Source organism: Pseudomonas sp. NLJ1 (assembly GCF_049486705.1).
Classification (GTDB): Bacteria; Pseudomonadota; Gammaproteobacteria; order Pseudomonadales; family Pseudomonadaceae; genus Aquipseudomonas; species Aquipseudomonas inefficax.
In genome coordinates, this window is the sequence record NZ_CP137735.1 from 1 (window position 1) to 56007 (window position 56007).

Genomic DNA, 56007 nt, shown 5'->3' on the forward strand with positions numbered 1-56007 from the left:
TGAGTTGCAGCTGGTAACCCAGTTCAGGCGCGGCGTCGGCCTTGAACGGCCTTGCATGTACCACTGCGCGCCGGTTGCGTAGGGGTATTCATCTGCCGGTCGATGAATTCCGCAGCGCCGGCTTCAAGTGCGCCAGGGCCAAGCTCGTCGGCCGGGATGATGCGCGAGACGGCTGCCTGCACGAAAGCCCACTCCTCGGCAGTGAAGAATGTCGGCTGGTAGTTGCCCGCTGGTGGCGTTGCCGGCACTTTGGTTCATGTTGCGGGGCCGCAAGCAGCTGACCGGCACCCACGCCAAGCCCCGTGCTGGCCACGGTGACCACGGGGATCAGGGTCAAGGTCTTGCGCAGAAAATCCCTGCGCGGGTTGTCTGGGGCATGCTCAGGCATTGCGAATCCTCATCGGCTGTGTGCGGCCTTGAAAAGCGCCATCTGGTTTTCAATACGGGGGTGGTCTTGATGGGCCATCAAGAAAACAGCCGGATAATCTAGCGTGTTCAGAAATGTTTTGAAACCGGTTTCATGCCGTACTTGCCTGTCATTAAGGATGCCCCTAAGCCTTTGCATCCAGCCAAGGTATTTTTCACACTCAGCACGCCTTGAGCTGCATCTTCAGATTCTAAATGCACAAAAGAAGAAAATTCCTACGATCGCATCGGACGTTTCGGGATTCCCGATAGATTGATTCCTGGTTTAGGTTCGGGCTTCAGCCAAATGCCTGCGACATCCGCATGGATACTTCATGCCACTACGCAGCAATGGCGCGCCGACAACGAGGATTACGGATGTCCAATGAGCCCGATGTATCTGTAAAAGCAGTAAACAGGAAGAAAAAACCGGTCCTGCTGGAGGATATCCAAGGAGCCAGCAACTCGCTCCAGCACCGGACCTGGGCACGCTATGGATCTTCCTGGCTACCCGGCCGACCCCGGCTTCCAGCTTCGCGGCGGCTTCGCCAACCTGATGCTTGACGCGGCCAACCCGCTGTTCGGCCTGGCCATTCGCCTGCAAACGCTGGATGACCTACCCAACATCGAACAGGTGCACAAGGCCCTGCAGATCCAGGTCAGCGCCATCCGCGACGAAATACAGCAGCACGGTTACTCCACTGTGCACCTCGAAGCTTTTTCCTATGCCTTGTGTCTTTATCTGGACGAGACCGTGATGAGCCGCCCCTGGGGGAACAATTCATGCTGGAGCCACGAACCGCTGCTCAGCATCTTCCATGACGAAACCCAGGGTGGCGAGAAGATCTTCGTGTTGCTGGAGCGCTTGATGCAGTCGCCCAAGGAGTTCCAGGATGTGCTGGAGTTCCTGTACTTCTGCTTTTGCCTGGGCCTGAAGGGCAAGTACGCCCTGGACCCGAAGTGCGATGAAATCATCAATGCCCTGATCTCGCGAATGCACAAGGTCATTCGTGAACTGCGCGGCCCCACGCCGCAATTCGCGGGCGATCCGTATACCAACGTGGTCCACCGTCCCCACCGCATGCTGCGCCGGGAATGGCCCTGGTGGAGCCCGTTGGTGATCTCCGCCATCGCCATGGTCTGCGCCTACTGCTACTACAGCTACCGCCTGAGCTTGATTACCGCCGAAGTGCTGGAGTCGCTCAACGGCATTCTGCAGCAGTAGCAGGGGGGATCCGCATGCCTGGCCAATCCGATTTGCGCTTCACCTTCCAGCCGCTGGCTGGCCAGAGTGACTTCGAAGTGGTTTCGTTCGAACTCGACGAAATGATCAGCTCACCGTTCCAGCTGAAGCTGGAATTGATCAGTTTTGAAGACGAGGTCGACTTCGGCCAGTTGCTCGACAAACCGGTGCTGTTCACGATCTGGCGCGGTGAGCGCCCCCTGCGCTACGTGCATGGCCTGGTCAGCAGCTTCAGCCAGGGCGAGACGGGGTTTTATCGCACCCGTTACCGCGCCCTGGTCGAGCCCGTGCTGGCCCGTGCCGGCTTGCGCTCGAACTGGCGCATCTTCCAGCAGAAAACCGTACCGCAGATTCTCGAACTGATGCTCAGGCGCCAGGGCATTGCCCGTTTCGAAATCAAGAGCATGGGCGAGCACCAGGTGCGCGAGTTCTGCGTACAGGCCGGTGAAACGGACCTCGACTTCATCGCCCGCCTGGCGGGTGAAGAGGGTTTTGTCTATCGCTTCGAGCACACACCGAAACACCACCTGCTGGTCATCACCGACCGGCTGCTGGCGCTGGGGCAGATCAGCCGAGGCGCGATCAAGGCCGACGACGAGGATGAAGACTTCTTCGATGAAGACGACATCGGCCCCGACCAGGTGCTGTACCGCGCCAACAGCGGTGGTGACCAGGCCAGGCCTTGCCTGCGCCGCCTGCGTTACAGCGAACAGGTGCGCACCGCACGCCAGGTGCAGCGGGACTACACCTTCACCAACCCGCAATACCGGCAGGAACACCGCGCAAGTGACAGTGGCATCACCCATCAGTCCCGGGACTATGAGCGCTTCGACTACCCCGGCCGCTACAAGCGCGATGCGGTCGGTGTGCCCTTCACCGCTACCCGCCTGACGGCCCTGCGCCATGACGCCCGTATTGCCGAAGTCGAGGGTGACGATGTACGCCTGCAACCGGGGCTGAGCTTTACCCTCATCGAGCATCCGCGCAAAGACCTAAACGCCCATTGGCGTGTAATGCGTGTTCATCACGAGGGCAGCCAGTTCACCAGCCTGCAAGAAGAAGCTGCCGGGCCGAACAAGGAACGCGCTACTCACAGGAAGCCGTGCTGGTGCCCGGTCGGATCGAATGGCGTCCGGCGCCATTGCCCAAACCACGCATCGACGGCCCGCACATGGCCACGGTCGTCGGGCCGCCCGGGGAAGAGATCTACTGCGACGAGTGGGGCCGGGTCAAGGTGAGCTTCCCCTGGGACCGGGAGAGCGAGAACAACGAGTTCAGCTCCTGCTGGGTGCGTGTGTCACAGGGCTGGGCCGGCGGTAGCTGGGGCTCGATGGCTATCCCACGCATCGGCCAGGACGTGATCATCCAGTACGTCAACGCCGACCCCGACCAGCCGATGATCACCGGGCGTACCTATTGCGGAAACCAGCTGCCGCCGTACGACCTGCCCGAACACAAGACCCGCATGACCATCAAGAGCCAGACCCACAAGGGCGATGGCTTCAACGAGCTGCGCTTCGAGGACGAACTGGGACGACAGGAAGTCTTCATCCACGCAGAAAGAGACCAGAACAACATCGTCAAACACGATGAAACCACGCAAGTCGGGAACGACCGCACCGAGCGTGTCGAGAAGGATGAGACCCTTTCGATTGGCCAGGACCGTCGGGAAGAGATTGCCCGGGACGAGTCCGTCAATATCGGCCAGGACCGGGCCCACGAAATCGGCAATGACGATACCCTGACCATTGGCCGGAACCATACCATTATCACTGGCCAGGACCGCATCGAACAGGTCGGCAACCACCGCCAGGACGTCACCAAAGCCAATCACACGATAGAAATCGGTGGTCACTTGGAACAGAGCGTGGCCGGTCACAATACCTTGCAGGCCGGGGAAGCCATCCGCCACACAACCAAGGTCTATGACATCCAGGTCAGCGAAAGCCTGACTATCAGGAGTCCGGCCGGGTTGCTGCGCATAGATGGTGCCGGTATCACGTTGGACGGACTAGCACTGGCCTTAAAGGGTCCTGTCAGTCAGCAGGCCAAATGCAGCCAGCGCATGACATCGACCTTCGGCGTACCAGAGCCTGGCGAGCCCATTTGCTTGAGCTGCTTGCTGAAAGCGATTGCGGACGGCCACAACATGATTCGCATGGAAGGAACAAGCTGATGCCAAGCCCATTTATCAGGACTGTGGTGGAGGTGCTGCGCACCTCCGACCGCTATCGTCTGAGCGCGATCGTGGAAATGGCCAGCCTGTCACCCGGCGTGCAGGAAAAGTTGACCCGGCACTATGAGGACCGCTGCTGGCCGCTGCTGCAACAAACCCAGCTCCACAATCTGCGAACAGCAGGCCCTTGGCTATTCGGATCGCGGCCAGGCTCCGATGTGTCGGCCCAGTACGATTTTCAATGGCAACTCGAACAGCTTGCTTCGGGCGCGGTTTGCGGCTGGATCGTCAGCGCGTTACCAACTGCCCAACTTGCCCGGCATCTGAGCCACGCCAACATCGTGACGGGAGCTGACGGCCATTTGTACCTCCTGCGCTTCCACAACGCTGCAGCTTTGCGAGTGCTGGATACATATCGTGAGCTGCCAGGGATAAGCGAATGGTTGGCTCCCATCCATCACTGGTGGTCACCTGTAGCGCACCCGAACAAGCGGTTGTGGCTACAAGTATCCGGTGCTGATCAGCCTCCGTCCCTGCACCTCCCACAAATCACGCTAAACGAAGACTGTTGGGCTGAATTGGCGGGAGACCCGCTGAGCTATCAACTTGCCGAGCTGATCAAGGACGAGCCGTCCTGTGCAGCCTTGGCCACTGCTTGCCATGGAACACGGGTTGGTCTCATCCAGCACTACCTAGATCAGGCGCGCGAGCAAGGTTTGGACCGTGAGGAAGACCTCATCAGCTATGTGCTCATACTGGCTCGCCACGGCGAACAACTCAGTAGCTCACAAGCCTGGCAGGACGCGATTGTTGCAACGCGCGAACAGCAGACATCCCTGATGGACAACGTGCAGCGACGCCTGCACGCCAATAATTGAGGTACACAGCCATGGACTCGGTCACCGAAACCCTCGAACTTTGCAGACGCATCACCACCGGCTACCGCCCTGCACTGCGCAACAGCCCTGTCGCGGATTGCACCCGCCGTTTCGAACTGCTGCCCCTGCGCTACGCCGCCGTCGGTGGCAACCCGGCACAACGCGCCCGCTTGCCCAAATTGCCGGGCTACCTCAGCCCCTTTCAAGATGTCGGCGAGCTGACCCATTCTGACTATGCCATCCGCCCTTTGCGCGAAGGCTTTCTCTACCTGCTGATCAAGCGTCACAGCGAACCGGCCTATCAATGGCACAGCCAGTACCGCGTTGCACCCAACGGCTCGCTGCTGTACATCCGCGCCGACGCGCCTTGGGAATCCGCTCCCAACGCCGCCAACCTAGAGGAGATCATTCGCGGCTTTGGCTGGACTATCACTCTTTACGATCTGGATGACATCCAAGAACTGCGCCCTTTGTTCAGCCCTTCCCCACTGACCCCACGCATGCTCGACAACTATCGCCTACTTGAGGACGAGTATCGCAGTAGTCTACCGGCCATCGATATCGCCCAATTCATCCAGCCCTCCGATGCGCCGCCGCAAAACCATGTACTCAAGCACGATCAGCTTGGTTGGGTCGCCGACTTCAAAGCCCAGGAGGATTCAGACCTGAAAGCGCTGCTGGACATGCAGCCCTTCAACAACGATCAGATCGTCTCGCCACACGCGTCACGACAAGCCTTGGCACCGTTGGTTAACCAAACCAAACCCCGCGGCGCCGCAATCGTCATCGAAGACGCCATCGGTATCACCCAGGAGCTCAATGCCTGGCGCAATGCTGCCGTCGACGACGTAAAGACCAAGTGGCTGCGGCACTCCGTAGAACCAGGCGTGGACAACGAGCGAAGACTGCTAATCGCACAATCGTTCCTGGAGATCGAAAAGCTCTACCCGCAGATGATGGCCGACCGGATCGTCAAGCGCGAAGTCATGGCCGAGACCATTCGCAACCAGCCGGCTACGCCGGTGGAGTTCTATGCATTTTCTGATCGGGCTAGGCAACAGGCCGATGCGCATGATGAGAGGATGAGACCACAGCTTGAGAAGTTCGAGCGCGACGTCCGCGCCAAGGTCCAGTCCCGTCAGGATAGCGGTGAATTCAGCAAGAAGTTCGACCAGAAATACGGCCATCTGGTCGATCGGCAGGCGATGCACGATCAGCTGGAAAGTTTCGAGCAGGCCATGCAACAGGCCCAACAGGAGACAGAGGATCGGGCCAAGGATCATGCCCGCTGGTTGATCAGTGAACGCCTGCTACAGGCCTTGGACCGTTACGACAATGCCGACCTGATCAATGGCCTAGCCTTTGCCGAACAGACCGGCCAGTGCGTGATCGGCATGGAGCTCAGTGAATGGGGAACGACCGTGCTGGACCACTGGTGGCGCAGTGACGTTGCTGATCGGAGCAACCTGGCGATACGGGGTATCACGTACAACCAGGATGACATTCGTGATGCGCTCGCGACGCTGCGGGAAGCGGCCATGGCCAAACCACCGTCGGAATCATGGTTTGTGCTGCGTGAGTCACTTGTCCGGCAAGCACACATTGCGGCGAATGCTTTCGGGCGCGCCAACGCTTTATATGAAGAACTGCAGAACAGAAACAGCCACGCTAGCATCGGTCTATACGCCTGGTACGTGGCACTGGGCCGACAGGTACTGCGTACCGGAGCCCCCAACAGTATGGACCGTGCCCTGCACCATGGCCTGCGCCTGACGCTGTTTGCTTCGGTACATGAGACAGCTGTCGACATACGCCTAAGTGATGCGGCTCGTAGCGGGCAGCCATTGAATCCGCAGCGCAGCGCTGGCCAGGCAGGACGTTACTTGGACCAGGCCTGGGCCGAAGGATTGATGCAAGCCAATAAGAGCGACTTCTACAAAGTACGTGTCTCCAGTCTTGTATGCCTGCTGGAAGGGATGCTGATGGCGTTCAAGGCCCGCGAACTGCCTGGCAGTGATGTACGGATTAAGACCGAACTCATGGCAGCCGCCATGACCACGGCTGCGGCGGGTTTCGAGATTGGGGCCAGCTATGTGGAACAGGTGGTGACGCGTTACGGCGCAAATAGCGTGACCGGTAGAGGTGCAGTTGCGACCTTGGGGAGGCTGAAACTCTGGGGCGCCGGATTAGCGGGGATGGGTGGGTTCGTACTGGCTTGGTGGGACTTCGCCGACGGGGTAAAAAGTCACACTCAACCTAGTGCCTCAACGAAATCGTGGACATTGAGTGGGGCCTATTTTACGCGCGCACTGGCTACACTCGCTTTATCTGTCGGAGAATTGGGAACTGCCATAGGAATAGCTAAGCCCCTCTTCGATCGCCTCACGATCAATAACCAGAGCAAACTCATACGTCTTGTAGGGCGATCATTAAGCAGCCTGGCTACTAGACTGGGCACGCAGGCGGCTCGTTTGCTGTTAACCAAATTAATTTTAGGAGCGTTCTGGGTAGGCTTGCTCCTAACTACCATCATTTTCTTGCTCGAGGACGATGCGCTGGAAAAGTGGTGCAAGCGAAGCAGCTATCGTTTGGATAAAAGCTCTAAACCTTACGATGAACGAGAAGAGTTAGCAGCCCTGCACTCAGCTTTCAGCGAGGTCCTTTGATGTATCTTATCGAGCGGGGGCTGTGGGAGATGGCAATTGAATCAAAAGCGAAGCGTAAGGTATTTGACGCGCAGAGAAGCTTGATTGAAAAGCGAGCTGACAAGGATTCCAATGAAAATGACATGAGCAAACAAATACACTTCAACAGTGTCAGCGAAAAACCCAATGCACGCGGCCCGATATTTTCTTTTAACGATACATATATGGAAATGCGCTGTGGCGGGTCAGAAGAAAAACGCGGCATCATCACTATAATGACGCTTGGCAGTTTAGTTCCGATGACTTACGCATGGCTGAAGATAACATTGAGCTCCGTCTACACCAACATAACTCAACCCGACTTCCTTTCTGTGTTCTCGGTCCTTTTCAGCACATACATGCTATCAATAGGCGGAGCCGTTTATTATTTTTATGCCAAATACGGATTTCGTTTTACGCGACTAGAAATGCTTACCAGTCGCCACTTGCTCATTCGCTTCAATCGAAAAACCCAGCAAGTTCACCTCCATAGACCAAGCTGCTGCGGCGGTATAGCTACATTCCCCTGGAGAACAACCGGAAGCACAGGCGTCAAACCCGAAGACGACTCCCTCAGCGCGGGCATGAGGCTGTGCCTGGTCTGGCACCCCAGCCACACCGGCCTCCCTCACATGGAAATGGCCCTACTCGGCAAGCAAGGCCAAGGCGGTAGTGAACTTCGGGACGAGTGGGAATTCATTCGCCGCTATATGGAAGATGGCCCACATGCCGTCCCCCGTCCCCGTCTGAGCACCCAACTCCCCTCGCTCGTCCAGGCATTCGGTGCCCAGTTCGAAGGATTGGGTCGCTTCTTCCGGAAAAGCAGCTGGCTGTTCAAAGTCGTCCTGCTCTTGGTTTGTCCCGCCTTCGTCATCATCGGAACCGGCCATTGGCTGAGCCTGCTGTTGTGCTGGCGACCGCGCTGGCCGAAGGTGATCCGCGAAGCTGGAATGCCCGGCAAGCCCGTTCCAGCGGTGACAACGCTGAGCGACTACCCACCTGCGATCCAGGAGCGCCTGCTCGCCAATGCCGATCGCTGGCATCTCAAACCCGGCAAGCGTTCAGAGAAAAAGCCACGCAAATTACGTACGCCGAGATCGAAGGTGTAGCGACCGAGTAGCTGATGCTACGAATGGGTCGGCACCACCTGCCCCAGTCCCCAACCTTGGGGGCACGGTGCCCAACGGCAAATACTTGCCAAGGCCTTCGCAAGAGAATTGGATCCCTTGCCCTGTAAGGGCTACAGCATGTTTTTCCCGGCTTGGCACGCCTATTGCCGATCTCCTGCCAGACGCCCCAAGTCCATGGGCCCGTTTGCAGGAGGAAATGACTCATGCACCGACCGATACCCCACCCGCTGGCAGTGGCGATTTTCGCCGGCATGCTCCAGCTCCCGGCGCAGGCTGCCTTGAACGCTGTCGACCCTGGCGCCTATGTTCCCGCCAACGGCGGGTTCCCCGCCTGGTACCAGGACAGCCATGGTCGTACCCTCGACCTGTGCCTGACCAAGGCCGTCAGCTCGCGGGTGCCTGGCGCGCCCGGCGCACCGTCGTACATGTGCACGCTGCTGCCTACCCCCGGCGTGTTCGACGATACCCAACCCATCGTCTTCCCCACCAACTTCCCTGACGAGGCGTTCTGGTTCACCGCCGATGCCGCCATCGTCGACGCCACCCGCGGCATCGACCTCAGCTACGGCACCGCCATCGAAGCGGCCTTTGCCGCTGAAGAACCGGTCGACGGCGACCAGGTCAGCTTCGCCCGGGTGCGTATCCGGGTCGATGTACCAACCGCCGGCACCTATGTGGTCACTCACCCATACGGCGTTGACGTGTTCGACGTACCTGCGGGCGGGCGCCGGGCAATCAACATGACTCGCGACATCGGCATTGCCGGCGCTGGCGACTTCACTGGCGCCCTGAAAGGCGATGTCGGGCCATTCCTGCGCAGCGTCAACGGCCCCTACACCGAAGGCAGCGAGCGCTTCATCGGCGACCCGAACCTGGAAGAACGGGTGACCGGCAGCCCGTTCAATACCAACTACGTACGCATCGAAGGCCCCGGTGGCATCGACCTGCGCACCGAGCTGTTCGCGGTCTCGGGCAAGCTTTCCGAAGTGGCCCTGCCAACCCCGCTGATGCCGCAACGCAGTACCTACTCGCGGCATACCGAGAACGGCGACCTGCACGCGCAGCAGGACATCTTCGTGATGGCCCCACCGCCACCGGCCAGCGTCGCCCTGACCAGCCAGACACCAAACCTGAACCTCACCGAGGCCAACGGTACCGGTGCCTGGTACGCCCAGTCGGTGCTCGACCCGGCCGCCGGGTCGATCCTGACGCTGACCGCCGACAACAGCGTGGCGATCCCTACCAGCAGCCTGACCACCGCCAACGTGCCGCTGACCGACCTGGTTACCATCACCCAGGCTCAGTACCGCCTGTCCACCGGCGAGCTGACCCTGGTGGCCAGCACCAGCGACGAAACCACGCCGCCAGTGCTCACCGCACATACCGGCAACGGCGCGCTGATCGGCAATCTGAGCGGCACTGGCGCCGTGAAGACGCTGAGCACCAGCCTGTCACCCATCCCGCCGGCCAAGGTGCAGGTCACCAGTACCAACGGCGGTAGCGACACCGAAGACGTGGTGCTGGTGCCATGAACAGACAAAGGCTCAGCCTTCAAGGAGGCAGCATGAACACTTGGTCGCGCCGTGCGCTGTTGGCCGCCGGTCTCTCCCTTACCGTTACCAGCGCCGCGTTTGCCGCGCTGTCCGATGTCGACCCGGGGCCCTACACCTTCGCCACCGGTGGCTATCCGATGTGGTACAAGGACAGCCTCGACCAGTCCCTGGAGCTGTGCCAGTCCCGTGCCACCAGTACACGTGCGCCGGGCGCGCCAGGGGCACCAGCCTACATGTGTACCCTGCTACCCGAGCCTGGCATCTATGACGATGCCCTGCCGCTGGTGTTCCCGGACAACTGGCCGCCAGAGATGTTCTGGTTCCTGGCTGAAACCGACATCCCACAGGTGGGCAACAGCGGCTATGAGCTGGAGGTTTATGTAGCCGGGGTGGAGGCAGCCTTCGCCGCCGAAAACCCGGTCGATGGTGACCAGCAAAGCTTCGCCCGGATCCGTATCCGTGCTTCGGTCCCAAGCACCGGTACCTACACCATCACCCACCCTTACGGGGTGGAGACGGTCAACGTCACCACGCCAGGCCGACGGGCAATCAACATCACCCGCGACATCGGCATCGGCGCACCGGGCAACTTCCGGGGCGCGCTGGCGGGGGCGATCGGCCCCTGGCTGAAGGGTGTTGGTGGGCCTTATACCGCGGTCAACCCCGATACCGGCGCCATCGAAACCTACATCGGCGACCCCAATATCACCGAAGCGGTGACCGGCAGCCCCTTCAACACCAACTTCGTGCGCATCCAAGGCCCCGCTGGCACCATCCAGACCAACACCTTCACCGTTTCCGGCAAGGTACTGGACCAACGTGCCCAGACCCCGGTCAGCCTGGAGCGCGCCACCTATTCGCGCAATGCCACCGGCACCCGTACGGAAGTATTCGCAAAGGCGCCTAGCGCAGCCAGCTTGTGCATGCGCAATGGCATCGCCCTGGTCGGCACCCCGCCTTCGCCGTGCCAGTACACCCTCACCACCGACAACAACGGGCTGTTCTTCCACCAGCAGCTCAGCCAGGAAGCACCGCCTGCGGTGGTGGTGGTCACCGCCAGCGACAACGCCGGCGGAACCCAGCCGACCGCGCTGTCGAGCAAGCTCACCGACGTGGTCAAGGTCAGCACCGCACGCTACGACTGGGCCAACAAGCGCCTGCTGATCGAGGCCAGTTCCAGTGACGAGGTAGCGGTCCCCGACCTGCTCGCCCAGGGCTATGGTCGCCTGTCCAAGGCGGGCACGCTGCAGAGCCTGACCGTCAACGACGTGCCGCAGCCACCAGCCACCATCACGGTCAAATCGGCACGTGGTGGCAGCGATGTCGAACCGGTGGTCGTGGTCGGCAACGCGCCGGTCGAGGCGGCCAACCAGCCACCGCTGGCCCAGGCCGATATCGGCAGCACCAGCGTCGGCATCCCGATCACCCTCAACCTGCTGCAGAACGACAGCGACCCGGATGGCAACGTGCCGCTGACCATCAGCGACCTGACCCAGCCCGGTACAGGCCTTGGCGGCGTGGTGATGAACGGCACCACCTCGGTCACCTACACCCCGCCAGCCGGGGCCACGCAACCCGTGGTGGCCACCTTCAGTTACCGGGCGGTGGACGCCAAGGGCCTGAAGTCGGAACCGGCCACGGTCACCGTCAACGTAGCACCTAACCGGGCCCCAACCGCCAACCCGGAAACCGTCGCTACCCTGGGCGTGCCATTGACCATCAACGTGCTGGCCAACGACACCGATCCGGAAGGCAACCTGCCGCTGACTGTCCCCGCTGCCTCCCTTACCCAGCCGGCTGCCGGCCGGGGCACCGTCAGCACCGACGGCACCGCAGTGACCTACACCCCACCGGCCACGGTGACCTCGGCCTTCACTACCACCTTCACCTACCAGGCTCGTGACTCGCTGGGGGCCCTGTCCAACTCCGGCACGGTTACCGTCAACGTGTCACCACGGCCTGCCGCCGAAACCTTCACGGTCACGGCTGCCACGGTCACGGCACGCTCCAACAACCGTTACAACTGGGACCTCAGCGGCACCTCGTCGGTCACCACCGGCAACACCGTCACCGTGCGGGTAACCACCACTACCGGCGTGCAGACCCTTGGCACTGCCACGGTAGCGCTGACCGGCCGCTGGCGACTGGCGGTGAGCAATAGCACCACGATCATCCCGACTGCGGCACCGACGGCGACGATCACCACCAGCCAGGGCACCACACGCACCGTCAACGTAACCGTGCAGTAAAGGCCGGAGGTTGCAATGAAATGCCTGTATTCCCTGCTGCTCGGCCTGGCCCTGGCGGGCCAGGCCTGCTGGGCCGAGGACCTGCTGGACAATGCCGACCTCGCGCCCGGCAACGACCTCGGCGAACCGGTGATCATCCGCCTGCTGCCGGCCGGCGCCGGCCAGGCTGCGGTGGTCGAGCAGCAAGGCGCGGGCAACCGCGCCGCCCTCGACCAGAACGGCCAGGCCCTGCTGGGCCGCATCGTCCAGGCCGGTGGCGCGCAAGAAGCGTACATCTTGCAGGAAGGTAGTGACCTGATGGCCATCATCAGCCAACAGGGAAATGGCAACACCGCGTCGATCCGCCAGACCGGCAGCAGCAACAGCGCGGCCATCGAGCAGATCGGCAACGACAACAGCGCCAGCATCGTGCAGGCGGGCACAGGCCTCACCAGCTCCGTGACCCAGGCCGGCAATGGCCAGCACGTTCAGATCACCCAATACCGATAGACCTGGAGGCACCCCCATGTACAAGCTCGCTCCGTTAAGTGCCGCCATCGTCCTGGCCCTTGCAGGTCAGGCCATGGCTGCTGACAGCACCTCGTCGCAGACCCAGGACGGCAAGGAAAACATCGCCGAGGTCAGCCAGTCACTGGCGCCATTCGCCTCGGCCACCCAGACCCAGACCGGCAAGGGCAACAACCACCTTGCGGTGCAGTCGGAGAGCACCAGCGATATCCAGCAGAGCGCCAACGGCCAGTACAACGCAGGCTACGCCGACCAGCTGTTCGAGAACGGCAGCCAGATCACCCAGCATGCCGGTGGCAGCTACAACGATGCATTCGCCAGCCAGTCGCTGGGCCTGGGCAACCAAGCGTTGCAAACCCAGCAAGGCGCCGAAAACGCCTCGACCGTGTGGCAGGACAGCCAGGAAGGCAGCAAGGCCACCACCTGGCAATCCGGCCAGCGCAACGAAGCCTTCATCGAGCAGACCTTTGGTGGCAGCAACAACCGCAGCAGCATCAACCAGGTCGGCCAGGACAACTACGCCGCCGCCGAGCACCTGAACTACGTCGATGGCGATATCCAGGTCTACCAGGAGGGCAAGGGCAACTGGGCGTATGGCGACCAGCGCGACGGCACCGGCGGCGCCATCGGCATTGGCCAGTACGGTGGCGGCAACTCGGTGGAAGTGTGGCAGGACAACCAGACCGCCAGCCAGGCATCGGTGACCCAGTCCGGCCAGCTGAACGAAGGCTATATCGACCAGAGCTTCGGCACCAACAACACGGTCAGCCTGTCGCAACAGGGCACGGCCAACGCCAGCTGGTCGGACCAGTTCGAAACCAACAACTCGACCACCACCATCACCCAGACCGGTAGCAACAACCTGCATTTCACCTACCAGAACGGTGAAAACCTCAACCTGACCATCAACACCAAGGGCAATGGCAACAGCGTCACCGCCAGCAACTGGAAAGGCGCCAAGATGGGCGGCCAGTTCGGTACCAACCAGAACGCCACCATCAACCAGAACGGCAATGGCAACGGCGTCAACCTGACCCAGAACGGTGACAACCAACTGGCGACGCTGACCCAGAAAGGCACCGGCAACCAGATGGAGACCAAGCAGACCGACATGAACAACGAGCTGTACTTCGAGCAGAACGGCACTGACAACATCCTGATCGCCGACCAGCGTGGCACCGAAAACTATGCCTATGGCAACAGCCAGGGCAACGGCAACGTCATCAACCTGGACCAGTCCGGCTACAGCAACCAGAGCTACACCAATCAGCTGTACGGTGGCGGCAACGAAGCCAATATCAAGCAGGTTGACAGCTACAACATCGCCTACGTGACCCAGGGAGGCCAGGGCAACAAGGCGTATGTCGACCAGAGCGGTGTCACCCAGACCGCGACCATTACCCAGCTGGGTAGCGCGAACGTGGCCACTGTGACCCAGCAATAGATCGCTCCCCCCTTGAACCGCGGTGCTCCTCTCCCTGGTGCCGCGGTTCCTTTTTATTCCTGTCAGAACGGCGTTTTCTTGCCGACCTGTTCGCGGGCACGCCCGCTCCCACAGGTACCCCACTGCCATCAAAGCCTGCGCCAACCCTGTGGGAGCGGGCATGCCCGCGAATAGGCCAAACCTGCCAAGCGCATTACAATGGTCCCCAGCCAAAGCCGATACCCAATCCCATGATCCAGTCCGACCTCGACCTGTTCGGCTCCCAGCCGCAACGCCTGGCCAGCCACACCGTGCTGCTGCCCGGCTTCGCCCTGGCCGAGATCGAGGCCGTGCTCGATGCCCTGCGCCCGGTGCTGCGTGCCGCGCCGTTCCGGCACATGCATACCCCGGGTGGCCTGCGCATGGCGGTAGGGCTGACCAACTGCGGCACGTTGGGTTGGGTCAGTGATGAACACGGCTACCGCTACAGCCCCAGCGACCCGCTCAGTGGCAAACCCTGGCCCGCCCTGCCCCCGGTGTTGCTCGAGCTGGCCGCCCGCGCCGCTGCCATGGCCGGGTTCGACGGTTTCGTACCGGATGCCTGCCTGGTCAACCACTACCTGCCGGGCACCCGCCTGAGCCTGCACCAGGACCGTGACGAGCAGGACTTCGGCCAGCCGATCGTGTCGGTTTCGCTGGGCTTGCCGGCGGTGTTCCTGTTCGGTGGATTGCAGCGCGCCGACAAGACCCAGCGCATCCCGCTGAACCATGGCGATGTGCTGGTCTGGGGCGGCGAAGACCGCTTGCGCTTTCACGGCGTGCTCCCGATCAAGCCTGGCGTGCATCCGCGCCTGGGTGAACGGCGGATCAACCTGACCTTGCGCAAGGCCGGTGGCTGAACCGGACCAACGGCCGGCCACCCGGCGCAAAAAATGATGAACGCGCATGAAACGCGTTGAACATCTTGGCCAGGCAAGCTTCAAACGATAAGCCACGCCTTCTTCAGCCTGGAGCTCGCCATGCCCTGCCAGCCCTGTTTCCCGCCCCCTCACAGCGGAGCCGCGCGCCGATGAAAATGCCCTGCCGCGCGCCCAATGCCTCAGTACAACTCGATTACGTACGCGATACCCTGTTCGGCCCGGTGGCACAAAGCGTGGAGTGCCAATGCCAGCTCGCGGCCCTCAACCTGCAAGGCCGCCCAGGCCTGCGCCTGCACATTTGCCCGCCGCTGCCCGACAAGGTCGACCGTGCCCACAGCGTGGCCTTCGTCTGGGACGGGCGCAGCTACCACGGTGTGGTCCGCGATCAAGGCAAATGCGGTGATGGCGGCCTGAACCTGCTGCTGGAACTGCTGTAAGACGATCAACGGCGATCAACCCGGCTGAACCCGCACGGCGCGGCATGTCTCCATAGCAAAAGGGCCCAGACCTGCCGGAAAACGGAGAACGCCAATGAACAGCCCGTTGCTCAAGCTCTTCACTCACCCCGCCGACGCCTGGCTGGAAATTCGTCGGGCCGAGGAAGACCACCCGCAGCAATATCTGCCGCGCCTGCTGGCCCTGGCCTTGATCCCCGCGGTGTGCCTGTTCGTCGGCACCACCACCTTTGGCTGGAGCCTGGCGGCCGAGGAACGCGTACGCCTGAGCATGGCCAGCGCAGCGCAACTGGCGGGCCTGCTGTATGCCACCACGGTCGTCGGGGTGATGTTGATGGGCATGATGATCCGCTGGATGTCGCGCGGTTTCGATGCACAGCCCAGCCTCAACCAGTGCATCGGCTTTGCCGCCTACTGCGCCACGCCTTGGTTCTTTGCCGGGGTGGTCGGCCTGCTGCCGATCCGCTGGCTGGCGCTGGCGGCACTGCTGGCAGCCTCGGCGTATGCCAGCGTGTTGCTGTATGGTGGGTTGCAGACCTTCCTGAGACTGAAGAAGGAACAGGCCATGCTGTTCGCAACCTGCGTGTGGGGGGTGGGGTTACTGCTGCTGGTGACCATCCTGGTGGCGATGATCCTGTTCTGGTTCAACGGCCTGATGCCGGAATATGTGCGCCCGGCCAGCCTGGGCTGACCGGGGCGCGGCAGACGCCTCAGGCGATCGCCTTGAGTGGCGCCGGGTGGCTGTCACGCAGCGCATGCAGCTGCCCCACCAGGTTGACCAGGTCGCGGCAACTGTTGAGGCTTTGCAGGGGGACTCCGCTCAGGGTCACGCCCTCCTCGAGACTCTGGCCCTGACCCAGGCGGATGGTCAGGTTGGCGCCGTCCGTGCAGCTGACTTCACAACGGTCGGGCAGGCAGGCCTGCTCGATCATCTGCCGCATTTCTAGCATCGAAACTCCTATCAACGACATGGTACGACCCTCTCTTTGGGATGGCCTGTTGTGTGAGTACGCCTTTGTCGGGCGAGGCGCCAATTGATATTGCGCATGCCGGGGCAGGCATCCATGCGCCTGGGCAATGAGCATGCAGCGAATCCTCTAGCACCTTAGTGGAAGATTGCCTGGGCAGGCCGCGCGTTCGAACGCACTGGCAGACTTAGCGACGAGCGGTCCCGACAGGCCCCAGCGATGCCCAAAGATGCTGCGCCGCATAGGCCCGCCACGGTCGCCAGGCCAGGGATCGTTGCGCCAGTTGGGCGTCGTCGCCTTCGAGCAGGCGCAACGCCTTGATCAGCGCCACGTCGCCCAGCGGCAAGGCATCGGCCGCGCCGGCCTGGCGCAACGCCAGGTAATGCGCGCTCCACGGGCCGATACCTTTGATCTGGCACAGGTTGCGCAGCAGTTCATCCAGCACTTGCCCGCGGCGGAGCAACCCCGGCTCGGCGAGCAATGCATTGGCCAGCGTACCCAGAGTGGCGGCGCGCGCCCGCGGCATGCCCATGCCAACGAACTGCGCAGCCGCCAATACCGGTAACGCCGGGAACACGTGGCTCAGGCCCGGTGCGGGCAAACGCAAGGGCACGCCATAGCGGTGCACCAGGCGGCCGGCCAAGGTAATGGCCCCGGCCACACTGACCTGCTGGCCCAGCACAGTGCGCATGGCCTGCTCGCAAGCGTCCCAGCCTTGCGGCACGCGCAGGCCGGGGCGTTCCTGTAGCAGGCGGGCCATCAGTGGATCGCGAGACAGTTCGGCAGTGATGCGCGCGGGGTCGGCATCGAGGTCGAAGAACCGCCTCAGCCTTGCGATCAGGCCGGGCAGCGCGCGGGTCGGGACGCCTTCAAGGCAGACCCGCAGGTACTGGCTGCCCGAAGGGGTAGCGTGCAACACGGCGTGGCGGCCGGCAGTTACCAAGGTACGGCGGTAGGTGCCGTCGAGACAGGTCTCGATGCCGGGGATGCAGCGGGCAGAGAGGAAGGCCAGGGTCGAGGGCCAGTGGTAAGGGGCATGGTAGCGCAGCCACAGGGTGTGGCGGCCAGGGGTGGGCAATGATCGGCGCACGGCGTGCAAGGGGGTGAGCTTGGGCATGGGGTGATCATGCCAGTAATGCCAATAGTTTCAATCCGGACGTGGCTTTTGAGTGCTGGGGGCGCTTTGCGCCTCTATCGCGACACAAGGCCGCTCCTACAAGGGGTTGTGCTTCCCTGTAGGAGCGGCCTTGTGTCGCGATAGGGCTGCAACGCAGCCCCAGCTTTTTCAGGCAAGGATCAATGCGCCGCACCGTCCCGTGCATCCTGCATCTGCCCGAACCGCCCGGCATGGAAGTCGTCGAACGACTCGGCAATTTCTGCCTGGCTGTTCATCACGAACGGGCCATAACCCACGATCGGCTCGTCGATCGGTTCACCGCTGAGCAACAGCAGGCTGGCGCCTTCCAGTGCTTCGACGGCTACATCCTCACCGGCGCGGTCAAGTAGCACCAGGCTCGATGGGCCGGCTTCGCGCTCGCCGTTGATCCGCACGTTGCCGCGCAACACCACCAGCGCCGCATTGCGCCCGGCGGCAACCGGCAACTGCAAGGCTGCACCGGCATTCAGGCGCAGGTCCCAGACATCCATGGCGGTAAAGGTCTGCGCCGGCCCTGAATGCCCACGATAGTCACCGGCAATCACTCGCAGGCTGCCGCCCTCGCCCTCCAGCGCCACCACCGGGATGTCCTCGGCCAGCAGCGTCTGGTAGCCAGCCGCTGCGCGCTTGTCCCGGGCCGGCAGGTTGACCCACAGCTGCACCATCTCCAGGGTACCGCCAGTGCGGGCGAAGCCTGGGGAATGGAACTCTTCATGGATGATGCCATTGGCAGCAGTCATCCACTGCACGTCACCTGGGCCGATCAAGCCGCCAGCGCCGGTGGAGTCACGGTGCTCCAGTTCGCCCTGGTAAACGATGGTCACGGTTTCGAAACCGCGGTGCGGATGCTGGCCAACGCCACGCCGCGCACTGGTGGGGGTGAAGTCGTGAGGGCCGGCATAGTCCAGCAGCAGGAACGGGCTGATCTTGCTGGCCAGGTTGTCGTAGGTGAACAGGCTGCGCACCGGAAACCCATCACCTACCCAGTGGGCGTGAGGGCTGCGGTGAATACCCAGAATCGTTTTCATGAGAAGGCTCCTCTCTTGGTTGAGATAACCTTATCAATGATGCCAATCAGGCGGTAGCAGGCTTGTTTGGCATTCATCGTTCCACCCATGGAACAGTCAGCCTTGCAAGAAACCGAGCACCTGTTCGGCAGCCATGACCGGGTCTTCCTGCATGAAACAATGCCCGCCGGCAACCTGCCTGCCGCTGACATGAGGGTTGAGCGCCGCCAGGCGGTTCACCGAATGGGGCACGAAGGGGTAAGTGTGCTCGCCGTAAAGCACCCGCGTGGGCGTGCGGATCGCCGCCAGGCTCGCCCACATGCGTTTGGGGAACGAACTGAAGATTTCCACTTCGCGGCTGGGCCGGCACTTGAGCACCACCGCTTCGCCACAGTCACCGATGGCATGCTCTACGTAGGCCCGCAACGCCTCATCGGTCCAGCCCTTGAAGATACCCCGCCCATGCAGCGAAGCCAGGGCTGCCTCGCGGTCGGGCCAGTGGCTGCGACGGGTGGCAGCCTTGCGCGCCAGCGTATGACGCTGGTGCAAGCCGACCAGAGCCGCCACGCCCATCACACCCAGCATGCGCCGGCTGAACAGTACCGGGTCAAGCAGCACGGCACGCGTGAACAGTTGCGGCTCACTGGCCAGGATCAGGCCGGTGAGCACGCCACCGAAGCTGTGCCCGACGGCAAAGCGCGGCACGTCGCCATACTCGCCTCGCCCGGCTGCGAAAGCGTCCACCGCCAGCGCAGCGGTCCGGTTCCAGCCACGAAACACCCCACCATGGTCGCTGTCACCATGGCCCTGGACATCGCTGAGCCACAGGTCGAAATGTTCGCCCAGCCGCATCAGCAATGGCTGGTAGGCCAGGCAGCAGAAGCCGTTGCCGTGCAGGAAATGCAGCAACGGCTTGCCACTGGCCGGGGTTCGCCAGCCCCGCAGGGTGAAACCTTCGGCGCATTCGTGGGACCAGGGGATCAACTGCATCGGCTTACTGTACTCGCGGGGTCAGGAAAATGCCGATTCTACAAACAGCAGCGGGTACAGTGAAATCACCAGCAACAAGGCCATCAGGACATTGAACAGCATCAGCCAACGCGGGTTCTGCAACAGGTTGCGCAGGGCACTGCCAAACATCACCCATACCCCAACGCTCGGCAGGTTGACCAGGGCGAACAAGGCGGCAATGACAATGACGTTGGTCACATAGCCTTGCGCCGGCGTGTAGGTGGTGATTGCCCCCACTGCCATCACCCAGGCCTTGGGGTTGACCCACTGGAATGCCGCCGCGCCCCAGAAGCCCAGCGGTTTGCGGGCACTGGACGAAGCGGTGCCGACCGCCCCGGAGGTGGCGATTTTCCAGGCCAGGTACAGCAGGTAGGCGGCGCCGGTGTAGCGCAATACCGTGTACAGCACCGGCCAGGCCTTGAACACCTCCCCCAGGCCCAGGCCAACGGCCAGCACCATGACCATGAAACCGACGCTGATACCCATGGCGTGGGGAATGGAGCGGCGCACGCCGAAATTGACACCCGAGGCCAACAGCATGGTGTTGTTGGGGCCAGGAGTGATGGAAGACACGAAGGCGAACAGCACGAAGGCGGTCAGCAGGTCGGCAGAGGCAAGCATGGCAGGCATTCCACTTTCGTTATGGGTGCTGTCACACTAACGGAGTCCCCTCCTCTACAACCGGTACAGTTTCACTAAATTGTGTAGATACACATCGCTGTACCGCTACTCCCAGACCAAGGAAGCCGTCACCATGAGCCTCACCATTCGCCCTGCCGTTCGCAACGATGCCGAGCAGATCCTGGCCTTCATCACCGAACTGGCTGAGTACGAACGCGCCCGCCACGAGGTAATCGCCAGCGTTGCCGATATCGAGCACAGCCTTTTCGACGAGGGCAGCACCGTGCACAGCCTGATTTGCGAACGCGATGGCCGGGCAATCGGATTCGCCGTGTATTTCTATAGCTACTCGACCTGGCTAGGCCGCAACGGTATCTACCTGGAAGACCTGTACATCACTCCTGAGCAACGCGGCGACGGCGCCGGCCGGCAGTTGCTGCAGCACATTGCCCGCGAGGCGGTGGCGAACAAGTGTGGGCGGCTGGAATGGAGCGTGCTGGACTGGAACGAGCCGGCGATCGGCTTTTACCAGAAGCTGGGTGCCGAGCCGCAGGATGAGTGGGTGCGTTACCGGCTGGATGGGGACAAGCTGGCGGCGTTTGCCCGGGGCTGACCGGGAGCGCTTTGCGTCCGCTTCACAATCCCTGTGGGTGCGGAGTAGCCGAGGCGCCGGCAAACTCGATTCTGGCAATTGACGGCAGCCCCGCCCCATGGTCTCCTTATGCCTCGCGTTCAGGTGCCCCCAATGGGGGTGAAACGGGAAACCGGTGCGTCCCAGGCCCTCCAGCAGGGCCGGACAAGGCCGGTGCTGCCCCCGCAACGGTAAGCGAGCGAAGCGTCTGTACCACTGTGCCCGATCACCCGGCATGGGAAGGTGACGCCTTCCAGGAGCCTGGCTCCTCCTCGCAAGCCCGGAGACCGGCCTGGCGTTCATGAACACCCCGCGGTGGGCGGGCGCTGTTGCATTCCCCTGGGCTGCCACGCTCGGGGCTGCCGCGCTTGCCCGTTGCCCACAAAAAGCAGAGGAACGCGTCATGCCCGTCACCAGCGCCAAGCAACACAGCATTACTACCCCCGTTACCCTCAGCCAGCGTGTCGTCATCGCCGTCGGCGCCAGCCTGCTGGGCTTGTGCCTGGTGTACTTCGCTGGCTTCTCGCACATCGAGGCCGTGCACAACGCCGCCCACGACACCCGCCACAGCGCCGCCTTCCCCTGCCACTGAGTACGCCCGATGATCACACGCATTGCCCGTACCGCGGGCTTCAGCGGGTTGCTGGCGGCCTTGCTGCTGACCCTGCTGCAAAGCTTCTGGGTCGCCCCGCTGATTCTCGAGGCAGAAACCTACGAGTCCGCAGCCCCGGTCGGCCAGCACGAGCATGCCGGCGAAGTGGCAGCCCATGAACACAGCGCCGAAGCCTGGTCGCCGGAAGACGGCTGGCAGCGGGTGCTGTCCACCACTGGCGGCAACCTGGTGGTCGCGGTCGGCTTCGCCCTGATCCTCACCGCCCTGTACAGCCTGCGCGAACCCAAGCGTGCCGGCACCGGTGCACTATGGGGCCTGGCCGGCTTCGCAGTGTTCTGCCTGGCCCCGACCCTGGGCCTGCCGCCGGAACTGCCAGGTACTGCCGCCGCCGACCTGGGGCAACGCCAGGCCTGGTGGGTCGGCACCGCCAGCGCCACCGCGCTGGGCCTGGCCCTGCTGGTGTTCGCCCGCCACTGGTTGCTCAAGGCATTTGGCGCCGTGTTGCTGGTCATTCCTCATGTGATCGGTGCGCCGCAACCCGAGGTGCACGAAAGCCTTGCCCCCGCAGCGTTGGAAACCCAGTTCAAAGTGGCCTCCTGGCTGACCAACGCCGCCTTCTGGCTGGCCCTGGGCCTGCTCAGCGCCTGGCTGTTCCGGCGCTCCAATCAGGCCTGATGCCTGCCTTTTCAGAACACCCAGAACCGGGACAACGACATCATCCATGTGAAGCTCGACGAACTGATCCGCGCTACAAAATCAGCGGAGCAATCGGTACTAGGCCTCGAATCACTCGACAACCGGGAGATCCATCAACTTCGCAAAGAGTATCAGGCGATGGGCAGACACTGCGAAACGCCTCCACAGCCCCCTCGCGAGCGACAGGCAGACGATGCCGCTCGGGACAATCTGCAGCGCTAGCGGCCTATAAGGTCGTTTTCATCCTGGGAGCTCACCAGGAATTCGGCCAAGGTTTCCGCACAGGCTGAAATGCCATCCAGGAGTACCATCTCAAAGCCATGAGTGTTCTCTGTCGGGATCGCAATGCAACCTGCCCGGGCATCGATCCCTGCGCTCAATACCGCACTCGCATCCGACGCAAAGTCTACGAGCAATGCCGCCTGCGGCTTGTACCCTGCCCTGCGGCCAGCGGCGATCAGGCCTTGTACCACGGTGCGGCTGTAGTAGCCCTTCTGGTCACCGGTATTGATGATCGGGTCGGCTGACAGCTGCGTACCATACTCTTCGAGCACCGGGCCGACCTCGACCGCGATGGTGGTGTCGCCGGGCAACCGGGACGCGGCGTACATGGCACCGGCATTGGATTCTTCCTCCAGTGTGGTGAGCACGAACCACACATCCTGCTTCAGCGCCGCTCGCCTCTCACCCAGCAGCTTCGCACAGAGGATGACAGCGCTGATGGGAGCACGGTCATCGAGAAAATGAGCGGCAACACAGTCCTGCACTTTGAATGGCCGACGCCAGTGCTGGCTGAGCACGACCCGCGTACCTGGTCGAACCCCCAATGCCTGCAGTTCCTGCTTGGTCTTGCGTGTGACTACATGCACATCCTTCCACTGGACGTTTCCGGTCAGCACGTCTCTTCCGTTGGCAGTCCGACTGCTACTGTGCATCGAGCCATACGACAGCACGCCAGGCAGGATCTGCTCATCGCCCAGGATGTCGACAGGGCAGACACCAAAGCTGATCGGTTGCGCTCCCCCGAGGGCAAGCACCTCCAGTGTGCCGTTGTCGTGGACATTCTTGACGATCATCGCGATCTCATCGAGGTGGGCCATTACACGTATGGCTGCCTGCGGATTGCATGCAAGCCCGGCGCGAATGACCCCTACCACGTTGCCGGCAGAATCGATGTGCGTGTCATCACAGAAGTTGGCGAGCTCTCGCAGGCAAATGGTGCGCACCTCATCCTCTTGCCCACCTGGCCCGCGGGCATTGAGGAGTTCGGTCAACAACGCGTCGATCTTCAAGGCAGAACCTCCCTGTTTAAAGTTGCAAGCGGTTGACCGGCCCACTTGGCACGCGTTCATTATCAAGTGGGCTGGAGGAGCTCGCGGATAGCCGCCAGCCCGCTGCCCAGGCAGAACAGGCTGGCAACGCACATCCCGCAGGATCAGGAATTGAAGCCCAACCCTGAGGAAAGATCGGAGTCTCCAGGCCTGCGCTCTGCCTGGGTCGACGCCTTGCCACCCGCCTGATCGAACGACTCTTCGACCGACGCCTTCACCTCGCGGCCCTTGGCCTTGAGCGTGTCGGTCAAACGATCACTGCTGGCGCCCATCAGCTGGTCTTCCTTGCGGGTACCGGGTAGCGCCGCCCCCAATGCCGCACCCAGTGCTATTCCCAAAGCAGCCAATACCAGAGGTTGCTCCTGAAGCAGGTGATCGAACTGGCCCTTCAATGCCGCGGCCTGATCGGTAGCCTTGTGTGCCGAATGGCGCAGGGTGTCCGCGGAAGCCCCCATGGAGTCGCGCGCGCCGCTGCCAAGTTCGCTGGCCCGATCGCGCATGTCATGGGCTTTCATGCGCACCTTCTGGCTGGCGTCATGCACTGCCTCCCCCGCCTGCGTGAAAGCGCCTTTCACCGTGTCCACCGCGTCGCCGAGCTTTTCGCCCAACCCCGGCCCATGGTGCGCAGGCCCTGGGTTGAAGGGGCGGTTCTGGTTCAGGCCCAGCCATGCCAGGCCCAGTACCGTCAGGGTAGCGGGTACAGGGTTGTTCCTGAGGGTGGTGCCCAGGTTCTGGAAGAACTCGCCGCCATTGCCCTTGGCGTAGGCCAGGACCCGGTCGACCATCTGGCCCGGGCTCAGGCGCTGTTCGAGGGCGTCCACCAGATCACTGATGTGCTCGCGCTTGGCGTTGATTTCCTGCTCGAGCAAGTCAGGGTCTTTATGCGCTTCATGTTCGAAGGAAGTGGTCATGGCAGTTTCCTCTTCAGCGTGTCCTTGTCCTGCTGCATGGCATGCAAGGTGCGGTCAGGGGCAAGATGCGTGGGTTCGAACTGTTTCTTGCCCGACTGCAACATGATGAACCCGATCACCAAGGTGACCGCGCCCACGATCAAGGCTGCCAGCCACGGCTCGACCACCATCGCCAGGGCGTAGACGGCCGCCAGCAGCAGAATGACGAAGCCTGCCAGCATCACGATCGCTCCCGCCGCAACCGCAGCCGTGCCGGCCTTGAGGGTGGCGAGGTTCTGCTGCAGCTCTGCCTTGGCCAGCGCCAGCTCTTTGGTGAACAGGTCCGGTACTTCACGCATCAGCTGGCGCAACAAACCGCCAACACCGACGGCGTCGTCTTCCGTTGCATGCAGGCTCTGGCTGGAATGCAAAGTGTCTTTGCTCATCATTCACCTCCTTTGAGGGGGTCGCGCTCGAACGGGCTGCCGCTGACCGGTGTGCCTGCACCAGGCCCGATCGGGTCGACGGGGGTGTAAGGTTCGCGGGGGGATACGTCGCTACCACGATCAGGTACTGGCTGCGCCGGGTGGGGCTGGCTCCAATCACCAGAAGACGCAGACGCAGGGGGGGTGGATTCATGGCTGGTGCTGGCTCGCATGAACCGCGACACAGCAAACCCGATGGCGACGCTGCCGGCCAGAAATAGCGCCGGGTTGTTCTTGGCCAACTGTGCACCGCGCTGCAGCAGGCTCTCGGCGCTTTGATGGCGTACCTGCTCGGCAAACTCGCCCACGCACTCTGCTGCCTGGGTCAGGTACTGCGACAGCCCGAGACTATCGTTGCCTTGCAGCGCAGCAGCCGCCGAGCGCGCACCCTCCTCGAGCGAATCAAGTTGATCGGCTGCGTTATCGCGATAGTGCTCGAACTGCTCACTGCCTTTGTGCCTGGCCTCGCCAAGCAGCGCACCGGCGTCATCGATAAAGGCTTTTTCCTGGGTGCTACCGGGTGGAGAGGTCGAGCTTTGATCGGTCTTGTCCATCGTTTCGCCCTCGAAGCTGATTGTTGGATGAATGCCGTCTTTATTGGGCATTCATTCGAGGGACGCAGGTGAGGCGGCAGGAGTTCAGCGTTTGTGATCTATGACATTTGCCTGGAGGCCCAAAGGAAACAGCGCGATCAACCCGGGGTATTGGTACCCGAGCAAAGGCTTTGAGGGTGGTGGTAATCAGGGTCGGCAACGATTGGGGTGCGATTGCGCGGTTCACGCCAGCTGGATGAAGACCGCGTAGATGCCGAGAATCATCCAGAAGGCCAGGAATATCCACGGCGTACGCAGCGAGAACAACAGCGACTTGCGGTGCCCGGCCAGTGAAGTTTCCGCCTCGCTGAACAGTGGCGATTCGTCATATGCCAGCCCCATCAGTGGCTCGCTGCGCAAAAGGTGGCTCTGTTTCAATTGCCAGTGCTCGATGATCTTGTAGGCCGCGCGAATGCCCGGCCAGGCATTGAGTGAACTCAAAACACCCAGCAAGGCAAGAAACGGCGGAACTACCAGCGTAAACATCTCGCCCCAGCTCTGGTTGAGGTTGCCCATCGACGATACGAAGGCGATCACCAGAAACGACTGGGCAGCGAGATAGGCGTCAGTGCGGTTGGCAAGGATGCTGGTCTCGTACTGGATTTCACGGCGGTAGAAATCAAGGCGCTCTTTTGGCGAGCCGAACATCCGGGCGTTGCGCTCGCTGATCTCGTGTTCAGGGGTGGCTGGAGTGATGATTCGCGGCACGTGCTGGCTCCTGAAAGCAAGGATGATCGTGTCTCGAAACGTGAGAGGCGAACCCATGAGCAAAGGCCTGCCTACAAATTGCAGGCAGGCCTTCTGCGCAAATGCTTCAGGTATTGCCCGTACCGCTATTCGAGAACTTCTTTACATCAATGGGCGGAGCGACGAACTCGGGCCCTTCGCCTGATGCCCGCCAACGCACATTGTTGATGCCGTAGCGCTCAGCCATCGGCCGGCTGACCTTCTTGATCTTGTGCTGGCCGAACCGTGGAATGATGCCCACCCCCGCATCGCAACTTGCCCAGTGCCAGGCTTCGGCGTTGTCCATACGCTCGAGCCGGATGATGAAGGTGCGAAATTCCCCATGAAGCTCATATTCGATCACATACAACTGCTGCCCAGCCATTGGACTCTCCTTCAGCGATTCAGACCAATGGAGCCAGCGACCTGTAAAAAGATTCATTTATTTTGACCGGTTGGTCATCGCCCTTTTCCATCGCCTTGTATCCACGACTTTCTCAGCGCAAAAGCTGCTGCAGAGCCAGTGCGTTGGCCATCGCCGCTCCGGAGGCGGTGTTATCGAAAATGCACCAGGTGGGTACTCCAGCGGCACGGCTGGCCTGCAAGCGTTCAGCCAGACGCTGCAAATACTCGTTGGAGTACTCGCTGTGGTAGATCCTCGGCTCGCCATGCAGGCGCCAGTAGACCTGCCCTGGCCAACCTCCCGGTTGCGCATCGATAACGAAGCGCGAAGGGCTCGCCGCAACCTGGGCGATGCGCAAATCGACCAGCATCTGCTGCGCCGCTTGCCAGCTGGCGTGCCTGGGCTCCAGCGCCACCGGCCCGGCATACCGTCGGCGCAGGCTTTCGAAGAAACGTCGCGCATGCTCGGTGTCATGGCCAAGCGATGGCGGCAACTGTATCAACAGGCAACCCAGGCGATCGCCCAACTGCCCGCATTGTGCAAGGAACATATCCAGTGCGTATTCGCAGCCGGCGAGACGCTGCTCATGGCTGATGGCCTTGGGCAGCTTCACCGCAAAACGGAAATCCTCAGGTACGGACGCAGCCCAACGGGCATAGGTTTCGGGGCGATGGGGGCGGTAGAACGAACTGTTGATTTCCACCGTGTTGAAGCGGGTGGCGTAGCGTTGCAGGTGGCTGCCGGGCTGCGCAAATGCCTCGGCATGACGGCTGGACAGGCTCCAGCCAGCGCAACCCAGATAGATCATTCAGCTACCGGCCGCTTCGCCACGGAACGCTTCGCCCTCACCCGCGACGCGCCTGGCATATCCCACGCCCCACAGCAGCGCCCGCCTCATGGTTTCCCCCGCACACTGGTGGTAGATCTGTTCGCACAGCACCGTACCGTCGGTGCGATAGACACCGATGAACAACTGGGTGCCGCCAGTGCGTGACAAGCGCGTCTGCACTTCCAGGCAGGTACCGGAGCCGAGCGTTTCCTCATGGGTTTGATGGTGCAGGATCGGGTCGCACCATTGTCTATAGGTTTCACCTCTTCTTTTCATCTGCCAGCCCTCTCCTTTTCATGGCTGCTGATAATGCCCTGGCGATGTGTTTGGCTCATGATCGTGCTGCAGACGCTGCACCTGCACGTCAGTAAACGATGACGCTTCGTTGCGGTGCAGGCCTTGCAGGTAATCACGCGCCGCATCGCGGCTCAGGTCCTCCTGGTCGCTGCGCAGCTCGCAGGTGCCGGGTTGGTTGTCGAGGATATAGCTGATCAGGTACAGGTACTTGGACATCGCTGTAACTCCTGCTGGCTGAGTGAAATCGGGCGACTCAGCTTGATTGATCCTGGCTTGAGTGCAGCCGTTCAGCACCGACGACGACCGGCGCTGCAGCACATACCTGTGGGAGCGGGCGTGCCCGCGAACACCGGCACAGCCGGTGCCATCCACCGCGCTGCCTGTTTCGCGGGCATGCCCGCTCCCACAGGGCCCTCGTCAGCCGAAGGAATGTGTTCGGCAAGGTTCCAGTCGGTAGACCAGTGCGCACACACTTGAAACTTTCCCGAACCGCGCCAAGTCCAGACCCCTATCGGTCACAGGACGGGAGAAGGCAATGACCAGCACGGTAGGCGACTTTCTGGTGGAGCGTTTGTATCAATGGGGTGTGCGGCGCATCTTCGGCTACCCCGGCGACGGCATCAACGGGGTATTCGGGGCGTTGAGCCGGGCCGAGGGCAAGATCCAGTTCATCCAGGCACGCCACGAGGAAATGGCGGCCTTCATGGCCAGCGCCCATGCCAAGTTCACCGGCGAATTGGGTGTGTGCATTGCCACCTCCGGCCCCGGCGCTTCGCATCTGCTTACCGGCCTGTATGACGCGCGCATGGATCACCAGCCGGTGCTGGCCATCGTCGGCCAGCAGGCGCGAGCAGCGCTCGGCGGGCATTACCAGCAGGAGCTGGACCTGCTGTCGATGTTCAAGGACGTTGCAGGTGCCTTCGTCCAGCAGGCCTCGACCCCGGAACAGGTGCGCCACTTGCTCGATCGCGCAGTACGTACCGCCGTCGGCGAACGCCGGGTCACCGCCATCATCCTGCCCAACGACCTGCAGGACCTGCCCTACCACGAACCACCGAAAGCCCACGGCACGGTGCATTCCGGCATCGGCTACAGCAGGCCCCGCGTGGTGCCTTTCGAGCAGGACCTGCAACGTGCCGCGGATGTACTCAACGCTGGACGAAAAGTGGCGATACTGGTCGGTGCCGGCGCACTGCAAGCCACCGAACAGGTGATCGCGGTAGCTGAAACGCTTGGTGCTGGCGTGGCCAAGGCGCTGCTGGGCAAGGCCGTAGTGCCAGACGACCTGCCCTGGGTCACCGGCGCCATCGGGCTTCTAGGTACCGAACCGAGTTATCGGTTGATGAGCGAATGCGACACCTTGCTGATGATCGGCTCCGGCTTCCCCTACGCCGAGTTCCTGCCTGGGGAAGGCCAGGCCCGTGGCGTGCAGATCGATTTGCAGCCAGACATGCTCAGCTTGCGCTACCCCATGGAGGTCAACCTGGTCGGCGACGCCAGCGAAACGCTGCGGGCACTGCTGCCATTGCTCGAACACAAGACCGAGCGCCGTTGGCGCGACAAGGTCGAAGGCTGGCGCGCAGACTGGGACAAGACCCTGGAGAAACGCGCCCTGGTCAAGGCCGACCCGATCAACCCCCAGCGCGTGGTGCACGAACTCTCCCCTCGCCTGCCCGACCACGCCATCGTCACCAGTGACTCCGGATCCTGCGCCAACTGGTTTGCCCGCGACCTGCAGATACGCCGGGGCATGCAGTGCTCATTGTCCGGCGGCTTGGCCAGCATGGGCGCGGCGGTACCCTATGCCATCGCCGCCAAGTTCGCCCATCCGCAGCGCAGCGTGGTGGCCTTGGTGGGTGACGGGGCGATGCAGATGAACAACCTTGCCGAGCTGATCACCGTCGCCAAGTACTGGCGCCTGTGGGAAAACCCTCAGTGGATCTGCGCGGTGTTCAACAACGAAGACCTCAACCAGGTGACCTGGGAACAACGGGTAATGGAGGGCGACCCCAAGTTCGAGGCTTCACAGGCGATCCCTGATGTGCCCTATCATCTGTTCGCAATCTCCATCGGCTTGCAAGGCATCTACGTGGAGCGCGAAGAAGACATTGCCGGCGCCTGGGAGCGAGCCCTGGCGGCTGACCGGCCGGTGTTGATCGAATTCAAGACCGATCCGGACGTACCGCCCTTGCCACCGCACATCAAGCTGGAGCAGGCGAAGAAGTTCGCCAGCAGCCTGCTCAAGGGCGACCCGGACCAGGCTGGGGTCATCGTGCAGACGGCCAGGCAAGTTCTCGGTTCGGTATTGCCGGGCAAGAAATGAGGCGTGCACGGCACTGGCAGCAACCAGCCCCGTCGCTGGCCTGCCAAACCTGAACCGGGTGCGCCGGTTCAGGTTGTCAGTCGCATTGAACAGCCGCCTCGACAATCAGCTGGACCAAGAGCGTAACCTGCACGCTCAAGGCAACGTTTGCAGGGTGAACCAGGCCAATGTCGCGGTGAAACGTGTGGCCGCCAAGATCATAGGCGCGCACGGAGGCAGGCCAGGCGTCTCGGCTGACTGTTTGTGGCACCAACGCTACCCCCACACCCTTCCCGACAAGTTCGGTGATGGCATCCAGTTCGTCCAGTTCGCACACGTCTCTGGTATTGAAATGAAATTGTCGAAGGAAGCGGTCGACCTGGCGCCCACCAAATGACGAGCGATCGTAGCGAATGAAGGGTTGGGTCGAAAGCATTTCGCTCCACTCGGCATCCGCGAGCCCGGCTGGAACGATCAGCCTGTAAGGCTCGCTTGCCAACGTTGTCCAGTGAAGATCGCTTTGCAATTCGAACGGCGGCCTGATGATCACGGCGATGTCGATTTCCCGGGCATCTACCGCACTCAGCAGCTCCAGCGACAGGCCAGGAATGATACGCGTACGACATTCAGGCCGGGCGCCATGAAACTGCGCCAGTGCTTGTGGCAGCAGTGACCTCTGTACCGACGCGATAGCGCCGACCTCTACCTGCACGGTAGGCGCCACACCCTGAGCACTGGAACCCAGGCTGTTGTAGAGCCTGACGAGTTCCTGGGCCTGCTCCAGAATCTGCTGCCCGCGCCTGTTCAGCTGGGCGTTGCGGCCTTTGCGTTCAAAGATCTCATACCCCAGTTCGGCTTCCAGCCTCTGCATCTGTGCGCTTACGGCCGCCTGGGTCAGGTTCACCTTGAGCCCGGCCGCAGCGAACGTGCCCTCCCGGGCCACGGCAATCAGGGTCTTGAGCTCGCGGATCATTCACAATTTTCCTTTGTGTTTTTAAGAAAAATATATTGATTTTTTTATTATTCTGCCACTCCTAGAATCGACAAAAACGAGAAACAAGCCACCCACCACAATGATGACCTGTTGCTTCACAGGTCGTTACCCATAGCCCTCAAGGAGTTTCTGATGAGCCTGCCCCCCTTCCATCTCGCCATTCCGGTTTACGATATTCCCGCGGCTCGCAAGTTCTACGGCGAGGTGTTCAACCTTGAAGAAGGACGTTCCGCAGCCCAATGGGTCGACTTCAATTTCTATGGCCATCAACTGGTCATCCACGAACATCCCAAGATGCCCTACCAGGAACATGCGCTGAGCAACCCGGTAGACGGCCACAATGTGCCAGCCCCTCACTTTGGCGTGATCTTGCAGTGGGACGAGTGGGAAGCGCTTGCCAACCGCCTGACCGACCTGGGTACCGAATTCGTCATCGAGCCCTACGTCCGCTTCAAAGGCCAGGTGGGCGAGCAAGCCACCATGTTCCTCTTCGACCCGTGTGGTAACGCGCTGGAGTTCAAAGCCTTCAAGGACATGGGGCAGATCTTCGCCAAATAGCGTTGTTTGCCCGCGTGCCCCGGGCGTGAGCGCTTCGCTCACGCCTTCAATTACTGCCAACAGCGCAGCACACCATAAATCAATAAAAATAGGCTGGCGTCATGAAAAAAGTCCCACTGGTCTGGCAGATCGTTATCGGCTTATTGCTCGGCATCGGCGTTGGCTGGTTCTTGAATACACACCCGGAACATCAACAATGGGTCAGCAGTGAAGTGCTCAAACCCCTGGGTGACATCTTCATCAAGATGATGAAGATGATTGTTGTGCCCATCGTCTTCTGCTGCATGGTGCTCGGCATTGCAGGGGGTGGCGACAACAAGTCGTTTGGCCGTATGGGGGTCAAGTCCCTCGGCTACTTTTTCGCAATCACCACCTTGGCCATCATTGTCGGGCTCGTGCTGGCCAATCTTCTGGAGCCTGGCTCAGGTACAGTGATCGCCGGCATGACCGAAGGCGATGCGAGCATTAAATCGGAACCTGCCACAGGCGCTTTGCTGATCCTGCAGAACATTGTGCCGGACAACCTCTTCCAGTCGCTGTCCGAAGGCAAGCTGCTTTCCATCCTGTTCTTCGCGGTACTGTTCGGCATGGCCCTGAACGCCTTGCCGCGCGAAAAGAGTGCCCCAGTCGTGGCAACACTGCAGGGCACCGCCGACGCAATGTTCAAGCTGGTGAACTATGTCATGGCATACGCGCCCATTGGGGTGTTCGGCATGATCGGCTCCACCGTGGCAACCTTCGGCTTCGCCTCCCTGCTGCCATTGATGAAGTTGATCGGGGTCGTTTACCTGGCACTGATCCTCTTCGCACTGATCGTACTTGGCGGCATCTGCCTGTTGATCGGCGAGAACCTGTTGAAGCTTGTCCGCTATTTCAAGGATGAGCTGATCCTGGCGTGCTCGAGTGCGGCATCCGCGGCGGTAATGCCACAGCTGATGGAGAAGCTTGAACACTATGGTGTTCCCAGGCGTATCGTCAGCTTCGTAGTACCGGTCGGGTATGCGTTCAACCTGGATGGCGCGTCGATCTTCCTGGGGGTCGCGACAATCTTCATCGCCCAGCTTTACGGTATAGACCTCACACTGTCCCAGCAAATACTGCTGGTCGTGACCATGGTGCTCACCTCCAAGGGCGCAGCCGGTGTTCCAGGCTTCGCAATCATCATCCTCTCAGCCACGCTGGCATCTGCCGGGCTTCCCCTCGACGCTGTGGCGCTGGTGGCAGGCATCTTCCGAGTGATTGAAAGCGGGACTACCACGCTGAACGTGCTCGGCAATGCAATCGCACCACTAGTGATTGCCCGCTGGGAGGGGGTTCAGTTGAAACCATCCCGGCGTGAGGCGGCGAGTAAAGGTTGACGGGCCGATTGCCCAGCCCTTCGAGCTGCGCTGTCGCGCAGGGAACAATATTCGAGAACGGGTCACATCCCCTGTGGTAGCGGGCTCGCCCGCTCCCACAGTAACGGTGTATGCCTTCAGAGCTTACAAACAGCCAACATGCTCGCGGCGTCGCTGCACTCGAACTTGCCGGGTGCTTCGACCGCGATGTGCCTGACCACCAGGTCGTCGACCAACATGGCATAGCGTTGCGAACGCCGGCCCAAACCGCGCGCCGATAGGTCCTGGATCAGGCCCAGCGCCTCGCTGAATTCACCGTTGCCATCGCCAATCATCCTGACCGCCCCGCCCACCTGCAGGCTCGCGCCCCAGGCATTCATGACGAATGCATCATTGACCGAAACACAGAGAATTTCGGCAACCCCGGCGGCGAACAGGTCCTGGGCCGCAGCCACGTAGCCCGGTACATGCCGCTCCGAGCAGGTAGGCGTGAAAGCACCTGGCAAGCCGAAGATCAGCACTTTTTTCTGCTTGCAGCGCTCGTGCAGGGAAAACGCGTTCGGGCCGATCGCGCAGCCGCCCTCGCCGTTGCTGTACTGGTAAAGCGTTACGTCGGGCAGTGTATCGCCGGTCTTGATCATCGCTGTATCCCTGGGGCGGTAAATGGCCAGGCATGATGCAGCATCCACCAGCGTACGTACATCCAGCGGTCAGATCTGGCGTGGTCGAAACACGCTATCGATCGCGGCCACTACCTGCCTCGTTGCATCCTCGATGGCTCCTTCATTACGGCATAGTACCCAGCCGTGCTCCGCTACCGCACGCTCGAACGCCTCGGTACAGGCAACCTGCTCGTCCAGGCTATGGATCACCGTACTGCCCAATCCGCGCGTTCGTGCCGCGGCCCTTGCCCATGAGGTATCAGGGGCCGTGACAACGCCGACATGCAAATCGGGCACTTGCACATTTCGCTCGAGGTTCAGGCGCAGGATCTCGTCGAACGCCACGGTGCGGCGAAATGCGGCATCAGACGGGTACCAGCGATCGATCAGGATGATGCTGTCTACTGGCTGCCTGGGCAGCACGTGCCGGGAAATCCAGGCACGGCTTTCGGCGAAGCGCTCGCATACCCTCAATTCCAGGTCCCGGGAGGGGTTTCTGACCAGTTGATTGACAAGGGCCATGGTTTCCCCCCGATAGGGGTCGCTTTTTTTCTCGCAAAGCCGGATCACTTTCTTGTTGTCAGCCCGCAGGGCCTTGGTCACGGCCTCCAGAAGCGTGGTCTTGCCAGTGCCCTTGGGCCCATCGATGGAAACAAACAGCGGGCGGGTCATTTTTCATTACCAGTCGAATCTGAAGATGCAGCGCAGGCCTGGGTGCCAGCGCGGTCTTTATGGAAGCGGGCGACGCGGTGGATGGCACCGGCTATGCCGGTGTTCGCGGGTAAACCCGCTCCCACAGGGTCCCTGCTAAAGCAAAAAGTCATTTGCAGCCCCATGAGAGGGGCATGCAGTTGGCGGGGATCAACCTAGCTGGGCCTGAAGAAACAGCGAAAACAGCTCCGACTGCGATTTGATACCCAACTTGCTGTACATATGCTTGCGGTGCACTTTCACTGTTTCTACCGAGATTTCAAGCTTGCGCGCGATCTCTTTGCTGGAACACCCGCTGAGCATCAGCCGGCCCACCTCCAGCTCACGCCCGGTCAGCGGCGACTCCATCTGCTCGACCCTGTCCTCCATGCGGCTTTGCCAGTGCGGCGCAGGCTTGGTGGCCTCTTCCAGCAACTCCCGCTCGAAGGTCATCCGCTGGCGCATCAGCCCAGTGACCCACGGCCGCACCAGTTCCAGCAGGGTGACCTGTTCGATGCTGAATCGGCGCTTGCTACCCAACGACAGGCACAGCGTGCGCTGCGCATCCAGCTGCACGTTGAACTGAACTTCATCGGCAACCACGTTAAGCCGGAAATAGCGCTGGTAGTAGTCCGTCTGCTCGAAACACTCAGGGGCCACATCCGCCAGGCGCACCAGGCCGGACGCCGCAGCCTCTCGGCTGGCCACGTAAAACGGGTCCAGCAGGTACAGGCCCTTCAGGTAATCCTGGAACAGCGGGTCAGGGTTGCCGTCTGCACTGGGGCATTCGGCGAACACCTGCGGGCGCCCTGCGGAGAACAGCAGCGCCACCCAGCTGTCGCAGGCAACGTACTCGTTCAGCAACCGCACCAGGGCTTTCCAGAAGTGGTCCTTGTCGAGGGTTTCGATCAATTGGCCTACCGATCGGTGCCAGGCGATGTCGTGCAGCGTAAAATTCATCCTCTACCCCTGTTGGGTTACCACGTGGGCGTAATACCCCCCGCCATGATGACCACCCCATAATCCGGGCTAGCTTACGCTGAGCGAACCTGTACCGGGATCGTTTTTTATACCCCATGCCGCCAGGGCATGGCGGTCGAAGCTGTCAGTCGAGGATTGGAAATGAAGGTAGAGCTTGTCCAACTGGCCGGTCGCGATGGCGATACCGCGTACAACCTGCAGCGCACCATCGAGGCGATCGGCAACTGCGGTGCCGATACCGATCTGCTGGTCTTCCCGGAAACCCAGCTGATGGGCTTCCCTACCGAAGAAAACATCAACCGCATTGCCGAGCCACTGGATGGCCCAAGCATCACGGCAGTCCAGCAGGCCGCACAAGCGCGCAATGTTGCCGTGGTCGTCGGGATGGCCGAAGTTGCAGACGACGGTCGTTTCTACAACACCACCGTACTGGTCACGCCAGAAGGCGTCGCCCTCACCTACCGCAAGACCCACCTTTGGGCATCGGACTGCGGGGTTTTCACCCCAGGCGACCGGTTTGCGACAGCGCTGTTCAAAGGCATCCGTGTCGGCCTGCTGATCTGCTTTGACATCGAATTCCCAGAAGCCGCGCGTGCCCTGGGGCAGCTGGGCGCAGAACTGATCATCGTCACCAACGGCAACATGGACCCGTACGGCCCCACCCACAAAACCGCCATCACCGCACGCGCCATGGAAAACCAGGCCTTCGCGGTCATGGTCAACCGCGTGGGTGACGGTGATGGCGGCCTGGTGTTCGCTGGCGGCAGTGCCGTCGTCGACCCGTACGGCCAGTTGCTGTGCGAAGCCGGCCGTGGCGAGTGTCGCATGACCGTCGAACTGGCCATGGAGCAACTGCAGCAGTCGCGGCGCGACTACACCTACATCGCCCAGCGGCGCATCCGGCTGCCGGGTGAACAGGTCGAGCACGCTGACGGCCTTCGTGAACTGATCATCCCCTCCTGAATATTCCACCCCTTCCAGGCTCTGTTGCTGGAATGCAAGGCCGCCAGGGACGGCAGCATGTTCGACTCTGAATAACAATCACAAGCTGGAGCAAACAGTAATGGCCACACTCAAGCGAACGCTTTCGCTGGGCCCGGTGGTGCTTTTCGGCATCGCCTACATGACCCCCATCATCGTCCTGGGCACATTCGGTATCCTGGCCGAGACGACGGGAGGCAGGGTGCCCGCAGCCTACCTCGCTGCCGCCATCGCCATGCTCTTTACCGCCTTGAGCTACGGCCACATGGCGCGCGCCTTCCCGGTAGCCGGTTCCGCCTATACCTACGTGCGCAAATCGATCAGCCCGCAGCTGGGCTTCATCACCGGCTGGGCAGTGATGCTCGACTATCTGTTCCTGCCCATGGCGATCTGGCTCATTGGCGCGGCCTATCTGCACTCTGCGTTCCCAGGCGTGCCGCAAGCCATCTGGGTACTGGCATTCATCGGCATCACCACAACGATCAACGTGATCGGCCTGCGCCTGGCCAAGACCGTCAATGGCCTGTTGATGTTCATCCAGCTGCTGGTGCTGGCGGCGTTCGTTGCACTCGCGGTGCGCTATGTCTGGGGTGACCCCACCGTGCCGCTGTGGACACTCGAGCCGTTCTACCAAGAAGGTACACAATTGCCGCTGATCATGGGCGGTGCGGCGATCGCCTGCTATTCATTCCTGGGCTTCGACGCGGTCAGCACCCTGACCGAAGAAACCAAGGACCCAAGCAAGACCATTCCGAAAGCCATCCTGCTGATCACCCTGATTGGCGGCGGGCTGTTCATCGCCTGCAGCTACTTCGTTCAGCTCGCTCACCCGTCCACCGACTTTGCCAACGCCGACGCGGCGGCTTATGAAATTGCCCGCAACATCGGTGGCGACATCTTCGTCAGCATATTCCTGCTGGGGCTGATCGTCGGCCAGTTCACTTCGGGCCTGTCGGCGCAAGCCAGCGCCTCTCGGCTGCTGTATGCGATGGGGCGTGACGGAGTGCTGCCCAGGTCATTCTTCGGCAAGCTCAGCGAACGCTTCAGCACGCCTGTACCCAGCATCATCCTGTGCGGTGTGGTCGCCCTGCTCGCCTTGCGCATGGATGTGACGACCTCTACCTCGTTCATCAACTTCGGTGCGTTTCTCGCCTTCAGCCTGGTCAACCTGGCGGTGATCTTCCACTACTGGGTTGCCATGCAGCAGCGTGGCGCCAACGCGCTGCTGATGTACCTCGCGTTCCCTCTGGTGGGCTTTGCCTCGACCTTGTGGCTGATGGCAAGTCTCGATCACCTGGCGATCTACCTGGGCGCAGGCTGGCTCTGCCTCGGCGTGCTCTACCTGACCGTGATTACCAGTGGTTTCAAGCGCAAGCCCCCCGAGATGCACTTCGAGGAGGCCTGAATTCGGGCGAGGGGGTACATTTGTACTCCCTGCGCGAGCGATCGATCATTCCGCGCCGACCATCCGGTAGGGATCGGCACCAGCCTTGAGGTGGCGCCGATCCTTTCAGGCATTACACCGCCAGCGCGCGCTCACGCAGCTCGCTGTTGAGGATGCGGTCGTTTTCGCTGTAATCGACCGGGCAGTCGATCACGTGCACGCCCGGGGTCTTGATGCAGTGTTCGAGCAGCGGCAGCAGGCCTTCGGCGCTTTCCACGCGGTGGCCGTTGGCACCGTAGGCTTCGGCGTACTTGACGAAGTCCGGGTTGCCGTAATCCAGGCCGAAATCGGTGAAGCCCATGTTCGCCTGCTTCCAGCGGATCATGCCGTAGCCGTCGTCGCGCAGGATCACCACGGTGATGTGCATGCCTAAGCGTACTGCAGTCTCCAGCTCCTGGCTGTTCATCATGAAGCCGCCGTCGCCGCACACCGAAATCACCGGGCGGTCCGGGTGCACCAGGTGCGCGGCCATGGCCGATGGCAGGCCGGCGCCCATGGTCGCCAGGGCGTTGTCCAACAGTACGGTGTTCGGCTTGTGCGCCTTGTAGTTGCGGGCGAACCAGATCTTGTAGATGCCATTGTCCAGGGCGACGATGCCTTCGGACGGCAGCACGCGACGGATGTCGGCAACCATGCGCTGCGGGTACACCGGGAAGCGGTTGTCGTCGGCGCCTTCGGCGATCTGCGCTTCGTTGGCTTCACGAATCGCCATCAGGCGGGTGAAGTCCCAGTGCGAAGTGTCGTTCAGGGCTTCGCTGATCTGCCATACGGCGTTGGCGATGTCGCCGATCACTTCCACCTGCGGGAAGTACACGGCATCGACTTCGGCAGAGCGGAAGTTGATGTGGATGACTTCGGTACCGCCACGAACCATGAAGAACGGCGGCTTCTCGATCACGTCGTGGCCGATGTTGATGATCAGGTCGGCAGCTTCGACGGCGCGGTGCACAAAGTCACCGGACGACAGTGCGGCGTTGCCCAGGAAGCGCGGATGGCGCTCGTCGACCACACCTTTACCCATCTGGGTGGTGATGAACGGGATGCCGGTCTTGTCGATCAGTTGCTTGAGGACCTTGGCGGTCATCTTGCGGTTGGCGCCGGCGCCGATCACCAGGATCGGGTTACGTGCGGCCAGCAGCTTTTCTACAGCCGCTTCGATGGCCACATGCTCTGCCAGCGGGCGACGGTGCAGGCTGCGCGGGATCGGCAGGGCGTCGGTCTGCTCGGCGGCGATGTCTTCCGGCAGCTCCAGGTGCACCGCACCCGGCTTCTCTTCTTCGGCCAGGCGGAAGGCTTCGCGCATACGCGCCGGGATGTTGTCGGCGGAGGCGAACTGGTGGGTGTACTTGGTGATGGGGTCCATCATGCCGCACACGTCGATGATCTGGAAACGGCCCTGCTTGGACTTCTTGATCGGCTTCTGGCCGGTGATCATCATCATCGGCATGCCGCCCAGGTAGGCGTAGGCGCTGGCGGTGACCAGGTTGGTGGCGCCAGGGCCAAGGGTCGACAGGCTGACGCCGGTCTTGCCGGTCAGACGGCCATAGGTGGCAGCCATGAAACCTGCGGACTGCTCGTGACGGGTCAGTACCAGCTTGATCTTCGACTTGCGCAGGGATTCGAGCAGGTCGAGGTTTTCCTCACCGGGAATGCCGAACACATACTCGACACCTTCGTTTTCCAGGCATTGCACAACGACATCGGCGGCCTTGGCCATTTGGGGTACTACCTCAAAATCTTTGTGGGATTGCAGATTTATTAAGCTGCGTGACTGAGATGTTGCAGGATGTCTCAGTGGCGCGCATCGTAGGCCCTCTGGTTAATAATAATAAATATATTGTTATGATGCTTAGCATCACAGTTCGTTATGAATGCGTTAGCCATTAAAGGTAGTCCCCCTCAATGAACCTCAAGGCGTTGCGCTGCTGCGTCGAAATCGTCCGCCAAGGCAGCTTTACCAAGGCTGCGCAGCACCTGCACATTGCCCAGCCGGCCCTGAGCATGGCGGTGACCCGGCTGGAAGAAGAACTGGGTGTGACCCTGTTCAACCGCACCACGCGCAAAGTGATCCTTACCGCCGAAGGCCAGCAGTTCTTGCCGCGGATTGCTTCGGCGTTGCGCGAAATGGATATTGCCCGCCAGGAACTGCGCGATATGGCCGACCTGAAGCGTGGTGAAGTGCGTCTGGGCATTCCGCCGATGTTTGGCCTGCACTACGTGCCCGGGTTGATGAACGCCTTTCGCAAGTTGTACCCGGGCATCGCCATGACCGTATTCGAAGGCAGTGCCGAAGACATTGGCCACCGCCTGGAACAACGGGAAATCGACCTGGCGCTGCTGGAGTCCAGGCGCGTGCCACCCGACAAGGAATCCATCCTGCTGGGCAGCGACGAGATGCTTGCATGCATGCACCCCGACCATCCGTATGCCGGCAAGGCCTCCCTCACGGCCGAGGATTTGCGCAACACCGACATGGTGGTGTTCGACCGCACCTTCGTTCAACGCCACCTTCTGGACGCCTTCTTCGCCGAACACGGGATTACCTACCAAGTGGCGCTGCAGAGCAACTTCGTCTCGCTGGTGGTGCAGGCTGCGCTGGACAACATGGGCGTTGCAACCCTGCTGCGCTCGGTACAGCAGCGTACCCCGGGCATTGTCGGCGTACCGTTCCGCCCGGCACAGCAGATGAGTTTCAGGTTGTGCTGGCGCTCGGGGGAATACCTGTCTTTGGCCAGCAAGCGCTTCATCGATTTTGCCGCGCAGACCCACTATCTGGAGCGTTGAGGCCGGCCTGTACCGGCCCTTTCGCGGCTAAAGCCGCTCCCACAGGGACCCTGCCAGCTCAAGGAATGCGCCATACCTGTGGGAGCGGGCGCGCCCGCGAACACCGGCGCAGCCGGTGCTATCCACCGCGTCGCCTGCTTCGCGGGCATGCCCGCTCCCACAGGGTCCCCGCCAGCTGAGGAATGTGCTGTACCTGTGGGAGCATCTTTAGCCGCGAATACCGGCGCCGCCGGTGGCAAACGATTTGACGGGGGCTGGTAGCAGATGTCAGGCACCGCACGCCTCAAATACCAGCAAAAACCTGTAAAACGTTGCAATTCGTCAGGTTCTTGCCTGCGCTTCGCCTCCCTACAATGGCCTCACAACAACAAACGAGCCCAGCTCCGTGAGGCACGACCCCCATGTACAGAGACCACATCGTCAAACCGCGTGCGACCGACAACCCGGCGTTCATGGCCCTGGCCACCGCCGTCATCTTTGCGCTCGCCCTGTTCTACGGCGTCGGCGACGGTAGCCTGGCCCGGCTGATGGGCCCGATCGTGCTCGACCTGCAGACACCGCTGCTACGCAACATCGCCGTGGCGGGTACCCTTGCGGTTACCCTGGTGCTGAACCTGTTCATCCTCGGGCGCTTTGCGTTGCGGGCCCAGGTCATCACCGTCTGGTTCGAACTGTTGCTGTTGTTCCTGCTGTTCTTCGACACCTTCGACCTGTCCTACAGCTTCATCGCCAGCAAGGTTGGCTTCATGATCACCCAGGGGGTGTTCACCACCGTCTACGTTTCCACGATCGCCATTACCATCGCCTTCATCCTGGCCCTGCTGGGGGCGACCGCACGGCTGTCGTCCAACGGCTTTGCCATCGCCATCGCCAGCTTCTACACCTCGTTTTTCCGCGGTGTACCGCTGCTGATCCAGATCTACCTGATCTACCTCGGCATCCCCCAACTCGGCTATGTAGTCGGTGCAGTGCCCGCAGGCATCCTGGCCTTGTCGCTGTGCTACGGCGCCTACATGACGGAAATCTTCCGCGCCGGCATCAGCAGCATCCCGCGCGGGCAATGGGAAGCCTCGCGGGCGATTGGCCTGACGCCCTTCCAGGCCATGACCCGGGTAATCCTGCCGCAGTCGATGCGCCTGATCATCCCGCCCACCGGCAACCAGTTCATCTCCATGCTCAAGGACAGCTCGCTGGTATCGGTGATTGGCGTGTGGGAACTGATGTTCCTGGCCCGCACCCAGGGCCGTGCCGAGTTCCGCCATCTGGAGATGCTGATTACCGCCGCCGTTCTGTACTGGGTGCTGTCGATCCTGCTCGAAGCCGTGCAGTCGCGCCTGGAAAAACGTTTCGACCGCGCCCACCGCTGATCGAGGAGCATCACCATGAATCAAGTAGTCACCCCCGCTGCCGCCCAGGCCGCCGTGTCTATCCGCGACCTGCAGAAATGGTATGGCGAGTTCCACGTGCTCAAGGGTATCGACCTGGAAATCGCCAGCGGCGAGATCGTGGTGGTCTGCGGCCCGTCCGGCTCGGGCAAGTCCACACTGATTCGCTGCCTGAACCTGCTGGAGGACTTCCAGAAAGGCCAGGTGCTGATCGCCGGCAACCCGCTGAACCGTGATGCCGCCAGCGTAGCCGCCATTCGCCGCCAGGTCGGCATGGTGTTCCAGCAGTTCAACCTGTTCCCGCACCTGACCGTGCTGGAAAACCTGATGCTCGGGCCGCGCCTGGTCAGCAAGCTCAGCGAGGCCCAGGCCCGTGCCCTGGCCCTGGAGCACCTCGAGCGGGTGCGCATCGCCAGCCAGGCCGACAAGTTCCCCGGCCAGCTATCCGGCGGCCAGCAACAGCGGGTGGCCATTGCCCGCGCGCTGTGCATGAAGCCGCGGATCATGCTGTTCGACGAACCCACCTCGGCGCTGGACCCGGAAATGGTCAAGGAAGTACTCGATGTGATGGGTGAGCTGGCCGAGGATGGCATCACCATGCTCTGCGTCACCCACGAGATGGGCTTCGCCCGCCGGGTCGCCGACCGCATCCTGTTCATGGACCAAGGCCAGGTAATCGAACAGGGCCCGCCCAACGAGTTCTTCGACAACCCGCGCCATGCGCGCGCCAAAGCGTTCCTCTCGCAGATCCTCAGCCACTGAGGCCTGTGTCTGCCGCTGTGCCAACACAACAACAATCGCATACCCGGAGACTTACCGAATGAACCCAATCGCACGCTTGTTCGCACTCACTGCCGTCGCCGGCAGCCTGGCCCTGATGACCGGCGCTGCCTGGGCAGGTGCCACCCTGGACCGCATTCACCAGAGCAAGGTCATGAAAGTGGCCACCGCCGCCAACTGGCCGCCGCAGTCGTTCCTCGGCGAGGACAATACCCTCAAGGGCTTCGACATCGATGTCGCCAACGAAATCGGCAAGCGCATGGACACCAAGGTGGAGTTCGTCACCCCCGAGTACGGCATCATCACCGCCGGGCGCTGGGCCAGCCGCTGGGACCTGTCGGTCGGTTCGATGACGCCGACCACCGAGCGTGGCCGCGTGCTCGACTTCCCGGCCATCTACTACTACACCCCCTACATGTTCGCCGTGCACAAGGATGCCGCCGTTACCAGCGCTGCCGACCTCAATGGCAAGACCATCGGCGTCGAGGCCGGCACGACCTCCGAGGACTACATCAACCGCCGGCTGAAGATCGACGCGGTGAATGTGCCTGCGTTCAGCTACACCGTGGAGCCGGGCGATGTGCAGACCTACGGCGACAGCATGGGCCCGCTGGATGACCTGCGCATGGGTAACGGCACCCGTCTGGATGCCGTCCTGTCGCCGCTGCCGACTATCAAGGGTGCGATCAAGGCGGGTTACCCGATCACCCCGGTGCAGGGCAAGCCCGCCTATTACGAACCGCTGGCCATCGCCACCGACAAGGGCGACGACGCCTTCAACGCCGAACTGGCCAAGGCCATCGACAGCATGAAGGCCGACGGTACGCTGAAGCAGCTGTCCGAGAAGTGGTACGGCGCCGACCTCACGCAAGTGCAGTAACCCCATGACCCGCAGGCCAGCGCTCTTCCGCTGAAGGGCGTGCGGCCCCCTCGTGCCCGCAAGACACGCAACGCCCAGCAAAAGGATGACCCAGCCGATGTCCAGTTACAGCAACAACTACTACACCGGGACCATGCGCCCAGCCCCGCAGCGCCCGGCCCTGGCCGGCGAAGCCCAAGCCGACGTGTGCGTCATCGGCGGCGGCCTGGCGGGCCTCAGCGTGGCCCGGGAACTGCTGGCGCGCGGGCGCTCGGTAGTAGTGCTGGAAGCCGCGCGGGTGGCCTGGGGCGCCTCCGGGCGCAATGGCGGCTTCGTGCTGCAGGGCTGGTCCGAAGGGCTGTCGGCCATCGAGCGGCGCTGCGGTAAGCAGACAGCAGCGGAGTTGTTCCGGCTGTCACTGGAGGGCGTCGATATCGTACGCGACACCATCGCCCGCCACCAATTGCCAGGCTGTGCCGCGACCACCGGCAAACTCAGCGTGGTGCGCTATGACGATGCCGACAACCTGCAGCGCACCCGCGACCGCATGGCCCGTGACTTCGGTTTCGAGATGGAATACCTGGACACCCCGACACTGCGCAGCCGCCTGCGCACCGACCGGTACTTCCAGGGGCTGCGCGACAGCCATGGTTTTCACTTCCACCCGCTGAATTACTGCCTGGGCCTGGCCGAACTGGTCGAGCTCGCCGGCGGCCGCATCCACGAGCAGTCGCCCATGCTGCGGGTAGTACGCAAGGCCGGGCATCACCGCGTGACCACTGCCCACGGCGCGGTCACTTGTGCCGATGTGGTGTACTGCTGCGGCGGCTACGGCGGCGCCGAGTTCGGCCCGCTGCGCCGGGCGTTCCTGCCAATCGCTACCTATGTGGTACTCACCGAACACCTGGGCGAGCGCCTGGGTGACGTAATACGTACCACGGACGCCATCGGCGACAACCGTCGCGCCTCGGACTACTACCGCATCGTCGAGGGCGACCGCCTGCTGTGGGGGGGCCATATCACCACCCGCAACCTGCAAGACGAACAACGCCTGGGGCAATTGCTGTCCCGTGACATCCTCAGCGTGTACCCGCAGTTGCAAGGCCTGAAAGTCGCCAAGGCCTGGTCCGGGCTGATGGGCTACGCCCGCCACAAAATGCCGCACATCGGCCCTCTGGGCCCGGGGTTGTGGGCCTGTACTTCATTTGGGGGCCATGGTATGAACACCGCACCCGTGGGCGCCAGGGTAGTCGCCGAGGCGGTGTGCGGCGAAACCGACCGTTATCGCCTGTTCGATGCCTATGGCCTGGAATGGAACGGCGGACCGTTTGGGCCTGCTGCGGCACAAGCGGTGTATGCCGGGCTGAAACTGATGGACCGTTTCCAGGAAGCGCGCTCGCAGTACAACAACTAGAACGACAACCAGGAATCGCCATGGACGCCCTCCCCCCCGGCGCGCTGTTCAAACTTACCGAAAAGGACCGCCAACTGCTGGCGTTGCTGCAGGCCAATGCCCGCGAGCCCACCGCCTCGCTGGCTCGCAAACTGGGTGTGTCGCGCTCGGCGGTGCAGGAGCGCATCAACCGCCTGGAAAACGCCGGCGTGATCACCGGCTACAGCGTGCGCATCGATCAGGACAAGCTGCAGCAGGTGATCAACTGCTTCACCATGACCTCCTGCAGCAACAAGAGCTACACCGACGTGATGACCACCTTGCGCAAGATGGAGTCGGTGCAGGCGGTGTACGCGGTATCGGGCGAAATGGATTTCATCATCCACCTGACCACCCATACCTTGGGCGAACTGAATGCCGAACTGACCCGTATAAACATGATCAAGGGTGTGACCCATACGGCGTCGCACATTGTCATGGAGACCAAGTTCAGCAAGAAGCTGACGTTGTAACCCCCCTCCCAGGCTTGTGCAGGGCCTTGTGGGAGCGGGCATGTCGAGGCGTCGAACCGCCGCGAACACCGGCGCAGCCGGTGCCATCCTCCGCGCTGGATTCTTCGCGGGCATGCCCGCTCCCACAGGTGCTGTTCATGCCGCAGGTCCAGGAAGCCGGCCAGCTTCCTCGACGTCACCGTCACGGATTGACTATGATCCCGCCTTGAACGTTTCAGCATGTTTCAACAAGGATCCAGATGTCAGTTCAGGAATTACCCCCTCTCCCAAGCAAAACTACCGTCGCGAAGATGGAAGCCGCCATGGCGCTGGGCAGCTTTGCCATTGGCACCGGCGAGTTCGCCATCATGGGCCTGATGCCCGATATCGCCAGCAACCTGCAATTGAGCGAGCCCCAGGTGGGCCATGCCATCAGCGCCTATGCGCTGGGGGTGATGGTCGGCGCCCCGACACTGGCGATCATCGGCGCCCGGCTGTTGCGCAAGCACATGCTGCTGTTGTTGATGGCGCTGTATGCCCTTGGCAACCTGGCTACCGCCTTCGCCCCCTCGTTCGGTGGCCTGGTCGCCTTCCGCTTCATCAGCGGCCTGCCCCATGGCGCCTACTTTGGCATCGCGGCGGTGGTGGCGTCGAGCATGGTGGCCAAGGACCAGCGGGCGGGGGCCGTGGCCCGGGTGATGATGGGGCTGACCCTGGCCATGTTGCTCGGTAACCCGATCGCCACCTTGCTGGGCCAGTACTTCGGCTGGCGCTCGGCGTTCGTGCTGGTTGGCGCGATCGCCCTGTGCACCATCGTCCTGGTCTGGCGCTTCGTACCCCAGCGCCACGATGAAGTGCGCAGCGACCCGCGCAAGGAACTGCAAGCCTTCACCCTGCCGCAGGTGTGGATGGCGCTGGGCATCGCCTCGATCGGCTTTGCCGGCATGTTCTGTGTGTTCAGCTACCTGGCGCCGACCATGTTGCAGGTGACCCAGGTGTCGCCACAGTGGATTCCGTTTGGCCTGGCGGCGTTCGGCGTCGGTGGCATTGTCGGCAACATCGCCGGTGGCAAGCTGTTCGACCGCCTGCAGTTCCGCGCGGTCGGGCTGGTGCTGATGTGGTCGATTGCCGTGCTGCTGTTCTTCAGCTTTGCCGCCCAGGCGCTGTGGAGCCTGCTGCTGGGCATTGGCCTGGTCGGCACCATGATTGCCCTGGCGGCGCCGTTGCAAATCCGCCTGATGGACATTGCCCATGAAGCGCCAAGCCTGGCGGCGGCGTCGAACCATGCGGCGTTCAACCTGGCCAATGCGCTGGGGCCGTGGCTGGGTGGCATGGCGATTACCGCAGGCATGGGCTGGACCAGCACCGGGTACATCGGCGCGGCTACGGCGCTGGTCGGGCTGGGGATCTACCTGGTGGCACGGCGGATGAAGGGTGGGCACTAAGGCCCGGCTTTTCGCTTGATACTGGCGCCTCTCTCTGGTTTGGCACGATTCCTTGTAGGAGCGGCCTTGTGTCGCGAAAGGGCTGCAAAGCAGCCCCGGCAATCCGTGACGCTGAAACCCTGGGCTGCTTTGCAGCCCTTTCGCGACACAAGGCCGCTCCTACAGAAGAACGCGTCAATCCTGGGGATCGCACCGCATCGCAGCAGGCATCAACGCGGCAGGCTGACCCTGGCCACCTCGGCAAAATAACGGGCCCCGGTTGCCAGGATCGCATCGTTGAAATCATACGAAGCGTTGTGCAACGGCGTAGCCCCCGCCTCGCCCTCGGCACCATTGCCGATGAACACGAAGTTGCCCGGCACCTGCTGCAGGAACGCACCGAAGTCCTCGGAAATCATCATCGGCATCACTTCGGCATTCACCGCCTGCGCCCCCACCACATTGCGCGCCGCCGCCACGGCAATTTCCGTGTTCGCCGCCCAGTTCACCGTCGGCGCAAACTCGTGGCTGTACTCGAACCGGCAGGTTGCACCGTGCAGGTGGCAGATGCCCTCGCTGATCTCGCGCATGCGCTTTTCCAGAAGGCGCTGCACCTCTGGGCTGTAGCTGCGGGTGTCACCCTTGATCGTGACATGGGTCGGTATCGCATTGCGGATGCCATCAGTGATGAACTCGGTGCAGGAAACCACTGCCGACAGGCTCGGGTCGACATTGCGCGCGACAATGGTCTGCAAGGCCAGCACGATCTCGGCGCCGATCACCATCGGGTCGATACCCATGTGCGGCCGGGCGGCATGGGTGCCCTTGCCCTGGATGTGAATGACGAAGTTGTCCTCGCTGGCCATGATCCCACCGGGCCTCGTGGCGATATGGCCGGCCGGCATGCCCGGCATATTGTGCGCGCCATACAGGGCATCGACCGGGAAGCGCTCGAACAACCCATCGGCCATCATCGCCTTGGCCCCCCGCCCATGCTCCTCGGCCGGCTGGAACACGAAACGCACGGTACCGTTGAAGTTACGCTCGCGGCACAGCAGGTCTGCGGCACCCAGCACCATCGCCATGTGCCCGTCGTGGCCACAGGCGTGCATCTTGCCGTGGTTGCAGGACGCATGCGGCCGTTGATGCGCCTGTTCGGTGATGTTCAGGGCATCCATGTCGGCACGCAGGCCGATCACGCCTGGGCCGTCACCGACAGTGAGGCTGGCAACCAGGCCGGTGCCACCGATGCCACGGTGCACCTCCAAGCCAAGGCTGGCGAGGATGCTGGCGACCTGTTCGGCGGTGTCGAACTCTTCAAAGCCGGTTTCCGGGTGCCGGTGAAACGCGTGCCGCCAGTGCTTGAGGCGCAGTTCGAATGCAAGGTCGTTGCTCATGCTTGAAGCTCCTGTTACTGAGCCAACGTCGGGCGTTGACCGGAAGGTTGGGGTTCATCCGCAGGCGCTTGGCCGTGCCAGATGACGCTTTCGCTCAGGTAAGGCGTGCGGTAGCCGCTGCCCACACCCAGGCGGTAGAACGCGAAGGCAACTGCGCTCACCACGACCATGTCCAGGCCCTCTGGCAGCAGGCCGATACCGCCGAACGCCTCGCTGCCCAGCCACGACACCAGGGCAATCGCCGGGAGATAGCCGATCAGCCAGGCAGCGGCGCGCAGCTCGCGAGCGAACCCCGCCCAGCCGGCTTTGGCCTGGTAGTAGAAATAGATAGGCAAGGCGCCGATCACCAGGAGGATCACCTGGCCAGTCAGCGGCCAACGGGCCCAATACAGCACCAGTGAGGCACAGATGAAGGCAAATGGCGCAATGATGCCCATGCCCTTCAGGCGCAGCGGGCGGTGGATTTCCGGCGCGGTAGCGCGCAGCGACATCAGGCTGATCGGCCCGGTCAGGAACGAAATCACCACGGCCACCGAGATCACCGCCGCCAGTACGCCCCAGCCACGGAAGAAGAACAGGAAGATGAAACTCACCGCCAGGTTCAGCCACATCGCCTGGCGCGGCACGCCATACAGCGGGTGCAGGTTGCCGAAGATTTTCGGCAGGGTGTTGTTCTTCTCCATCGCATAGATCATGCGCGCAGTGGTGGCGGTGTAGATGGAGCCGGTACCCGAAGGGCTGACGAAGGCATCCAGGTACAGCAGCATGGCCAGCCAGTTCAGGTTCAGCGCCAGTGCCAGTTGCGCCAAGGGCGAATCGAAGTTCAGGTTGTGCCAGCCCGCAGCGATGCTCGCCGGGCTCAAGGCCCCGATGAAGGCCACCTGCAACATCACGTAGACCACCAGCGCGATGAGCACCGAGCCGACCAGCGCGAACGGGATGCTGCGCCCGGGGTTGCGCGCCTCGCCGGCCAAACTGACCGGGCTCTGGAAGCCGTTGTAGCTGAACACGATACCGCTGGCGGCCACTGCAGTGAACACTGCAGACCAGCCATATGGTGCGAAGCTGGCAACCGAGCCGTCGCCGAAGTTCTGTGAATTGAACTGGGTCGAGATCAGCGCGACGGAGGTCAGCGCAGGCACCACCAGCTTGAACACGGTAATTGCGGTGTTGGTCTTGACGAACAGCTTCACGCCCCAGTAGTTCAGGCCGAAGTACACCAGCACCAGACCCGCACTGGCCAGCAGCCCACCATGGGTCAATTCGCCGTGGTGCACCAGCGCCTGGGCCCACGGGAATGGCCAGGAGGCCATGTACTGGATCGAGGCGATCGCTTCGATGGGGATCACCGACACAATGGAGATCCAGTTGGCCCAGGCCGCCAGGAAGCCCACCAGCGAGCCGTGGGAATAGCGCGCATAACGCACCATGCCGCCGGACTCAGGGAACATCGCGCCCATTTCCGCATAGGTCAGGGCAATCGCCAGCACCACCACCGCACCGATGACCCAGGCCAGGATCGCCGCCGGCCCGGCGATGGCCGATGCATGCCAGGCGCCGAACAGCCAGCCTGAACCGATGATGGAGCCAAGGCCGGTCAGCATCAGCGACCAAGGGCTGATGTCACGTTTGAGTTTGTTCATGGAATCTCCGCTTGTTTTTCTTGTGTGGAGCTGACGGAGGGCCGGTAATACCGGCCCTCAGGGGTGGATCAGGTACGTACCCAGGCTTGCTGGCGGGCCAGTACCGAGCTGGCCGACTCGCCCAGCAGGTCGGCATATACGCCGGGGGCGGTGGCGCCTTCGGTATTGATGAAGAGGATGCGGGCGTTGCCGTCGATATCCAGGTCGGCAGCTGCGCCAGCATCCGTTACCAGGCGGGCAAGCCCGGCCAGGCCGGCGACGCCGGACTCACCAGCCACCAGCGGAATGTCGCGAGCGCTGCCAACCGCCAGACGGCGCATGGCGGCGACAGCTTGGTCATCGCTGATGGTCATGAAGTAATCGACGCTCGGCTCCAGGAAGCGCCAGGCCAGCGGCGATGTCTCGCCGCACGCCAGGCCTGCCATTACCGAGTCCACCGAGCCGGTCGCCCTGGCCGGCTTGCCGAGCAAGGCGCTCTGGTACAGGCAGTCCGCCTGCTCCGGTTCGACCATGACCAACAGCGGGCGCTGTGCGCCGTAGTGCTCCCACAGGTAGCTGACGATACCGGCCGCCAGGCCGCCCACCCCGCCCTGCAGGAACACGTGGGTGAACGGCGGTTGCCCGGCAGTGGCTTCGATGATTTCCGCGGCGATGGTGCCGTAGCCCTGCATCACGTCACGCGGGATCACTTCGTAGCCTTCATAGGAGGTATCGGAAACCACGGTCCAGCCGTTGCTGGTCGCCAGCTCCGCAGCATGCTCGACCGACGCGTCGTAATTGCCGGCAATGCGCACGATCTGTGCGCCATAGGCCGCAATCGCCTGTTCGCGCTCGATGCTGACGTTGGCATGCAGCACGATCACGCAGCGGCAGCCGATGCTTTGCGCGGCGGCCGCCAGGCCCTTGCCATGGTTGCCATCGGTGGCGCTGACCACGGTGAACTGCGCCAGCAGGTCGGCGTACTGGCCTTCCAGCAAGCCACGCGGGTCGAACTGCTGCGCGGGGAAGGTACGCCGGATCAGCCGAACCAGGGCAATCGGCGCGCCCAGGGCCTTGAAACTGCCCAGCTCCGAGCGCACCGATTCGTCCTTCACCGACACCTGGGCAACACCCAGCTCGGCGGCCAGGTCAGGCAGGGTGTACAGCGGCGTAGCGCCAGCGTTCAAGCGCGCCCAGCCGGCCAGCCACTGGCGGCTTTCTTCAGCCCTGGCAATGCTCATCACCTCTTGCAACGCTTGCGGGTAAGGCCGGCGGCCAGCCTTGGGGTTGGAAACAAACATGCGGTACTCCTTTCTGCAGGCAACAGGAAGCCCATGCCGCTGAAACCAGGCTTCAGCGGGCGGGGCATTACAGTGGGGATCAGGGGTGGGTCAGGCGACGGCTGACCACATCCAGCAGCACCTGGGCGCCCTGGATCAGTTGTGCGTCGTCGGTATGCTCGCGCGGGTTGTGGCTGATGCCACCCTGGCTGGGCACGAAGATCATCGCGGCGGGGGCAATGCGGGCGATCATTTGCGCGTCGTGGCCGGCGCCAGAGGTCATGCGTCGGTGGCTGAAGCCGAAACGCTGCGCCGAGGCTTCTATGGCATCGGCCAAGCCTGCGTCGAAGATCACCGGTTCGAACCGCACCAGGCGTTCGGTGGTAATGGTCACCCCTTCACGCTCGGCGAGCGCCTCCAGGTATTGGCTCAGGCGGTTTTCGGCGTAAGCCAGGCAAGTTTCGTCGGGGTCGCGCAGGTCGACGGTGAAGGTGGCCTTGCGCGGGATGACGTTGATCACGTTCGGCTCGAACTGCATGCAGCCCACCGTGGCCAGGGTCGTGCCGGAATCCACGGCCATGGCGCGCAACTCGGCAACGATGGCACTGGCGACGAAGCCTGCGTCATGACGCAGGTGGGTCGGCGTGGTGCCGGCATGGTTGGCGTGCCCTTTCACCTCTACTTGCTGCCAGGAAATGCCCTGCAGGTTCTCGACCACGCCAATCAGGGTGTTCTCGGCGTCGAGGATCGGCCCCTGCTCGATATGCAGTTCGAGGTATTCATGCGGCACGATGGCGCCAGGCTCCAGCGTGCCGGCATAGCCGATGCGCGCCAGTTCATCGCCAAGCCGCGTACCGTCGGTGCCAAGGGTGTCCAGCGCCTGCTGCAAGGGCAGGCCGCCGGCATATACCAGTGAGCCCATCATGTCGGGCTGGTAGCGCACACCCTCTTCATTGGTGAATGCGCCGACCGTGATCGAACGCTCAGGCAAGCGCCCGGCATCACGGTAGGCCCGAATCACCGCCAACCCGGCCAGCACGCCATAGCAGCCATCCAGGGCTCCGGCGTTGGTGACGGTATCGATGTGCGAACCCATCATCAGGGGGCGTTGCTCACCGCTGTCGGCGGCAGCGCGCAAAGTACCGAAAATGTTGCCGATGCGGTCGACCTGCACGTCGAGGTCAAGTTCGCGCATCCAACCGACCAGCAGGTCGCGCCCGGCCTTTTCGGCATCGCTCAGGGCAATCCGGGTACGCCCGCCGTGGGTGGCGTCAGCGCCTACCTGGCCGAGTGCACGGATCTGCTGCAGCAGCAAAGCGCCGTTCAGTTGCAGTGGGGTACTCGCATTCATCAACCGTTTCTCCCAGGGGTGCAAAGCCTAGGCTCTACAGGTTGTTTTTGTTCATGGGAGAATTCTATTCGCTCACCATGTACGAAAAGCTTGATTTTTGGCCTTCGCACGCACTTTTATTACGCATTCCCGGCGTTTACCGCTGTTTACCTACAGAGGCCCCTTCATGCCCCTCGATCACTTCGACCTGGCCCTGCTCGATGCCATGCAGCGCGACGCTGGTACTTCACAGCTGGACCTCGGTGCGCAGGTCAACCTGTCCTCGGCTGCGGTCAATCGGCGGTTGAAGAAGCTGGCGGCCGACGGCGTGATCCGTGGCACGGTGGCACAGGTGAACCCGGAGCAGCTTGGGTACACGCTGACGGTGATCACCGAGGTTGAAGTGGAGAACGAGCGGCTGGACCTGCTGGACGAGATGAAACGCACCTTCCTCGCCTGCCCGCAGGTGCAGCAGTGCTACTACGTGGCCGGGGAATGCGATTTCGTGCTGATCATGCTGGTGCGCCACATGGAGCAGTACACCCAGCTGACGCGCGAACTGTTCTTCGAGAGCAACAACGTCAAGCGCTTCAAGACGCTGGTGTCGATGAGCAATGTGAAGACGGGCATGTTCGTGCCGACCCTCACGCCTTGAAGCCTTTATTGCGATTGCGATCCCCTGTGGGAGCGGCTTTAGCCGCGAAGAATCCAACGCAGTGCATGGCACCGGCTGCGCCGGTGTTCGCGGCTAAAGCCGCTCCCACAGGGGCCCTGCTAATTCAATAAGTGCAGTTCCCTTGGAGCGGCCTTGCTCACGCAGAGTTTGCCTGCGGCAGCGTGGACTGGCACAGATGGCCGTGTCGCTGGGGGTTGGCGTGACCTGGTACAGCCCAATGGGGCCGTTGAGTTTCAGCCTGGCGGCACCGCTGAAGAAGCCGGACGGGGCAGAAACCCAGATCATCGGTTCTCGCTGGGGCAGACCTTCTAATCCCTGATGCCGTAACGCGCAGGCGTTGAGCATTACCCGCTTTTACTCCTGCTTAACCCAAGTTGACAGTGACCTTGCTTAAGCTGGCCAGGACTCGTACCCCGCCCAGCAGGACATGCCCATGCCACCCTTCACACCATGCTTCCCCACTTCACTGCGCCCCGACGAAGTCCCGGTCGCGCTACTCGACCTGGTCCAGCAGCGCCTGGCCGGGCTGCTCGGCCCGCGCTTCACCGTGGTACTGGGCGGTAGTAGCAACGGTGCCGGGGTCAGCCACTACCACCTGGCAATCCAGCACAACCAGAGCGGTGTTTCCCTGGAGGACACCGGCGCCGTCGGCACCGGCTTCATCGAGCGCCTGCTGCGCATGGCCACCCAACTCAAGGCCATGCTCGACTCGGCCACGTTCAGCAGCATGGGCAGCGACGACCCGCGCCGCCCACTGGTGTGGATCAGCGAGCTGGCCAGCCCCAAAGAAATGATTACAATGCATGCCCCAACCTGAAATATGTTTTTCCCATGAAATCACTGCTTTACGCCGTATCCTTACTGTTTTCCTTTACCCTACCCGCCCTTGCCAGCCCACCGGCGACCTTCACCGAAGCCAAGGTGGTGGCCAAGCAGAAGGTGTACATGGACCAGGCCAGCAGTGCCATGGGCGACCTGTACTGCGGTTGCAAATGGGCCTGGGTGGGCAAGTCTGGCGGGCGTATCGATGCTGCATCATGCGGCTACCAGACCCGCAAGCAGCAGAACCGCGCCGAACGCACCGAATGGGAACACATCGTGCCGGCCCATACCTTCGGCAACCAGCGCCAGTGCTGGAAGAACGGTGGCCGCGAGCATTGCGTGGATGACGACCCGGTGTTCCGCGCCATGGAGGCCGACCTGTTCAACCTGTACCCGGCTGTGGGCGAGGTCAACGGCGACCGCAGCAATTTCAACTACGGCATGGTTGCCGGCAATGCAGGGCAATACGGCCAGTGCTCCACCAAGGTCGACTTCGTGCAGCGTGCTGCCGAACCACGTGACGAAGTGAAAGGCCTGGTCGCCCGCACCACCTTCTACATGTACGACCGTTACAAGCTGAGCATGTCGCGCCAACAGCAGCAGTTGCTGATGGCCTGGGACAAACAGCACCCGGTTTCGGCTTGGGAGAAGGAGCGTAACCGGCGCATTGCCGCGATCATGGGGCATGCCAACCCCTTCGTGACCGGGGAACGCAAATGGACTGCCAACTACAAGCCGGTCGGCGGCGGTGTGGTGCAGGCGGTGCCGGCGAAGGCCGCCAAGCCTGAGGCCAAGCCGAGCCTGGCCAGTACTGGGTCGGTGGGGGCGGTGCTTGGCAACCGCAACAGCCACGTCTATCACCTTTCCGTCGGCTGCCCGGGCTATACCCAGGTTACCGCGAAGAACCAAGTCACCTTCGCCACCGAGGGTGAGGCGCAGGCAGCGGGTTATCGCAAGGCGGGCAACTGCCGCTGATCGCTTTGTTCGGGGCCTGCGCGGCCCCCTTTGCAATCGGCCTTGCGTCGCGAGCGGGCTGCACGGCAACCCCCTGGGATGACCACCCGTCGCCCAGACGGCACCCCACCTCCCGCCTCCAGCCCAACGAATGACAGATCATCCGCTAAGGAGACGTTCCATGATCCGCATTCGCCCCTTCTCTCTGTGCCTTGCCCTCGCCCTGGCCAGCGTCACTGGCACCAGCTTCGCCGCAACCGACACAGACACCGATAGCCGCCCGCAAACCGACCAGCAGGGTGGCAAGACCGCCGGTGAAGACAGCAGCGTCAACAGCCCTGGCAGCAGCAAAGCCAACGACAGCAGCGACACCGGCAGCAACAGCGATGCTGCCGACGGCGCCGCTGGCGGCTCCAACAGCACCGGCGAAGCCACCGGCTCCGGCGCCGGGCATTCGGGGGGCACCGCCGAGGACCAGGACAGCCATTGAGGCCGGCCTGGGCTACACTGCGCCGGAACGCCCTGCCGAGGATTCACCATGAACCTCAAAACCTGGCTGCTCACCGCCCTGCTGCCATGCAGCGCCTTGGCCGTCGCCGGCGGCCAGGGCGCGCTGTCGATCAGCTCATCTTCTTTCACCGATGGTGGCGTGATCGCCTTGCAACAGGTTGGCCCGGACCCGGCCTGCGGTGCTGGTGAAGAGCGCACTCCGCAACTGAGCTGGGAAAACCTCCCCGCAGGCACCCAGTCGCTGGCACTGATCATGTTCGACCCAGACGGCGGCAAAGGTATTGGCGTGGTTCACTGGCTCGCCTACAACATCGACCCGGCCCAGGATGGGCTGAAGGAAGGCGTCGCAGGGCTGACCGGGCAAGGGGTGACGGTGGGGCGCAATTCGCGGGGCACGCTCAGCTACCGAGGCCCCTGCCCACCCGCCGGCGACAACCCGCACCACTACGCGCTGACGCTGATTGCCACCGA

General features: G+C 62.3%; 54 protein-coding genes, 4 pseudogenes and 1 riboswitch (1 of these 59 only partly in view). Of the genes and pseudogenes, 34 read left to right on the forward strand and 24 right to left on the reverse strand.

Annotated features, from left to right (window positions below; genetic code table 11):
• Position 1 precedes the first annotated feature (1 nt).
• Positions 2 to 388: pseudogene (locus R9B85_RS00005) on the reverse strand (gluconate 2-dehydrogenase subunit 3 family protein); the annotation flags it as partial.
• A 510-nt stretch (positions 389 to 898) separates the two neighbouring features.
• Here R9B85_RS00005 and icmH point away from each other — a divergent pair.
• The 12 genes and pseudogenes from icmH (at position 899) to R9B85_RS00065 (ending at position 16314) form a co-directional block, all read left to right on the forward strand.
• Positions 899 to 1630, forward strand: a complete 732-nt coding sequence (icmH, locus tag R9B85_RS00010) for a type IVB secretion system protein IcmH/DotU (RefSeq protein WP_423770709.1) — start codon at positions 899 to 901, stop codon at positions 1628 to 1630.
• A gap of 14 nt (positions 1631 to 1644) precedes the next feature.
• Positions 1645 to 3824 (forward strand): annotated as a pseudogene (locus R9B85_RS00015) (type VI secretion system Vgr family protein).
• A complete protein-coding gene (locus tag R9B85_RS00020; RefSeq protein ID WP_207878559.1) occupies positions 3824 to 4702 on the forward strand; it encodes a DUF4123 domain-containing protein in 879 nt (292 codons plus the stop codon). The pseudogene R9B85_RS00015 and the gene R9B85_RS00020 overlap by 1 nt, the downstream one beginning before the upstream one ends.
• An 11-nt stretch (positions 4703 to 4713) precedes the next feature.
• The gene (locus R9B85_RS00025) at positions 4714 to 7368 is read left to right on the forward strand and encodes a T6SS effector BTH_I2691 family protein (protein ID WP_207878557.1); all 2655 of its coding nucleotides are present in this window, start codon (positions 4714 to 4716) and stop codon (positions 7366 to 7368) included.
• A complete protein-coding gene (locus R9B85_RS00030) occupies positions 7368 to 8495 on the forward strand; it encodes a DUF6708 domain-containing protein (protein WP_207878555.1) in 1128 nt (375 codons plus the stop codon). The genes R9B85_RS00025 and R9B85_RS00030 overlap by 1 nt, the downstream gene beginning before the upstream one ends.
• A gap of 224 nt (positions 8496 to 8719) precedes the next feature.
• Positions 8720 to 10048 (forward strand): hypothetical protein, encoded by a 1329-nt coding sequence (locus tag R9B85_RS00035; RefSeq protein ID WP_112252451.1) that lies wholly within the window; start codon positions 8720 to 8722, stop codon positions 10046 to 10048.
• A 32-nt stretch (positions 10049 to 10080) separates the two neighbouring features.
• A complete protein-coding gene (locus R9B85_RS00040; protein ID WP_207878553.1) occupies positions 10081 to 12318 on the forward strand; it encodes an Ig-like domain-containing protein in 2238 nt (745 codons plus the stop codon).
• Positions 12319 to 12333: 15 nt separating this feature from the next.
• Complete coding sequence (locus R9B85_RS00045) at positions 12334 to 12807, forward strand: curlin (protein ID WP_112252452.1); 474 nt, start codon at positions 12334 to 12336, stop codon at positions 12805 to 12807.
• A 16-nt stretch (positions 12808 to 12823) separates the two neighbouring features.
• Positions 12824 to 14269, forward strand: coding sequence for a curlin (locus R9B85_RS00050; RefSeq protein WP_423770710.1), 1446 nt, complete (start codon positions 12824 to 12826; stop codon positions 14267 to 14269).
• Positions 14270 to 14499: 230 nt separating this feature from the next.
• Positions 14500 to 15147 (forward strand): DNA oxidative demethylase AlkB, encoded by a 648-nt coding sequence (alkB, locus tag R9B85_RS00055; protein ID WP_112252454.1) that lies wholly within the window; start codon positions 14500 to 14502, stop codon positions 15145 to 15147.
• A gap of 170 nt (positions 15148 to 15317) precedes the next feature.
• The gene (locus tag R9B85_RS00060; RefSeq protein ID WP_085624798.1) at positions 15318 to 15605 is read left to right on the forward strand and encodes a hypothetical protein; all 288 of its coding nucleotides are present in this window, start codon (positions 15318 to 15320) and stop codon (positions 15603 to 15605) included.
• Between the two features lie 94 nt (positions 15606 to 15699).
• A complete protein-coding gene (locus tag R9B85_RS00065) occupies positions 15700 to 16314 on the forward strand; it encodes a Yip1 family protein (RefSeq protein ID WP_112252455.1) in 615 nt (204 codons plus the stop codon).
• Positions 16315 to 16333: 19 nt separating this feature from the next.
• On the opposite strand, the gene R9B85_RS00070 is transcribed toward R9B85_RS00065, so the two are convergent.
• From R9B85_RS00070 to R9B85_RS00090, 5 genes are all read right to left on the reverse strand, one after another.
• Positions 16334 to 16594, reverse strand: a complete 261-nt coding sequence (locus R9B85_RS00070; RefSeq protein ID WP_112252456.1) for a DUF1652 domain-containing protein — start codon at positions 16592 to 16594, stop codon at positions 16334 to 16336.
• A gap of 184 nt (positions 16595 to 16778) precedes the next feature.
• A complete protein-coding gene (locus tag R9B85_RS00075; RefSeq protein WP_423770711.1) occupies positions 16779 to 17708 on the reverse strand; it encodes a DNA-3-methyladenine glycosylase family protein in 930 nt (309 codons plus the stop codon).
• A gap of 179 nt (positions 17709 to 17887) precedes the next feature.
• Positions 17888 to 18775 (reverse strand): pirin family protein, encoded by an 888-nt coding sequence (locus R9B85_RS00080; RefSeq protein ID WP_313855068.1) that lies wholly within the window; start codon positions 18773 to 18775, stop codon positions 17888 to 17890.
• A 96-nt stretch (positions 18776 to 18871) separates the two neighbouring features.
• Positions 18872 to 19744, reverse strand: a complete 873-nt coding sequence (locus R9B85_RS00085; protein WP_112252459.1) for an alpha/beta fold hydrolase — start codon at positions 19742 to 19744, stop codon at positions 18872 to 18874.
• A gap of 21 nt (positions 19745 to 19765) precedes the next feature.
• Positions 19766 to 20395, reverse strand: a complete 630-nt coding sequence (locus R9B85_RS00090; RefSeq protein WP_423770712.1) for a LysE family translocator — start codon at positions 20393 to 20395, stop codon at positions 19766 to 19768.
• A gap of 124 nt (positions 20396 to 20519) precedes the next feature.
• On the opposite strand from R9B85_RS00090, the gene R9B85_RS00095 reads away from it, so the two are divergent.
• From R9B85_RS00095 to R9B85_RS00110, 4 genes and pseudogenes are all read left to right on the forward strand, one after another.
• The gene (locus tag R9B85_RS00095) at positions 20520 to 20999 is read left to right on the forward strand and encodes a GNAT family N-acetyltransferase (RefSeq protein ID WP_112252460.1); all 480 of its coding nucleotides are present in this window, start codon (positions 20520 to 20522) and stop codon (positions 20997 to 20999) included.
• Positions 21000 to 21103: 104 nt separating this feature from the next.
• A riboswitch (cobalamin riboswitch) is annotated at positions 21104 to 21327 on the forward strand.
• Positions 21328 to 21420: 93 nt separating this feature from the next.
• The gene (locus tag R9B85_RS00100) at positions 21421 to 21609 is read left to right on the forward strand and encodes a CbtB domain-containing protein (protein ID WP_025339304.1); all 189 of its coding nucleotides are present in this window, start codon (positions 21421 to 21423) and stop codon (positions 21607 to 21609) included.
• A 9-nt stretch (positions 21610 to 21618) separates the two neighbouring features.
• Positions 21619 to 22305 (forward strand): CbtA family protein, encoded by a 687-nt coding sequence (locus R9B85_RS00105; protein ID WP_112252461.1) that lies wholly within the window; start codon positions 21619 to 21621, stop codon positions 22303 to 22305.
• A gap of 12 nt (positions 22306 to 22317) precedes the next feature.
• Positions 22318 to 22548, forward strand: a pseudogene (locus tag R9B85_RS00110) (low affinity iron permease family protein); the annotation flags it as partial.
• Here the strand turns inward: R9B85_RS00110 and R9B85_RS00115 are convergent.
• The 9 genes from R9B85_RS00115 to R9B85_RS00155 form a co-directional block, all read right to left on the reverse strand.
• On the reverse strand, positions 22545 to 23618 hold the full coding sequence (locus R9B85_RS00115) for a M42 family peptidase (RefSeq protein ID WP_215520863.1): 1074 nt from the start codon (positions 23616 to 23618) through the stop codon (positions 22545 to 22547). The pseudogene R9B85_RS00110 and the gene R9B85_RS00115 sit on opposite strands and share 4 nt — an antisense overlap.
• A 143-nt stretch (positions 23619 to 23761) precedes the next feature.
• Complete coding sequence (locus R9B85_RS00120) at positions 23762 to 24568, reverse strand: DUF3618 domain-containing protein (protein ID WP_112251634.1); 807 nt, start codon at positions 24566 to 24568, stop codon at positions 23762 to 23764.
• Positions 24565 to 24996, reverse strand: a complete 432-nt coding sequence (locus R9B85_RS00125; protein WP_370290114.1) for a phage holin family protein — start codon at positions 24994 to 24996, stop codon at positions 24565 to 24567. The genes R9B85_RS00120 and R9B85_RS00125 overlap by 4 nt, the downstream gene beginning before the upstream one ends.
• On the reverse strand, positions 24993 to 25586 hold the full coding sequence (locus tag R9B85_RS00130) for a hypothetical protein (protein WP_112251632.1): 594 nt from the start codon (positions 25584 to 25586) through the stop codon (positions 24993 to 24995). The genes R9B85_RS00125 and R9B85_RS00130 overlap by 4 nt, the downstream gene beginning before the upstream one ends.
• Positions 25587 to 25808: 222 nt before the next feature.
• Entirely contained in the window at positions 25809 to 26333 is a 525-nt protein-coding gene (locus R9B85_RS00135; RefSeq protein ID WP_112251631.1) for a hypothetical protein, read from the reverse strand.
• Between the two features lie 106 nt (positions 26334 to 26439).
• Positions 26440 to 26736: a DUF6555 family protein gene (locus R9B85_RS00140; RefSeq protein ID WP_112251630.1), complete on the reverse strand. Its 297-nt coding sequence runs from the start codon at positions 26734 to 26736 to the stop codon at positions 26440 to 26442.
• A gap of 112 nt (positions 26737 to 26848) precedes the next feature.
• Positions 26849 to 27562 carry a DUF72 domain-containing protein gene (locus tag R9B85_RS00145; RefSeq protein WP_112251629.1) on the reverse strand — a complete coding sequence of 238 codons (714 nt, stop codon included), beginning with the start codon at positions 27560 to 27562 and terminating at the stop codon, positions 26849 to 26851.
• Positions 27563 to 27859, reverse strand: a complete 297-nt coding sequence (locus R9B85_RS00150) for a hypothetical protein (RefSeq protein WP_207877840.1) — start codon at positions 27857 to 27859, stop codon at positions 27563 to 27565.
• Positions 27860 to 27877: 18 nt separating this feature from the next.
• On the reverse strand, positions 27878 to 28096 hold the full coding sequence (locus tag R9B85_RS00155; protein ID WP_112251627.1) for a hypothetical protein: 219 nt from the start codon (positions 28094 to 28096) through the stop codon (positions 27878 to 27880).
• A 319-nt stretch (positions 28097 to 28415) separates the two neighbouring features.
• Here R9B85_RS00155 and R9B85_RS00160 point away from each other — a divergent pair, with 319 nt between their 5' ends.
• Positions 28416 to 30203 carry a thiamine pyrophosphate-requiring protein gene (locus tag R9B85_RS00160; protein WP_112251625.1) on the forward strand — a complete coding sequence of 596 codons (1788 nt, stop codon included), beginning with the start codon at positions 28416 to 28418 and terminating at the stop codon, positions 30201 to 30203.
• A gap of 76 nt (positions 30204 to 30279) precedes the next feature.
• Here the strand turns inward: R9B85_RS00160 and R9B85_RS00165 are convergent, their stop codons facing one another.
• The gene (locus tag R9B85_RS00165; protein WP_112251624.1) at positions 30280 to 31155 is read right to left on the reverse strand and encodes a LysR substrate-binding domain-containing protein; all 876 of its coding nucleotides are present in this window, start codon (positions 31153 to 31155) and stop codon (positions 30280 to 30282) included.
• A 153-nt stretch (positions 31156 to 31308) separates the two neighbouring features.
• Between R9B85_RS00165 and R9B85_RS00170 the strand changes: the two genes are divergently transcribed.
• Together R9B85_RS00170 and R9B85_RS00175 are read left to right on the forward strand one after the other, a co-directional pair.
• Positions 31309 to 31734 (forward strand): VOC family protein, encoded by a 426-nt coding sequence (locus R9B85_RS00170; protein ID WP_112251622.1) that lies wholly within the window; start codon positions 31309 to 31311, stop codon positions 31732 to 31734.
• A 101-nt stretch (positions 31735 to 31835) separates the two neighbouring features.
• Complete coding sequence (locus R9B85_RS00175) at positions 31836 to 33092, forward strand: cation:dicarboxylate symporter family transporter (RefSeq protein WP_112251620.1); 1257 nt, start codon at positions 31836 to 31838, stop codon at positions 33090 to 33092.
• Between the two features lie 116 nt (positions 33093 to 33208).
• Here R9B85_RS00175 and R9B85_RS00180 read toward each other — a convergent pair whose 3' ends face one another.
• From R9B85_RS00180 to R9B85_RS00190, 3 genes are all read right to left on the reverse strand, one after another.
• On the reverse strand, positions 33209 to 33712 hold the full coding sequence (locus tag R9B85_RS00180; RefSeq protein ID WP_207877842.1) for a peroxiredoxin: 504 nt from the start codon (positions 33710 to 33712) through the stop codon (positions 33209 to 33211).
• A gap of 69 nt (positions 33713 to 33781) precedes the next feature.
• The gene (locus R9B85_RS00185) at positions 33782 to 34405 is read right to left on the reverse strand and encodes a dTMP kinase (RefSeq protein WP_423770708.1); all 624 of its coding nucleotides are present in this window, start codon (positions 34403 to 34405) and stop codon (positions 33782 to 33784) included.
• A gap of 189 nt (positions 34406 to 34594) precedes the next feature.
• A complete protein-coding gene (locus R9B85_RS00190) occupies positions 34595 to 35383 on the reverse strand; it encodes a helix-turn-helix transcriptional regulator (RefSeq protein ID WP_112251613.1) in 789 nt (262 codons plus the stop codon).
• A gap of 162 nt (positions 35384 to 35545) precedes the next feature.
• Between R9B85_RS00190 and R9B85_RS00195 the strand changes: the two genes are divergently transcribed.
• Positions 35546 to 36367, forward strand: a complete 822-nt coding sequence (locus tag R9B85_RS00195) for a carbon-nitrogen hydrolase family protein (RefSeq protein WP_375149436.1) — start codon at positions 35546 to 35548, stop codon at positions 36365 to 36367.
• Between the two features lie 100 nt (positions 36368 to 36467).
• Positions 36468 to 37790 carry an APC family permease gene (locus R9B85_RS00200; RefSeq protein ID WP_423770713.1) on the forward strand — a complete coding sequence of 441 codons (1323 nt, stop codon included), beginning with the start codon at positions 36468 to 36470 and terminating at the stop codon, positions 37788 to 37790.
• Between the two features lie 112 nt (positions 37791 to 37902).
• Here the strand turns inward: R9B85_RS00200 and R9B85_RS00205 are convergent, their stop codons facing one another.
• Positions 37903 to 39546, reverse strand: coding sequence for an acetolactate synthase large subunit (locus tag R9B85_RS00205; protein WP_133972439.1), 1644 nt, complete (start codon positions 39544 to 39546; stop codon positions 37903 to 37905).
• Positions 39547 to 39731: 185 nt separating this feature from the next.
• On the opposite strand from R9B85_RS00205, the gene R9B85_RS00210 reads away from it, so the two are divergent.
• The 7 genes from R9B85_RS00210 to R9B85_RS00240 all read left to right on the forward strand — a co-directional run bounded on the left by R9B85_RS00210 (position 39732) and on the right by R9B85_RS00240 (position 46966).
• Positions 39732 to 40613 (forward strand): LysR family transcriptional regulator, encoded by an 882-nt coding sequence (locus R9B85_RS00210; RefSeq protein WP_112253415.1) that lies wholly within the window; start codon positions 39732 to 39734, stop codon positions 40611 to 40613.
• A 401-nt stretch (positions 40614 to 41014) separates the two neighbouring features.
• On the forward strand, positions 41015 to 41980 hold the full coding sequence (locus R9B85_RS00215; RefSeq protein WP_112253414.1) for an amino acid ABC transporter permease: 966 nt from the start codon (positions 41015 to 41017) through the stop codon (positions 41978 to 41980).
• Between the two features lie 15 nt (positions 41981 to 41995).
• Positions 41996 to 42760: an amino acid ABC transporter ATP-binding protein gene (locus tag R9B85_RS00220; RefSeq protein WP_112253413.1), complete on the forward strand. Its 765-nt coding sequence runs from the start codon at positions 41996 to 41998 to the stop codon at positions 42758 to 42760.
• A gap of 58 nt (positions 42761 to 42818) precedes the next feature.
• Positions 42819 to 43658 (forward strand): ABC transporter substrate-binding protein, encoded by an 840-nt coding sequence (locus tag R9B85_RS00225; RefSeq protein ID WP_112253412.1) that lies wholly within the window; start codon positions 42819 to 42821, stop codon positions 43656 to 43658.
• Between the two features lie 97 nt (positions 43659 to 43755).
• Positions 43756 to 45051 (forward strand): NAD(P)/FAD-dependent oxidoreductase, encoded by a 1296-nt coding sequence (locus R9B85_RS00230; protein WP_112253411.1) that lies wholly within the window; start codon positions 43756 to 43758, stop codon positions 45049 to 45051.
• 20 nt (positions 45052 to 45071) lie between these two features.
• Positions 45072 to 45542: an Lrp/AsnC family transcriptional regulator gene (locus tag R9B85_RS00235; RefSeq protein ID WP_046614108.1), complete on the forward strand. Its 471-nt coding sequence runs from the start codon at positions 45072 to 45074 to the stop codon at positions 45540 to 45542.
• Between the two features lie 239 nt (positions 45543 to 45781).
• Entirely contained in the window at positions 45782 to 46966 is a 1185-nt protein-coding gene (locus tag R9B85_RS00240; RefSeq protein ID WP_112253410.1) for an MFS transporter, read from the forward strand.
• A 209-nt stretch (positions 46967 to 47175) separates the two neighbouring features.
• Here the strand turns inward: R9B85_RS00240 and R9B85_RS00245 are convergent, their stop codons facing one another.
• The 4 genes from R9B85_RS00245 to R9B85_RS00260 form a co-directional block, all read right to left on the reverse strand.
• A complete protein-coding gene (locus tag R9B85_RS00245) occupies positions 47176 to 48342 on the reverse strand; it encodes a M20 aminoacylase family protein (protein ID WP_112253408.1) in 1167 nt (388 codons plus the stop codon).
• Positions 48343 to 48356: 14 nt separating this feature from the next.
• Positions 48357 to 49985, reverse strand: coding sequence for an APC family permease (locus R9B85_RS00250; protein WP_252379267.1), 1629 nt, complete (start codon positions 49983 to 49985; stop codon positions 48357 to 48359).
• Positions 49986 to 50053: 68 nt separating this feature from the next.
• On the reverse strand, positions 50054 to 51265 hold the full coding sequence (locus tag R9B85_RS00255) for a diaminopropionate ammonia-lyase (protein ID WP_112253406.1): 1212 nt from the start codon (positions 51263 to 51265) through the stop codon (positions 50054 to 50056).
• Positions 51266 to 51344: 79 nt separating this feature from the next.
• Positions 51345 to 52595, reverse strand: coding sequence for a Zn-dependent hydrolase (locus R9B85_RS00260; protein ID WP_112253405.1), 1251 nt, complete (start codon positions 52593 to 52595; stop codon positions 51345 to 51347).
• Between the two features lie 166 nt (positions 52596 to 52761).
• Here R9B85_RS00260 and R9B85_RS00265 point away from each other — a divergent pair, with 166 nt between their 5' ends.
• The 6 genes and pseudogenes from R9B85_RS00265 to R9B85_RS00290 form a co-directional block, all read left to right on the forward strand.
• The gene (locus R9B85_RS00265) at positions 52762 to 53229 is read left to right on the forward strand and encodes an Lrp/AsnC family transcriptional regulator (RefSeq protein ID WP_112253404.1); all 468 of its coding nucleotides are present in this window, start codon (positions 52762 to 52764) and stop codon (positions 53227 to 53229) included.
• 193 nt (positions 53230 to 53422) lie between these two features.
• A pseudogene (locus R9B85_RS00270) lies at positions 53423 to 53562 on the forward strand (BamA/TamA family outer membrane protein); the annotation flags it as partial.
• A 121-nt stretch (positions 53563 to 53683) separates the two neighbouring features.
• Positions 53684 to 54067: a hypothetical protein gene (locus R9B85_RS00275; RefSeq protein WP_112253403.1), complete on the forward strand. Its 384-nt coding sequence runs from the start codon at positions 53684 to 53686 to the stop codon at positions 54065 to 54067.
• Between the two features lie 14 nt (positions 54068 to 54081).
• Positions 54082 to 55047: an endonuclease gene (locus R9B85_RS00280; RefSeq protein ID WP_207877847.1), complete on the forward strand. Its 966-nt coding sequence runs from the start codon at positions 54082 to 54084 to the stop codon at positions 55045 to 55047.
• Positions 55048 to 55207: 160 nt separating this feature from the next.
• Complete coding sequence (locus R9B85_RS00285) at positions 55208 to 55516, forward strand: hypothetical protein (RefSeq protein ID WP_112253401.1); 309 nt, start codon at positions 55208 to 55210, stop codon at positions 55514 to 55516.
• Between the two features lie 48 nt (positions 55517 to 55564).
• Positions 55565 to 56007 carry the 5' portion of a YbhB/YbcL family Raf kinase inhibitor-like protein gene (locus tag R9B85_RS00290; RefSeq protein WP_207877849.1) on the forward strand. Its footprint extends 109 nt past the window's final position, so 443 of the gene's 552 nt are visible here — the first part of the coding sequence; it begins with the start codon at positions 55565 to 55567; its stop codon lies off the right edge, out of view.

Excerpts from the sequence above, each read along its gene's own strand:
- icmH (WP_423770709.1), top strand. The coding sequence starts at position 899 with ATGGATCTTCCTGGCTACCCGGCCGACCCCGGCTTCCAGCTTCGCGGC.
- R9B85_RS00020 (WP_207878559.1), top strand. The coding sequence starts at position 3,824 with ATGCCAAGCCCATTTATCAGGACTGTGGTGGAGGTGCTGCGCACCTCC.
- R9B85_RS00025 (WP_207878557.1), top strand. The coding sequence starts at position 4,714 with ATGGACTCGGTCACCGAAACCCTCGAACTTTGCAGACGCATCACCACC.
- R9B85_RS00030 (WP_207878555.1), top strand. The coding sequence starts at position 7,368 with ATGTATCTTATCGAGCGGGGGCTGTGGGAGATGGCAATTGAATCAAAA.
- R9B85_RS00035 (WP_112252451.1), top strand. The coding sequence starts at position 8,720 with ATGCACCGACCGATACCCCACCCGCTGGCAGTGGCGATTTTCGCCGGC.
- R9B85_RS00040 (WP_207878553.1), top strand. The coding sequence starts at position 10,081 with ATGAACACTTGGTCGCGCCGTGCGCTGTTGGCCGCCGGTCTCTCCCTT.
- R9B85_RS00045 (WP_112252452.1), top strand. The coding sequence starts at position 12,334 with ATGAAATGCCTGTATTCCCTGCTGCTCGGCCTGGCCCTGGCGGGCCAG.
- R9B85_RS00050 (WP_423770710.1), top strand. The coding sequence starts at position 12,824 with ATGTACAAGCTCGCTCCGTTAAGTGCCGCCATCGTCCTGGCCCTTGCA.
- alkB (WP_112252454.1), top strand. The coding sequence starts at position 14,500 with ATGATCCAGTCCGACCTCGACCTGTTCGGCTCCCAGCCGCAACGCCTG.
- R9B85_RS00060 (WP_085624798.1), top strand. The coding sequence starts at position 15,318 with ATGAAAATGCCCTGCCGCGCGCCCAATGCCTCAGTACAACTCGATTAC.
- R9B85_RS00065 (WP_112252455.1), top strand. The coding sequence starts at position 15,700 with ATGAACAGCCCGTTGCTCAAGCTCTTCACTCACCCCGCCGACGCCTGG.
- R9B85_RS00070 (WP_112252456.1), bottom strand. The coding sequence starts at position 16,594 with ATGTCGTTGATAGGAGTTTCGATGCTAGAAATGCGGCAGATGATCGAG.
- R9B85_RS00075 (WP_423770711.1), bottom strand. The coding sequence starts at position 17,708 with ATGCCCAAGCTCACCCCCTTGCACGCCGTGCGCCGATCATTGCCCACC.
- R9B85_RS00080 (WP_313855068.1), bottom strand. The coding sequence starts at position 18,775 with ATGAAAACGATTCTGGGTATTCACCGCAGCCCTCACGCCCACTGGGTA.
- R9B85_RS00085 (WP_112252459.1), bottom strand. The coding sequence starts at position 19,744 with ATGCAGTTGATCCCCTGGTCCCACGAATGCGCCGAAGGTTTCACCCTG.
- R9B85_RS00090 (WP_423770712.1), bottom strand. The coding sequence starts at position 20,395 with ATGCCTGCCATGCTTGCCTCTGCCGACCTGCTGACCGCCTTCGTGCTG.
- R9B85_RS00095 (WP_112252460.1), top strand. The coding sequence starts at position 20,520 with ATGAGCCTCACCATTCGCCCTGCCGTTCGCAACGATGCCGAGCAGATC.
- R9B85_RS00100 (WP_025339304.1), top strand. The coding sequence starts at position 21,421 with ATGCCCGTCACCAGCGCCAAGCAACACAGCATTACTACCCCCGTTACC.
- R9B85_RS00105 (WP_112252461.1), top strand. The coding sequence starts at position 21,619 with ATGATCACACGCATTGCCCGTACCGCGGGCTTCAGCGGGTTGCTGGCG.
- R9B85_RS00120 (WP_112251634.1), bottom strand. The coding sequence starts at position 24,568 with ATGACCACTTCCTTCGAACATGAAGCGCATAAAGACCCTGACTTGCTC.
- R9B85_RS00125 (WP_370290114.1), bottom strand. The coding sequence starts at position 24,996 with ATGATGAGCAAAGACACTTTGCATTCCAGCCAGAGCCTGCATGCAACG.
- R9B85_RS00130 (WP_112251632.1), bottom strand. The coding sequence starts at position 25,586 with ATGGACAAGACCGATCAAAGCTCGACCTCTCCACCCGGTAGCACCCAG.
- R9B85_RS00140 (WP_112251630.1), bottom strand. The coding sequence starts at position 26,736 with ATGGCTGGGCAGCAGTTGTATGTGATCGAATATGAGCTTCATGGGGAA.
- R9B85_RS00145 (WP_112251629.1), bottom strand. The coding sequence starts at position 27,562 with ATGATCTATCTGGGTTGCGCTGGCTGGAGCCTGTCCAGCCGTCATGCC.
- R9B85_RS00150 (WP_207877840.1), bottom strand. The coding sequence starts at position 27,859 with ATGAAAAGAAGAGGTGAAACCTATAGACAATGGTGCGACCCGATCCTG.
- R9B85_RS00155 (WP_112251627.1), bottom strand. The coding sequence starts at position 28,096 with ATGTCCAAGTACCTGTACCTGATCAGCTATATCCTCGACAACCAACCC.
- R9B85_RS00160 (WP_112251625.1), top strand. The coding sequence starts at position 28,416 with ATGACCAGCACGGTAGGCGACTTTCTGGTGGAGCGTTTGTATCAATGG.
- R9B85_RS00165 (WP_112251624.1), bottom strand. The coding sequence starts at position 31,155 with ATGATCCGCGAGCTCAAGACCCTGATTGCCGTGGCCCGGGAGGGCACG.
- R9B85_RS00170 (WP_112251622.1), top strand. The coding sequence starts at position 31,309 with ATGAGCCTGCCCCCCTTCCATCTCGCCATTCCGGTTTACGATATTCCC.
- R9B85_RS00175 (WP_112251620.1), top strand. The coding sequence starts at position 31,836 with ATGAAAAAAGTCCCACTGGTCTGGCAGATCGTTATCGGCTTATTGCTC.
- R9B85_RS00180 (WP_207877842.1), bottom strand. The coding sequence starts at position 33,712 with ATGATCAAGACCGGCGATACACTGCCCGACGTAACGCTTTACCAGTAC.
- R9B85_RS00185 (WP_423770708.1), bottom strand. The coding sequence starts at position 34,405 with ATGACCCGCCCGCTGTTTGTTTCCATCGATGGGCCCAAGGGCACTGGC.
- R9B85_RS00190 (WP_112251613.1), bottom strand. The coding sequence starts at position 35,383 with ATGAATTTTACGCTGCACGACATCGCCTGGCACCGATCGGTAGGCCAA.
- R9B85_RS00195 (WP_375149436.1), top strand. The coding sequence starts at position 35,546 with ATGAAGGTAGAGCTTGTCCAACTGGCCGGTCGCGATGGCGATACCGCG.
- R9B85_RS00200 (WP_423770713.1), top strand. The coding sequence starts at position 36,468 with ATGGCCACACTCAAGCGAACGCTTTCGCTGGGCCCGGTGGTGCTTTTC.
- R9B85_RS00205 (WP_133972439.1), bottom strand. The coding sequence starts at position 39,546 with ATGGCCAAGGCCGCCGATGTCGTTGTGCAATGCCTGGAAAACGAAGGT.
- R9B85_RS00210 (WP_112253415.1), top strand. The coding sequence starts at position 39,732 with ATGAACCTCAAGGCGTTGCGCTGCTGCGTCGAAATCGTCCGCCAAGGC.
- R9B85_RS00215 (WP_112253414.1), top strand. The coding sequence starts at position 41,015 with ATGTACAGAGACCACATCGTCAAACCGCGTGCGACCGACAACCCGGCG.
- R9B85_RS00220 (WP_112253413.1), top strand. The coding sequence starts at position 41,996 with ATGAATCAAGTAGTCACCCCCGCTGCCGCCCAGGCCGCCGTGTCTATC.
- R9B85_RS00225 (WP_112253412.1), top strand. The coding sequence starts at position 42,819 with ATGAACCCAATCGCACGCTTGTTCGCACTCACTGCCGTCGCCGGCAGC.
- R9B85_RS00230 (WP_112253411.1), top strand. The coding sequence starts at position 43,756 with ATGTCCAGTTACAGCAACAACTACTACACCGGGACCATGCGCCCAGCC.
- R9B85_RS00235 (WP_046614108.1), top strand. The coding sequence starts at position 45,072 with ATGGACGCCCTCCCCCCCGGCGCGCTGTTCAAACTTACCGAAAAGGAC.
- R9B85_RS00240 (WP_112253410.1), top strand. The coding sequence starts at position 45,782 with ATGTCAGTTCAGGAATTACCCCCTCTCCCAAGCAAAACTACCGTCGCG.
- R9B85_RS00245 (WP_112253408.1), bottom strand. The coding sequence starts at position 48,342 with ATGAGCAACGACCTTGCATTCGAACTGCGCCTCAAGCACTGGCGGCAC.
- R9B85_RS00250 (WP_252379267.1), bottom strand. The coding sequence starts at position 49,985 with ATGAACAAACTCAAACGTGACATCAGCCCTTGGTCGCTGATGCTGACC.
- R9B85_RS00255 (WP_112253406.1), bottom strand. The coding sequence starts at position 51,265 with ATGTTTGTTTCCAACCCCAAGGCTGGCCGCCGGCCTTACCCGCAAGCG.
- R9B85_RS00260 (WP_112253405.1), bottom strand. The coding sequence starts at position 52,595 with ATGAATGCGAGTACCCCACTGCAACTGAACGGCGCTTTGCTGCTGCAG.
- R9B85_RS00265 (WP_112253404.1), top strand. The coding sequence starts at position 52,762 with ATGCCCCTCGATCACTTCGACCTGGCCCTGCTCGATGCCATGCAGCGC.
- R9B85_RS00275 (WP_112253403.1), top strand. The coding sequence starts at position 53,684 with ATGCCACCCTTCACACCATGCTTCCCCACTTCACTGCGCCCCGACGAA.
- R9B85_RS00280 (WP_207877847.1), top strand. The coding sequence starts at position 54,082 with ATGAAATCACTGCTTTACGCCGTATCCTTACTGTTTTCCTTTACCCTA.
- R9B85_RS00285 (WP_112253401.1), top strand. The coding sequence starts at position 55,208 with ATGATCCGCATTCGCCCCTTCTCTCTGTGCCTTGCCCTCGCCCTGGCC.